Origin of the sequence: Bacillus sp. DC4300-2b2, assembly GCF_049895685.1 — a bacterium.
Lineage (GTDB): Bacteria > Bacillota > Bacilli > Bacillales > Bacillaceae > Bacillus > Bacillus safensis.
Genome location: NZ_JAFCSW010000006.1, coordinates 1 through 56,407, shown reverse-complemented (window position 1 = coordinate 56,407; position 56,407 = coordinate 1). Strand labels below are relative to the sequence as shown.

The following is a 56,407-nucleotide window of genomic DNA, read 5'->3' as shown; positions in this document are numbered from 1 at the left end:
TCAAGCTCTCGTAGCTGCTGCGTGAGCATTTTTTGTGTGATGTTTGGCATGAGCCGCTTCAATTCGCTCGTACGTTTTTTCCCATGTGTCAAATGACATAAAATCACACACTTCCACTTCCCGCCTATGACCTCAAGCGTTGCTTCCACAGAGATATTATATTTTTTCTTTTCCATCGAATATTCACTCCTCTTTGTACGAACAGGCACTTTTTAGTACCTATATTACAAAAAAGTACGTACTTTTTTTTTCGTCATCTATGTTAGATAATAACTCTTGCCGATCGGCTTCGTCTATCAAAATGTCATCACAGAAGGATGTGAACTTACTGATGAAGAAAAAGCAAAACCATTTTGCTCTGCTCGCACTAGCGATTAGTGCTTTTGCTATAGGAACAACTGAGTTCATTAGTGTCGGTCTTTTGCCAATGATCTCAGAGGACTTTGGAGTGAGCGTCAGTCAGGCAGGCTGGACTGTCTCTTTATATGCACTTGGTGTGACATTTGGAGCGCCTATATTGACTTCCCTTACTTCCACGATGAAAAGAAAGACATTACTTTTGCTCATTATGCTCGTCTTTTTGATTGGTAATACACTTGCCACCATTGCCCCGACCTTTTCAGTGCTGTTAATCGGCCGGGTGATTTCAGCCTTGTCCCATGGAATCTTCATGTCCATTGGCTCTACGATTGCTGCAAGCCTTGTCGTGAAAGAAAAACGGGCAAGCGCCATTGCCTTTATGTTCACTGGTTTAACAGTAGCGACTGTGACAGGTGTGCCATTCGGGACATTTCTTGGTCATGAGTTCGGCTGGCGGACATCATTTGGTGTGATTGTGATCATTGGTCTGATCGCACTGATATCCAACTATTTACTTGTTCCGTCTCAATTAAAGCAGGGTGTGAAAACATCTTTTAAAGATCAGGCTGTCCTATTAAAAACAAAAAGAATCTTGCTTTTATTTGTCATTACAGCCACAGGGTATGGAGGAACCTTTGTCGTCTTCACATATTTATCTCCTCTCTTGCAGCATGTGACAGGTCTTGCGCCTGGGGCTGTGGCGTTGATCCTGCTTTTATACGGCATCACGATCGCAGCTGGAAATGTCATTGGCGGAAAAGCTGCTAATGAACAGCCAATGAAAGCACTGATCTATATGTTTATTATCCAAAGCATCATCTTGTTTATTCTTAGCTTCACTGCAGGATTCACAGTGTTAGGCATTGGAACCGTCATGCTGATGGGGCTGTTTGCTTTCATGAATGTACCTGGACTGCAAGTAGCCGTCGTTGATTTTGCCGAAAGATACACCCCTGGAGCAGTTGACGTCGCATCTGCTATGAATATCGCTGCCTTTAATGCCGGTATTGCCATTGGCTCATTTTTAGGCGGCATCGTGACAGATTCACTTGGTCTTGTGCATACAGGCTGGGTCGGCGGCATCATGGTCCTCATCGCAGCCATTCTTACGATGATTAGTTATCAAATGGAACAAAAAGAACAAATACAAACTATCTAAAGGAGTTTTTATTATGGAACATTTACAAAGTACAAAAACATTAAACAATGGAGTCCGCATGCCAGGCTTTGGCCTTGGTGTATTCAAGGTGGAAGATGGAGCAGAATTAGTTGATGCTGTCAAAACAGCCATTCAATTAGGCTATCGCAGTATTGATACAGCGGCTATTTATGGAAATGAAGAAGGTGTTGGACGAGGCATACAGCTTGGTTTAGCAGAAACAGGACTGCGCCGCGAGGACATTTTTGTCACATCAAAAGTGTGGAATGCCGATTTAGGATATGAATCTACCCTTCATGCATACGAAGAAAGCTTGAAAAAACTTCAGCTTGACTACCTTGATCTGTATTTAATCCATTGGCCGGTTGAAGGAAAATACAAAGAAGCTTGGCGTGCACTGGAAACCTTGTATCGTGAAGGAAAGGTCAGAGCCATCGGAGTGAGTAACTTCCAGCCTCATCACCTAGACGAGCTATTAAAAGATGCAGATATCAAACCAGCTATCAATCAAGTAGAATTTCATCCAAAGCTAACGCAGGAAACACTCTATACGTATTTGAACTCTCATGGCATTCAAATGGAAGCTTGGTCACCGCTGATGCAGGGTGAACTGCTGCATCACCCGCTGATCACAGAGCTCGCAGACACGTACAGTAAAACACCTGCTCAAATTATTTTGCGCTGGGATGTACAAAAAGGTGTCATCACCATCCCAAAATCAACGAAAGCACATCGTTTAAAAGAAAACGCTGATATATTTGATTTTGTCTTATCTGATGAAGATATGAAACGTCTTACTGACTTAAATGAAAACAAACGTATCGGTCCAGATCCAGACAACTTCGACTTTTAATCAAAACACCCCCGCTTTTTTGCTTTGCGGGGGTGTTCCTATTAATCATTTTGATTTTTTAAAGGAAGCCTCATATTCTTCTATGATTTTATTCCCACCATTTGATTTCCACTTCTCTACATCTTTCTGAAATTGATCTTCACTGATGTCTCCAAGAATGAACTTATACGTCGCATCATCAATGATTTTCTTCAATTCGTTTCCACGCTCTGATGCTGTTTCTGAATACAGGCTTTCAGCAGGATTGGCAACGATGATGTTTTTATTGTCTTCTTCTAGCTCTTCATATTTAGAACGAACTGCATCCCCTTTATTTTTCAAGTAACGTTTATCAATTCCTACAAGACTGACAAGCGGCTGTACATCTGTCTGCCAGCCTTTCACTTGGCTTTCTTCCCTGACAAATGTATTCCCTTCTTCTTTCTTATAATGCTGGCCATCTATACCGTACGTCATGAGACCATATACATCTTCTTCGGCAATGCGGTCAAAGAAGGCCAAAATCCGCTTTAATTCTGCCTCTGATTTCACGCTTGTTTTAGGGAATGCGAAGATGCCATTATGACCACCTGATGCCCACACACGTTCTTTGCCATCTGGGCCTTTGATTCGGTTAATAATATCTACTTTCATGTTTTTATCTGTCGCATCATCTCGCAGGTTCACGGCATCTACCATATTTCCAACATAGATGCCTGCTTTTCCTTGTGAGAATAATTCCTGCTGCTGTGTTTTGCTTGTTACTGGGAAGTCTTTGTTGATATAGCCATTATCACGCAGCTTTTTCATGTATTTCATTGTATTCATATATTCATCTGTCATAAAGTCTGGCGTGAATTTCCCGTTTTCTTCTTTCCAGTCTGTTGGCATACCTTCATATGAACCAAGTGTTTTAAATGCTCCATAAATTAAATCGTTCCGATCCGTAAAGCCAATTGTATCTGCTTTTCCGTTTTGATTCGGGTCTTTTTCAGTAAAGGCTTTGGCTACTTCATATAGATCATCCAATGTTTTTGGTGTATCCAAATTTAAATTTTCAAGCCAATCCTTTCGAATGACAATCCCTTGTCTTGAAAGTGGTCTTTCTCTATAGATGCCATAAAGCTTGCCGTCTATAGAGGCGTTTTGATTAATCAGTTCGTTCATCTTACTTAAATTTGGATAATCCTTTAAATACGGACCGACTTCCCAAAACATGCCTGATCTGAACGCATTAATCGCAGACGAATTTTTAATGTCTTGAATCGTCACAATTTGCGGCAAATTCCCTGCTGCAAGTGCGGAATTTAACCGATCTTCCTTTACAGCATCAGGCACCCATGTAATATCAAGCTCTGTATTTGTGAGCTTCTCAATCTCTTTTAAAACGGAATCCTTCGGCGGCTGCTGATGATATAAAATCGCCATCCATGTCAGCTTTACCTTTTTGTCTAAATCAACCTTCTCATTTGATGAGTTTGCCCCTTTACTTGAACATGCTGACAAAATACCGCTTGCTGCAAATAACAGGACAAACGCAATCAGCCATAATTTCTTTCTCCCCATAAGATCCCTCCGTTGTTCCATCATTTTAACCCTTTACAGAACCTAGTAATGCCCCTTTGTTGAAATGCTTTTGAATAAATGGATAGACAAGCAGAACCGGAATAGTCGCCACAACAATGACAGCCATTTTAATCGTTTGGTCTGGCGGTGGTGTGGATGAGCCCATATCCGACATATCTCCCTGCATTCCGCTTGAGACAATGACAATCTGTCTCAGCAGCACCTGAATCGGCCATTTCACTGAATCATTTAAATACAGAATGGCGGTCATATACGTATTCCAATACGTCACGGCATAAAAAAGTGAAATGGTTGCAATGGCTGGCAAAGAAAGTGGCAGCACAATTTTAAAGAAAATCCCTAAATCGTTACAGCCGTCCATCTTCGCTGATTCCTCAAGACTTGCCGGTATGTTTTGAAAAAAGTTTTTCAAAATGATTAAATTGAACGCATTGATTGCAACCGGTAGAATAAGTGACCAATACGTATCAAGCAGACCAAGTGTTTTCACCACAATAAACGTCGGAATCATACCTCCGCTAAACAGCATCGTGAAGACAACGAGAAACATCAGTGTTCTCCGGCCTTTTAGCTCCTGGCGAGACAGCCCGTATGCCATAAGCGAGGACAAAAACATGCTGACAGCTGTTCCAACAAGCGTCACAAGAATGGACACAATGAGGCTGCGATACACAATATCTGTAGAAAAAATGTATCGATATGCCTCTAAAGAAAACGTCGTTGGGAACAAGATAAACTTCTTCGTGATGACCTCTTCTACTGTTGCAAAAGAGGCGGCAATGACATGGATGAACGGAAGCACACATATTAATGCGAACATGAGTAGAAAAGAGTAATTAAATAAATTGAACAATCGGCCTTTTATAGAACGATCTATGTTCATCACGCCCTTTCTTTTGAAAGCGTTATCATTTTATCTGAAAGTAAGCTGCAGCCTGTGACGATATCGTGATTAAAATGTAACAAACGGGGGAAGAAAGCGTCTATAATCATCTTGACAGACCAACTGAATAGATCATGTCAGCCGTGCTTTTATACTCATGAAACAAAAGAATAAGATCATTAGCTCATGACATGATTATGCCCTATGCCTGATCATTTTCTTCTAGAATTTCCGTCGTATTGACATCTGGTTTGTAGCCTAACTCCCGCTTCGTTTTCTCAGTAGACCATGGCTTTTCTTCATTCTCTGATACAGCATAATAGGTCCCAAAGGGAATATCAGATTCAATCGCTGCCTTTGTCATACCTGCAAGATCCTCATGTGACAGCAGTGTTCTTTTTGTTCTTTGCTTTTTGTGTAATGCCTTCATCTCATCTGTCACAACTGTTCCAATCCGTAAATTGATGACAGACATTCCCGTTTGATCGTGGAACAAACGGCCCAGCTGTTCGGAAGCAAATTTTAAAATGCCATAGACATTTTTAGTCGCAGGCACATCGTCAGTTGTAATCTGCCGTCCAATTAAGGAGCGTCCATCCTCTTCATAACGATCCGTCACATGGTTACTGCTTGCAAAAATGACTTTTCGTATGCCCAGCCGCGCGGCTGAACGAAACATATAATAGGTACTCCTCCAAAAAATATCAGTCATTTTTGCAAATTCTTCATGATCCATCACATCATGCGTCATGTCCATGTTTAGAAGATGCAAGATGACATCTGTATCCCGCGGAATTGCCTCATATACATTCTGTTCATTCGCTGCATCCGCTAAAATGACTCCTTCTACACAGCTCGTTAGATCAATAATCGTGACACTGTATTCAGTAGAGAGCGCTTTTGTTAAAAGATGTCCAATTACACCGCATCCGCCAATGATGGTGATTTTTTTCATCTGTCTCCTCCTTTCTTTTGACGTAGTATGTCCAAGCGTTTCTTGATTACAGCCACTTTTTCAAAAATCGTGTCGCCTCGTGACGCATAGCGGCTGTTTCAAAATGACCTGCATGAAGATGGGCAAGCTGATATCGTTCTTTCAATGAAGCAGCTTGATAGGTTTGACTCAATACCTTTTGAATCCTTCCAACGCCTTCAGCAGGGGTGAGCTGATCAAGTTTTCCCACTAAGCTTAAATGCGGTCTTGGAAAAATCATTTCTTGAATGTCCGCTGCTGTAAAGTGCTTTGCTAAGCTTGGTACATAGTAATAAAAGCCATGCCTATCCAAATTGTTCGTTTCAATTAATGTATGATGATCCACCTGTGCGCAAAGATCAATACACACACTGACCCTCTCATCAAGTGCAGCCGTCCACCAGGAAAGGAGACCGCCCATTGACATCCCAAAGACAGCTAACCGGTCCACCAGTACATCAGTTCGAGACAGCAAATAATCAATCGCACACATGCTTTCATACAGCATCATGCCCCACATCACTTTTCCTGTTAAAAGCATTTCCTTAAAAATTTCACTTTCTGTTCTTCCTCTTCTCTCACCAAACCCTGCATGATCAATGGCCAGTACACTATATCCTTTTGACGTAAACTCTTTTGCATATGAAGGCGTTCGCAAATAATGAGCACCCTCTAACAGCTCTTCCTTCCCGTTCACGTAATTACCGCCATGAGAGTGCTGAAACAGTACTACGGGTCTTTTTTTCACCGTATCCTTCGGTTTCACGAAATAAGCAGGGACTTCCTCTACACCATTCATAGAGAGAATGAGTGTTTCCACTACATATGATTCACGTTCCTCCATTTTTAACGTATAAGCCTCCACGCGATGACGTTCTGGCATTTCTCCTAACAGACTGAGCAGTTGTTCACGTTTGCTTTCCTTTTCCATTGACGTCACTCCTCATTTTCTTGATCACCTGTTAAAATACGAGACCGATGCAGGAATCACCTTGTTTTCGACAAAATTATGTCCCGGGAAATAAAGAACACCCACCGGTTCATACCGATGGATGTCATCATTAGTTCGCAACAATATTGACAAGCTTCCCAGGAACCGCAATTACTTTGCGGATGGTTTTCCCTTCAAGCTGTTCTTTTACACGTGCATCATTTTTCGCAAGCTCTTCTAACTGCTCCCTTGTTGCATCAGCAGGAACGGTTAATTTTGCTTTCACTTTACCGTTAAGCTGTACGACAATTTCTACTTCATCGTCGACAAGCTTTGACTCATCATATTGAGGCCATGCTTCATAAGAAATAGACCCTTCATGACCAAGTTTATTCCAAAGCTCTTCTGCTAAATGCGGTGCAATTGGAGAAAGAAGCTTTACAAAGCCTTCTGCATATTCTTTCGGCAGTGTATCAGCCTTATAGGCATCGTTGATAAACACCATTAATTGTGAAATTCCTGTATTGAAACGCAAGCCTTCATAATGGTCTGTTACCTTCATGACTGTTTCATGATAGCTGCGTTCTAATGCGCCACCAGATTGCTCTGTCACTTTATCACTGAGTGAGCCATCTTCATTTGTAAATAGACGCCATACACGATCAAGGAAACGACGAGCGCCATCAAGTCCTGTTTCAGACCAAGCAATTGACGCATCTAGAGGTCCCATGAACATTTCATAAAGTCGTAATGTATCTGCACCATGAGATTCTACGATATCATCCGGGTTGACCACATTTCCTTTTGATTTACTCATTTTTTCATTGTTTTCCCCAAGAATCATGCCTTGATTGAACAATTTCATGAAAGGTTCTTTTGTTGGAACAACACCGATATCATACAAGAATTTATGCCAGAAGCGTGCATATAGAAGATGCAGTACAGCGTGTTCTGCTCCGCCGATATATACATCAACTGGAAGCCATTTCTTCAGCTTCTCAGGAGATGCAAGCTCTTCTGAGTTATGAGGATCAATATAACGTAAGAAATACCAGCAGCTTCCTGCCCATTGCGGCATTGTATTTGTTTCACGGCGGCCTTTCTTACCTGTTATAGGATCTACAACCTCAACCCAGTCTTTAATATTGGCTAATGGTGATTCACCTGTACCACTTGGCTTAATCTCTGTCGTTTTAGGCAAAATCAGTGGAAGCTCTTCCTCTGAAACAGCTGAAGATGTTCCATCCTCCCAATGAATGATTGGAATCGGTTCACCCCAGTAGCGCTGACGGCTGAACAGCCAGTCTCTTAAACGATATGTGACTTTCTTTTCACCCTTTTGATGTTCTTCAAGCCATGCAATCGCTTTTTCAATCGCCTCTTCTTTTCCTAAGCCATTTAGGAAATCAGAGTTAATGTGCTTTCCATCACCTGTGTAGGCTTCTTTTTCAACGTCTCCACCTTCTACCACTTCTTTGATTGGAAGATCAAAGGTTTTGGCGAATTCATAATCACGTTCATCATGAGCAGGTACGGCCATAATCGCCCCTGTTCCATAAGTGGCTAACACGTAATCTGCAATCCAGATCGGCATTTTTTCACCATTTAACGGATTGATGGCATACGCCCCTGTGAAAATACCCGTTTTCGTTTTGGCAAGATCTGTCCGCTCTAAATCACTCTTCGATTGAATTTCTTTGATATATGCTTCGACAGCTTCTTTTTGAGCAGCTGATGTGATTTTTTCAACTAGTGCATGTTCTGGAGCAAGCACCGCATAAGTTGCACCAAATAGTGTATCAGGACGCGTTGTAAAAACCGTAAACTGTTCGTTATGCCCTTCTACTTCAAAATGAACGTGCGCACCTTCAGAGCGTCCGATCCAGTTACGCTGCATATCTTTGATGCTTTCAGGCCAATCAATGTCCTCTAAATCTTCTAACAGCCTGTCCGCATATGCTGTAATCTTTAGCATCCACTGCTTCATAGGACGTCTTTCAACAGGATGGCCTCCTCGTTCACTTTTTCCATCAATGACTTCTTCGTTTGCAAGCACTGTGCCAAGCGCTGGGCACCAGTTCACTGGTACTTCATCGACATAGGCCAAACCTTTTTCGTACAATTTCAAGAAAATCCATTGTGTCCATTTGTAGTAATTCGGATCTGTCGTGTTAATTTCTCGATCCCAATCATACGAGAACCCTAGTGATTGAATTTGGCGGCGGAAGTTATTGATGTTCTCTTCTGTAAAGGCCGCCGGGTCATTCCCTGTATCAAGTGCATACTGTTCTGCCGGGAGACCAAATGCGTCCCATCCCATTGGATGAAGAACATCATATCCCTGCATACGTTTCATGCGTGATAAAATATCGGTTGCTGTATAGCCCTCAGGGTGCCCGACATGAAGCCCTGCTCCTGATGGATATGGAAACATATCAAGCGCATAAAACTTCGGTTTATCTTCCGAGTCAGATGTGGCGAACGTTTTATGTGTCAGCCAATAATCCTGCCACTTCTTTTCAATTTCCCGATGCTGAAAACTCAATGTGAAAACCTCCTTTAATATGTACGGCTTTATCTGCTTAGATGACCACTGCAAGAATTCAGATTTTTCTAAAATCAACAAAAAACCCTCATCCCTGGAAAGGGACGAGAGATTTTTTGGTTCCCGCGGTACCACCCTTGTTAGCGTAACATGCTGTTCGTACGCTCACTTAATATCTTTAACGCAGACATGCGACAGAAGCTTTAACGCAACTGCAACTCTGAGGCGAGTTCAGAAGCAGATTTGATTGACTTTCACCAGCCGTCAATTCTCTAAAGACAAATACTGCTTTCCTACTACTCCTCTTCACTGTTCTTATCGTAACCGTCATCTAAGTAGTATTTTATAGAATTATGATCATAAGTGCAAGCAGGTTTGTATACAATGGGAATGTACCCTAGACTAGGGTAAAGTAGAGGATATTATTCGTGTGGAGATCGGTTATGACGGCTGGAGTCTGCATCCTGTGAACGCTGTTCTCTTACAAAATCAAAGCTTCGCAGAACTGCTTCTCCTCCGTAACCTGAAATAATTGATAAGATGATCAAGTGCAGACTAGAATCGGGATTTGAGGATAAGACAAGCAGTGTAGCGGCAATCATCCCAACGAGCCAATCTTCAATAAACCCTAAGTAAATAAACTTTTTTGTCATTCTGGGCTTCTCTAGCCTGCCTTTTTTCTTTACGTGACCGAGAATGCCCATGACCCCTCCAATGGCGCAAGCAATAATGACTTGTTGCAGCATTTTCATCACCTTCCTAAAGCCCTTAGAATAGTAAAGCGACTTCAGGCTGTCCAGCCCCCTGTAATGCCATTCTGCTGTTCCGTCATAATCCATGTAAAAGGTCTATTCTCTCTAACGAAGAAAAAAAGCTTGTTTCTTCCATTATATGTGAATGACCTAAAAACAATCTTGATGCATTGGAATCATTTTTACCTAATCCATATTAACTATTTTTGTCATTTTATGAATGTTGAGTAATTGATTCCTTCTTTTTCTAATGAAAAGTCTCCTTACTTACTCTATTCTAATGGAGGACAAACTATGATGACAAATTTAACAAAGCGTTTGCAATCGTTGAAACAGAACATATGTTATGTTACGTTTATAAGGATTCATTTGGTTGAAAAGACAACCATTTGATATGTCTTATAGCAGCAAAGGAGGGTAATATGGTCAGCTCGAACATTTTCGGCTTGCAAAAACAGCTTGAACTCATCAAAAAAGCGCTGGATCATGCGCGCATCGGTGTTGTCATTACAGACCCTTCCTTAGAGGATAACCCTATCGTTTATGTGAATCATGGCTTTACACAAATGACTGGATACAAACCAGATGAGATTCTTGGGCGTAATTGTCGATTCCTTCAAGGAAAAGACACGGATCAAAAGCAGCTTGCTTTAATTCGTCATGGAATTCAAAACAAAACACCTATTACCACACAGCTAAAAAATTATAAAAAAGACGGTACTTTTTTTTGGAATGAACTCAATATAGATCCTCTATACATTGAACAAGATGACAAAACATTTTTCATTGGTTTTCAAAAGGATATTACGAAACAGAAAGAATATGAACAGCTCCTAGAAGATTCCTTACAGGAAGTCACCTCTCTTTCGACGCCAATCGTCCCAATCAAAAATGGTGTATCTGCTCTTCCGCTTATCGGGAAATTATCTGAAGAACGCTTTGATGCCATTGTCGCTAAGTTAACCTGTATATTAGATAATTCAAAGGATGATTATTTAATTGTCGACCTTTCTGGTTTAATCGAGGTCGATGATTCCGTCGTAGCACGTATTTTCAAACTGCATCATCTTCTCAATCTAACGGGAACCGAACTGATCATCACTGGGATCAAACCGCAGCTTGCGCTGAAAATGAAAGACCTCGATACAGATTTCCAGAATACGATCACTTATTTGACAGTAAAAGAAGCCATAAAAGGATTACCATTAGCTGAAAACCCTGTGTAAACAGGGTTTTTTTAATTGAACCGCTCCCCAAAATGGAAAAATGAGGTATGATAGGTATAAATAGCATTAGGGGGGCTGTTAGATATGTTGTTTCTCATATTGGGTCTTTTATGTGTTTGTTTTGCCATCGGATATGCCGTCAATTTCTTCTTACTCAAACGCAAGAACGAGCTGATTTTTTCAAAGAAACTTTTTTATCCTTTTTTGATCATTGGTCTCTTCTTTTCCATTATGTCATTACCGCTTGTTGCTGCAAATTCACCAAAAGCACAAGCCGATCCATCTTCCGCACAGCTTTTAAAGGATCAAAAGGAGCTCTCAGCTGACATTTCGAGCTTAAAAGCTGATAAAGAGTCGCTTACCTCCTCTTTAGAAGACGCGGAGAAGGAAAAAGAAAAGCTGGAAAAAAAGCTAGAAACGATCACCTCAGAAAAAGAAACGGTCAAACAGCAAGAAAAGACCATTCAGTCGCTTGAAAAGAAAATAGACAAGCTTACCTCCAGCAATGAAACACTCAAACAAGAAAACAAGAATAGCAGCAGCGATACGAAGTCTTCCACCGTCCAGCGCTCTGCTCCTAAAGATGAAGGAAAAAACACAGGCGGTCATGAATCACAAAAGGAAACAAAAAAAGAATCAGCTGCCTGTAACATTAAAGGGAGTGTCAACGGTATTTATCACACACCAAGCAGCAGATACTACTCTAGAACAAAAAATGTAACCAAAATGTTCTGCTCCGTAGAAGAGGCTGAGCGTGCCGGATACAGGGCACCTAAGCAATAGCGATGTTTAATTAAGATTAAAAAGAACCTCCTGAGCGCCCAATCGGGTTTCCAGGAGGTTCTTTTTTAAATTTCTCTTCTTAAAGCTGATAATACATTCGTTTTTGTTGCCTTACGTGCCGGGTTCAGCCCTGAGATGATCGCTACCCCTGCGCTGATCACTGTTGCTGTAATCACAAGGCTGAGTGGAATATATGAAAAAGTAATCGAGAATTGATCACTTGATCCTCCCTCAGACATGGATGATAAAATGGCTGGGATGATTAAATTAACGGCGAAACTAATGATATATGAGATGATAATACCGATGATTGATCCGATGACTCCAATATAAGCACTTTCCATTAGGAACATTCGCTTGATAATGGATGGATTCGCGCCAATGGCTTTCATAATCCCAATCTCTTGTGTTCGCTCTGTTACCGCCATGGTCATCGTATTGAAAATACCGATGGCAGAAATAATGACTGCAATACATCCGACAAAAATAAGTCCAATTTTGAAGACTGTAAAGAACATAGCCATTCCTTCTAGCTGATTCGTCACAGAGATGACTTGGTAGCCCTCATCTGTTAGTTTATCCGTGAGTGCACCGACATTGTCGAATTTATCTGCATAAACAGAGGTCATTTTCTCGACATTTCCTGCTTCAGGAGACAGGTCGAGTATTTGGCCAAATTCTTTTTCATAAGCATTCGGAATCAGAATTTTATGATCCTCCTGCCACTCCAAATTCGGCTTTTTCAAAACACCTACTACACGGAAATCAAATGTTTTTTCTTTAACGACTTCACCTTCTTCATTTAGTTTTGGCACTTTGATTTGAATCACTTTATTTAAAATATCTTTCTTGTAGCCTTTAGGCTCCTTCGGTGTTTCTTCCCCATTTGACGTCTGATTTAATTCTTTTTCATAGGCTTCTCGTTCTTTTTTTGTCCACAGCTGTTCCGCCATATGATATCCGACCACAATTTCGTTCGCTGATGTTGGCACTTTTCCACGGTCTAGTTCAAGCCCTGCTTCTTTTTCTTCTTTCATATCGGTTAAAGCAGCATGTGTTTCACTTGAACGGTCATCGAGCTCGACGTTAACCAATGGAATGATCGATGTTCTTGAGACGACAGATTTCACATGATCATATTTCTTTAAATCATCAATCTTGACGTCTCCTTTTTCTTTTCCTAACACTTTAATTTCTGTGATGATTTGCTGCTTCATAATTTCATCTTGAGCTGATTTTTGCAAACCAAAACCGACAGAAGCTAAAACGATTAAGAAAGAGCATGCCATTGTCGTTGCAAGAATGGTCATAAACACACGCAATCTATTTTTCTTCATATTTCTTCTGATGAATTTGACCTGATCTCTAAATTTCAATGGACTGTTCCCCTTTCTTTAATACACCATCGTGAAGCTGGAACGTTGTGTCTGCGATTGAAGCGACTTCATCGTCATGTGTAATGATGACAAATGTAATTCCTTTTTCACGATTGAGCTGCTGGATAAAGGCTAGAATTTCTCCTTCAGTTTCTGAATCCAGACTCCCTGTTGGTTCATCCGCTAAAATAATAGATGGATTTAAAATCAAGGCTCTTGCAATACTCACACGCTGCTGCTGTCCGCCTGACAGCTCATTTGGGTAATGTCCTGCGTGATGTTCAAGACCTACTCGTTTCAGCATTTCTTTTACTTTCGCTTTTCGTTCAGACGGCTTCACACCTTTTAAAGTGAGCGGAAGTTCAACGTTCTCATACGTTGTTAAGCTCCCGATCAACTGAAAGCTTTGAAAGATAAAGCCAAAGTGATCTAAGCGAAAGTCTGCCCATTCTTTTTCATTAAAGCCAGTCACATTGGTGCCATCAATGGTAATTTGTCCACTCGTTGGCGTAATATAGCCTGATATTAAGTTCAACAAAGTCGATTTCCCTGAACCACTTCGTCCAACAATACAAGCAATATCACCTCTTTTGATGGACAGGTCAATCCCTTTTAGTACAGGAATTTCATTTTCCCTACCTTTTTTACCAATTTTAAATACATGATCTAATGCTTGAATCTGAATCATCTCTACTCCCCTGCTCTCTGTTTATCTTTTTCTATAGATTAAGAAATAACTCGTTAATGCGCCCACAGCTCCACCGATGAGCATGCCAGCAATATAACCAAATATGGAATTGTCTGAAGAAAATCCAACCCAGCCAAATCCTAGAACTCCGAAGACAATGACCATAATTTGAATTGGTCGATCGATCTTTTGATAAAGAAAGAAGCGGCCATTTCGTTCAATTGGATGTTTTATAAAGCTAATTAAGCCAATTAGATAGAACAGAACCATCATGACAATAGGTATAATGATTTTTTCGCCTGAGAACCAAAGAGGATAATCAGATCGGAAAGGTTCATCTATAATATAGTTGATTGGAGACATAGGCGATATCAAATAAGCGAAGCTCTTATCTAACCAACTTCCACTTGTCTTTATAATAAAATCTAAATGAACAAGCGGTAATCCGATCACTAAAAAGGGTAAAATAGCTGTGCTGAACCCAACGATTGCTTGCGCAATGGAACTTCCGGTTAAAGTACCCGCTGCAAAAAATAAACTATAAAACATCAAGGAGGACACAAGCGAAATGACATAACCGCTATGAAATCCAGGTGTCTCTAGTGGGTTAAGTCCTAAAATAAGTAAATAAGTAAGAACATAAGAAACGGCATGAACGACTGCAATGATTCCAGCACCTAAGAAAAACTTTGTGTGATAAATTGCACTTCTGCTAAACGGTAAAGATAAGGTAAAGTCCATATGCCCTTTATTTCTCTCAAATCCCAGCTGAATGACAGCAAAGAAGAGCCCCATTAACCAAGAAAGGGAGAGAAAAGCATCTGTATTAAAGTAATAAGAAAAACGCGGTGAATCGACAATACACTCTGTATCATTTAGACATGTTTGAAAAGACGAATATTCCATTAAGAATAAAAAGGGCGTCGCAAGCGCAGCAACAAGCATCACTAAAATGAATGTCAGCTCAGACTGCTTCCACTCCTTATATAATAATTGCCGCTTTACCATCTGCGTTTCCCTCCAAACTTTGCAATGAATACTTCTTCTAAATTCACAGGCAGTTCATGCCATACTTTTGGCTTTAGTGACTTCAAGTACTCTTTAGCCTCCACGTCGGTTTTAAGAACAAGCGCTGTATAGAAAACGCCCGCTTGATCCAAAATCGCAACGCCATTTTTACGAATACTTAAATTCATATCTTCTTCAAAGGCCATTTGGATTTTGACATAGTCATCCTTTAATTCATCTAAATCCATGACACTTGTGAGTTCATTTCCTTCTAAAAATCCGATTCGATTACACATACGCTCAATGTCTTCTAAACGGTGAGATGTAATGAGAATCGATGTTTCACGTTCTGCCACTTCGTCAATCATGAGCTGAAGCACATCATTTCTTGTAACAGCGTCGATTCCATCAGTCGGCTCATCCAATAAAATGACCGCTGGTTTGATCGCAAAGCTTAAAATGAGCGACAGCTGTTTCTTTAATCCTGTTGACAATTCACGATATTTTACTTTTTCCGGGATCTCATACCGGTTCACAAGCTCATTGGCATAAGTTACATCAAATCTCGGATAAATATGCTTTAACAGCTGGACAAGCTGTCCGTAATTGTATCTGTCAAAGAATGGATTCACGACTGGCATAAACACAATATTTTGCTTCACTAGAGGGTGGTCTTTCACCAGCACGTCTTTAAAATAAATCTCTCCTTCATCCGGAAGAAGAATTTGCTGTATCAATCGGAGAAGCGTTGTTTTTCCAGAGCCATTCCGCCCTAACAGACCGAAGATCTCACCTTTTCCTATTTTGAAGGAAACGTCACTGAGGACTTGGCGTCCATTTAAAGTTTTTGATACATTTCTGACCTCAATCAACTTGTTTTCCTCCTTTAAGACTTGAGCCGATCTCTTCTAGCCATTCCTTCAGTTGATGAATATCAATACCGGCATAATGAGCTTCTATGATGAGTTGTCTTAACTGTTCTTTCATCTCGAGCACCTTCCCTTCATTCAGCTTTAACTGAGCACCTTCTGTTACATACGTACCACGGCCTCTTAGCGTTTCAATAATCCCTTCCCGTTCAAGTTCTTTATACGCTTTGCTCACGGTGTTTGGGTTGGCAATAATAATGGTGGCGAGCTCTCTGACAGAGGGCAGTTTGTCACCTGGCTTCATCACGCCTTTTAAACATAAAATTTTGAGCTGCTCAATGATTTGTTCATATATTGGCGCAGCGCTTCTTGGATCTATTTGGATCATGATGGCTCCCTCTTTCCTCATTCATGCTTTTGCAGTCCTATCGCTTGTTCATGTCCTTGCATTAAAGGAACCGAATTGGGTATCAAATCTTTTTGAACTTCAAAACCAATGAAAACGAGAACGAAAAAAAATGTACATGCTAACGCAACAGCCAGCACCATCCACTTCAAATTGATTGGCTTTTTTTCTTTTTTCATGGTTGAACACCTTTCTTCACTTTTTAAGTGTCTATAGTGTATTAGTTGATGTAGTACACTTAATACAATATAGACACTCAAGCTAAAAGTCAATAGCCTTTCAAAAATAAAAAACAGACCCTTTAAGAAGGATCTGTTCATTAAACGTTATCGTAAGAAATTCCTAATATCATTTGGTTTTGCAAGCTCTGAATTTGAACACGCGCCCTGTCTAACCGTTCTCTTTGCTGGTCATTGGCGACATCTTTTAATTTTTCTAATTCGTTGACCGTATTCTCAAGCATAAGCTGTGCTTTAGAAAACTCTTCCTCATTATAATGTTCCTGTCGTGAGCTCAAATCAAATTGCTCACTTGCAAACTCAAGGGTTTCAGTACTTTTTTGAATAAATTCATCGATCGACTGCCTTGTTGCCATCTTACATTCCCTCCATTTCATCATCGCTCCCGCCTATTTTGCCCATATAAAGCTTTTTCACTAAAGAAAATGTTGGACAGATTCAATTGTCCTCCTTCGTGATTTTTGTTAAACTTTAAGGATGCCTATTATTATGCAAGGAGGTTACTGACTTGGATCAGCATAACCCTTTTTTATATTCAAACAGCGAAAAACGTTATCACACATGGAACTACCATTTGCGTGAACACTTTGGTCATAAAGTATTTAAAGTAGCCTTAGACGGCGGTTTTGACTGCCCAAACCGTGATGGTACCGTAGCCCACGGCGGCTGTACATTTTGCAGTGCCGCTGGTTCTGGTGATTTTGCAGGAAACCGGGCTGATGATCTCATCACTCAATTTAATGAAATCAAAGACCGGATGCATACAAAATGGAAAGACGGAAAATACATGGCGTATTTTCAGGCGTATACAAACACACACGCGCCGCTTCCTGTCCTAAAAGAAAAATATGAAACCGTCATGAACCTAGATGGTGTCGTAGGTCTATCCATTGCAACAAGACCTGACTGTCTACCGGATGACGTAGTAGAATATTTAGCCGAATTAAACGAACGCACTTACCTATGGGTAGAGCTCGGTCTTCAAACGGTACATGAACGAACAGCTATGCTCATTAACCGTGCTCATGATTATGAATGCTACGTTGAAGGTGTAGAAAAGCTGAGAAAACACGGAATTCGTGTCTGCTCGCATATTATCAACGGATTGCCTCTTGAGAACCGGGACATGATGATGGAAACAGCAAAAGCTGTTGCGGATTTAGATGTGCAAGGAATAAAAATTCATTTACTTCACCTTTTAAAAGGGACCCCAATGGTCAAGCAATATGAAAAAGGAAAGCTTGAGTTTTTAAGCCAGGAGGAATATGTTCAGCTTGTTTGTGATCAGCTGGAGATTCTTCCGCCAGAAATGATTATTCATCGTATTACAGGAGACGGCCCAATTGAATTAATGGTTGGTCCAATGTGGAGTGTAAACAAGTGGGAAGTACTAAATGCCATTAATGCAGAGCTCGAAAGACGTAACAGCTACCAAGGGAAACGTTTCGTCAGATTGGAAGAAGCATCCAAATGATTTTGAAACGCATGCTTCCTTTTAGTAAAGAGCTGTTAGAACGCGCGTGTCAAAAAGGCGACATCGTCATAGATGCAACAATGGGAAACGGCCACGATACACTCTATTTAGCTGACCTTGTAGGAACTGATGGACAAGTGTTTGCATTCGACGTGCAAGAGGAAGCCTTGCAGCAGACAAGCAAAAGGCTTGGCGATCAATATCCTTACGTTCACCTGATCCATGATGGACATGAAAAACTGGCGGATCATCTGCCGAAGGATGTTTATGGACATATATCTGGTGCAGTGTTTAACCTTGGGTATCTGCCTGGAGGCGATAAAGCCGTTACCACTCAGGCGCATACAACCATTGAAGCGATTAAACAGCTCCTCGAATGGCTCAAACCCGGAGGACTGATCGTCCTTGTGATCTACCACGGACATCCCGAAGGTAAAAGAGAAAAAGAAGTGCTTCTCGACTATTGCAGATCACTGTCTCATGAAGAAGTACAAGTTTTATCATATCAATACATGAATATTCAAAACGACCCGCCTTTTGTGGTCGCCATTGAAAAAAAGCTAAAATGATGTGCATTTTAGCTTTTTTCTTCTTTTCAGCGTGATAGAAAATCTTTGCAGACCTGACACCGAACGCGATGGTTTGTCTACATGCTAAAGCTCAAATCCTAATGGATTTGAGCTTTAGCATGAGGATTTCATCCAAGGCATTTTCTGATAGGTCCGATAGGCTCTTCCGTTAATATAGAAAAAGAATGATGTTTTCCCGCTTGATTTGATCAGCCTTTTTGCCAGCTTGTTCATCTCTTTTTGGGCTGTCACTTTTTCATCGGACAAATAGACCGCGAGTAACCCTCTGTTAATCAATTTGTGAAAGTTCTCATGCGGAATGCCTTTCAGCTGCTCATCCGCTTTTTCGATAAAATGCTGAAGTCTATCCATCATCTCATGATGAGAATCATAGTATGAGCAAAAGTTCAAATCTCCCCCAAGCCGGTCCTCTTCTTGGTCAATTAAATAATCGAGTAAAATGTGCAGACCTTGAATATAAGGGAAATAGCTTTCGTAAATTTGCTTCGCCTGCTTTTCTGTAAAATCAGGCTGCAGCGCATACGCCACAAGACAGAATATCCCTAACGTCGATCCCGCACAAGCTGAAAACTCATACCATTCCATCTTCGGCAAATCCTTTTCATATTGGCGGAACCACGACTCTAGCCTTGGCACACGCTCATGAGGAACAACGTGCTTATGTACTTGCAGATCACTGTAGTAATCACACAGCGTATGTAAATATGGCTGAATGATTGGATAATGCTCAACGCGCGTAAGCACGTCTTGACATGTGCGGACAAGCGCATGTAAGTATCCATGATCCTCTTGATCCTCACGGAATTGATAGTATGGCTTGAGCTCAGCATGAATATCAAGCGCATCTCTCATCGCTTGATGCAGCATATGAAAATCCTTTGGATCAAGCGACGTGCTGCGGTCACATAAATTATCTAAGTAATCACTGATGGTTTGATATGCCACGATGAATTCAATACACGTTTCTTTCTCTTCACCTGCTAGAAGAGATAAAATACCTCCGCCTTCACAGTGAAAGGTTTTACTAGATATGCTTGCTAGGGCCTGCGTTCTCAGTTCTTCATTTTCAATCATTTCTGCATGAGCCCGCCACTTTTTCAGCTCCTGATGAACAAGCGGAAAAATATCTTTATACACCTTTGTCATCAGTGCAAAAGGACGCTCTGGTACTGACAAATCACTCCACCCCCAACTTAAAGCTCACAATCAAATATATTGATCGGTAAAGGCTCTTGCCGCCTTAAACACATCTTCTCTTTCCGGTTCATTAAAAATTTCGTGATACAGCTCTTCCCATTCACGGTATGATTTATTGATTGATTCTATGCCATTGAACCATTTGATTACCCTCGTTTTATCGACGATCTTATCATCACCAGCCTGCATTAAAAGGAGCGGTATTGATTTAAAGACATTTGTCGGCTGCATCGCCGCATCAATATTTTTGATCAGCTCTCGATACCAGCGAACCGATACCTTTGTCACGTAAAGAGAATCATTTGAGTCTGCCTCAATCACTGCCTGATTTCGTGTGGCTAATTCAATCGTCAGACCTGACTCCACTTTAAAAGACGGTGCCAGCACATTTAGACCTTTTGACGCAAAATCCATCAGCTTCTTCGGTTTAAATTGCAGACCTAAACAAGGTGATGATAAAATAAGGCCATTCAACTTCGTATGGGTATACTGCTTCATCCACTCAATTGAAATGAGTCCACCCATACTGTGTCCAAGTAAAAATGTAGGAAGTCTGAATGATTTCGCATGTTCGATCCATTCATCGACTGTATCAATGTATTCTTGAAACGAACGAATGTGGCCACGCGCACGTGTCGAAGTGCCTTGCCCAGGTAAGTCACCCATGACGACGTGATAACCTGCATTTCGCCACATTTCAATCAGCCATTTATATCGGCCGTGATATTCACTCGCACCATGTACAATCACAATTGTACCAACTGGTCTTTCAGCATGCCAAGTCCACAAAGTAAACACCTCACAAATGTTGTATTAAGAAAGGAAGTCGAAAAAGTGATTTATCCATATCATCAGTTTACACCTGAGATTCATGAATCGGTCTTTGTCGCAGATAACGCCACCATTACCGGTGATGTCACAATTGGAGAATATTCGAGCGTGTGGTTCCAAACTGTCATCAGAGGCGATGTGGCACCTGTGAGAATTGGAAAGAACGTCAACATTCAAGATTTATCGTGCCTGCATCAAAGTCCTGGAAAAACACTTCTTATTGAAGATGGTGCTACCATTGGACACCAAGTCACATTACATAGCTCAATCATTCGAAAAAATGCCCTCATTGGCATGGGGTCCATCATTCTCGATGGTGCGGAGATCGGCGAAGGCGCCTTTATCGGTGCAGGAAGTCTTGTCCCTCAAGGAAAGGTCATCCCAAAAGGATCACTCGCTTTTGGCCGTCCAGCCAAAGTCGTTCGGCTGTTAACAGATGAAGATATTCTAGACATGGACCGAATCCGCAGAGAATATGTAGAAAAAGGACAATACTATCGTTCCCTTTTATCTCGTTAACATCATACGTGTATCTTCACTTTATCATGTTTTTTTCAGGATATTAAGCAATAACTATGAACCGCTTGTTATTTTACCCTTTTCCGCCACTTTCTATCATGACAAAAAAGGTTTTCAGCACAAAGCTGAAAACCTTTTTTCATTAACTGAAGATGACTTCTTTTGGTTGATGATTCAATTGCTCTGGATCAATACTGCGCTCCACATAAATGCTGTGCCAAATCATAAAGATCAGAACCGTCCAAATCTTACGGCTATGATCTGCTTTACTAGCACAATGTTCATTTAATAAATCAAGCACATACGCTTTGTTAATATATTCGTCCGTTTGACTGTTTTTAATGATGTCTTTCGCCCAAGCGTTCATCTCATTTTTCAGCCAATGACGAATTGGAACAGGGAAGCCCAGCTTCTTGCGGTTTAACACGTGGTCAGGCACAATGCCTTCTGCTGCTTTACGCAATAAATATTTCGTTGTGCCATCTTTTGTTTTCAGCTCTTCTGGAATTTTAGAAGCCGCTTCAAATACGACCTTATCAAGGAATGGAACACGAAGCTCAAGAGAATTCGCCATTGTCATCTTATCTGCTTTCAATAAGATGTCACCGCGCATCCACGTATGAATATCAACATATTGCATTTTGTTAATATCACTGTAGCCTGCACTTTCCTCAAAGTATGTCTTCGTCACATCACGATACGTAATGTTCGGATCATACTGCTTTAAGAGGTTTTTCTTTACTGGCTCTTCAAAGATTTTCGCATTACCGATATAACGCTCCTCTAATGGTGTACAGCCGCGGACGATAAAGCTTTTTCCTTTCATTCCTTCTGGCATTAAGCGCGCCAGACGAAGAAGAAGCTTTTTCAGCATAGATGGAACAGATTCAAATGGTTTAAGAGAAAGCGGCTCACGGTAAATATTATATCCACCGAACAGCTCGTCTGCTCCCTCACCAGAAAGAACAACCGTCACTTGTTTCTTCGCTTCCTTTGCCACGAAGTACAATGGAATCGCCGCCGGATCAGCTAAAGGATCATCTAAATGCCAAACAATTTTCGGAAGCTCATTCATATATTCCTCAGGAGAAATCACAGCACTGAAATTTTGTAAGCCCAGCTTATCAGCCGTTTCCTTCGCCACATCAACTTCACTAAAGCCATCCTGCTGGAAGCCAACAGAAAACGTCTTCAGCTCAGGATGAAATTCCTTTGCGACAGATACGATGAAAGAAGAATCGATACCACCTGATAGGAATGAACCAACAGGTACATCACTTCTCATATGAATTTTCACAGAATCATAGATTGCATCGCGGACTTCTTCAATCAGCTTTTGTTCTTGTGTTTGCTCAGGCTTGAATTGAACTTTCCAGTAAGTCTTAAATTCAATCTCCTGCCCTGGGCGTAAAGTAAACTGATGACCTGGCTCTACTTTGTGCACCTTTTGATCAAGTGTATTTGGCTCAGGTACGAACTGGAATGACATGTATTGCTGTAAGGATGTCTCATCAAATAAAATGTTCTCGTTCACTGCCATCAAGCTTTTGCGTTCAGACGCGAAGTACACTTGCTCATCCATTTGTGTAAAATAAAGCGGTTTGATGCCAAAAGGATCTCTTGCGCCATATAATAATTGCGCTTCTTTATCCCAAATTAAAAATGCAAACATGCCGCGAAGCTTTGAAGCCGCTTCTTCTTTATAATGACGGTATGTGGCAAGAAGTACTTCCGTATCTGAATCTGTGCTGAATGTATAGCCTTTTTTCAAAAGCTCTTCCTTCAGCTCCACATAGTTATAAATTTCTCCGTTGAAAATAATCCAGTACTTTTCATCTTCATAAGAAAGCGGCTGCTTTCCATGCTCAACATCTATAATACTTAAACGTCTAAATCCAAATCCTACATGCTCATCATGAAAGTAACCCTCATCATCCGGACCGCGATGAACGATGAGACGATTCATTTGTTTAATTAGCTCTTCCTGTTCAGTAGTTTCGGACAATGGACGGTGATTAAATACACCAACAAACCCACACATATTATTGCCTCCACGTTATGTTATTTCTTAAAAGTAGACCTATAATTAGACAGTATTTTGTCCGATTTTGTTTCACATTTTTTCGCTTTTTGTAGATTTTTTTTTAATCAAAAGGAAAACCGCTTAAAATAAGCGGTTTTCTATGTTGTTATTGTCCCAATGCTTCTTTGCGAAGTGTTTCGGCTTTATCCGTTTTTTCCCACGGAAGATCTAAGTCGTGACGGCCGAAATGTCCGTATGCAGCTGTTTGTTTGTAGATCGGACGGCGCAGGTCAAGCATTTTAATAATGCCAGCTGGACGAAGATCAAAGTTTGCACGAACCACTTCAATTAATTTTTCTTCAGAAGCTTTTCCTGTTCCGAATGTATCAATTGAAATCGATACAGGCTGTGCAACACCAATTGCATAAGCAAGCTGTACTTCACAAGAATCTGCAAGGCCGGCAGCTACGATGTTTTTCGCTACGTAACGAGCAGCGTATGCCGCAGAGCGGTCAACCTTCGTTGCATCCTTACCTGAGAAAGCACCACCGCCATGACGAGCGTATCCGCCATACGTATCAACGATGATTTTACGTCCAGTTAAACCAGCATCCCCTTGAGGTCCACCGATCACGAAACGGCCAGTTGGGTTAATAAAGTATTTTGTCTGTTCATCAATCAGTTCACTTGGAACGACAGGGCTGATGACATGCTCTTTTAAGTCACTTTGAATTTGTTCAAGCGTCACTTCTGGTGCATGCTGCGTAGAAATAACCACTGTGTCAATACGAACTGGTTTGTTTTGCTCATCATATTCAACTGTCACTTGTGTTTTTCCGTCTGGACGAAGGTAGGCAAGTGTTTCATTCTTACGTACTTCTGTTAAACGGCGAGATAATTTATGCGCTAGTGAAATCGGCAGCGGCATGAGCTCTTCGGTTTCGTTGTTGGCAAAACCAAACATCAATCCTTGGTCACCTGCACCAATCGCATCAATTTCTTCTTCAGTCATTGTTCCTTCACGTGCTTCAAGCGCTTTGTCTACACCTTGCGCAATATCAGCAGACTGTTCATCAATTGATGTAAGGACCGCACATGTTTCCGCATCAAAACCATATTTCGCACGTGTGTAGCCAATTTCCTTAATTGTGTCACGCACCGTCTTTGGAATATCGACATAAGTAGACGTTGTAATTTCACCGCTTACTAATACGAGACCGGTTGTAACAGAAGTTTCACAGGCAACACGTGCATTTGGATCTTTCTTTAAAATTTCATCCAAAATGCTGTCTGAAATTTGATCACAGATTTTATCCGGATGTCCTTCTGTCACTGATTCTGAAGTAAATAAACGACGATTTTGACTCATAATGGCTATTTCCTCCTGTACAAGACCACATCATCCCAAGATGAGGCCTCCAATATGATACGGAACTCGTTCCCTCTTATATTTAAAAACGTTTATATTAGAGATGTTATTGGCAATTTGTTCATATGATATCCCAAAAATAAAAAAACCATTTCCTTCATTGCGAGGAAAGGGTCTGAGATCGCATGCCTTTCACTCTTATCGCTCAAGGTGTTCTTGTACCTTGCATCAGGTTAGCACCTTGGTTTCTCAGCATGTTCATGCCTTTTTCATAAGAAACCGGTTGCTGGGCTTCATCGGGCCTGTCCCTCCACCAACTCGGGATAAGAGTATCCGTTCAATAAGATATCTTATCTTAAACCCTTGCGTCATGTCAATGCTTCATAAGAATTATCTCCCTCTTTTTTCTCCTCACCATTAGCATCACCAAAAAGCATATTTTCATAGCAGAAATGAAAAAACACACACAAAAATCTTTAAATAGTATAGACTATTATTATTAATGTGTTATACTAATCGAAACAAACAAATTCAACGGTAAAGGAAGGGTTTTTTTATGAACTCAGTGGATTTAAAAGAAGATTTGCAGTCATTGCTCTCATTAGAAAATACGCACCAAAATTTATCTGTTCCGAAACTTGTTGAAAAGATTTTGGCACGTAATGAAGGCGTTTTAACATCAACAGGGGCTGTCCGTGCGACAACTGGAGCCTACACAGGACGTTCGCCTAAAGATAAATTTATCGTCAAAGAAGAAAGCTCTGAACATAAAATCGATTGGGGTCAAGTAAACCAGCCGATCTCCAAAGAAGCATTTGACCGTTTATATACAAAGGTTGTGTCATACTTAAAAGAGCGTGATGAACTATTCGTCTTTGAAGGGTTTGCAGGCGCTGATGAAAGATATCGTATGCCGATTACAGTTATAAACGAATTCGCATGGCACAATCTTTTTGCCAAGCAGCTATTCATCAGACCTGACGGGTCAACACCTTCTTCAAACGAAAAACCTTTCACCATCTTATCTGCACCGCACTTCAAAGCAGATCCTGCAACAGATGGCACAAACTCTGAAACGTTTATCATCGTTTCTTTTGAAAAACGCACGATTCTTATCGGTGGAACAGAATATGCAGGAGAAATGAAAAAGTCCATTTTCTCTGTGATGAACTATCTGCTTCCTGAGCAAGATATTTTATCCATGCACTGCTCAGCAAACGTAGGTCAAGAAGGCGATGTAGCCTTATTCTTCGGACTTTCAGGTACTGGGAAAACGACGCTTTCTGCAAGCGCAAGCCGCAAGCTGATCGGAGACGATGAACACGGCTGGTCTGGCACAGGGGTCTTCAATATCGAGGGCGGATGCTATGCGAAATGTGTGAACTTAAGTGAAGAAAAAGAACCACAGATCTACAAAGCGATCAGCTTCGGATCAGTTCTTGAGAACGTTGTGCTTGATGAAGAAACACGTGAAGCGGATTATGATGATACATTCTTTACTGAAAATACACGCGCTGCTTACCCAATCGAAATGATTGATAACATCGTGAAACCAAGTATCGCAGGACATCCATCTGCCATTGTTTTCTTAACAGCTGATGCGTTTGGCGTCTTACCTCCAATCAGCCGTTTAACAAAAGAACAGGCAATGTACCATTTCTTGAGCGGGTACACAAGTAAACTAGCTGGAACTGAGCGAGGTGTCACTTCACCAGAAACGACATTCTCTACGTGCTTCGGTTCACCATTCCTCCCGCTTCCAGCTCACGTCTATGCTGAAATGCTTGGCAAAAAGATTGATGAGCACGGTGCTAAAGTATTCCTTGTGAATACAGGCTGGACTGGCGGAGGCTATGGTACAGGTAAACGAATGAATCTCGCTCATACAAGAGCAATGGTTCAGGCAGCAATCGAGGGTGACCTTGACAATGCTGAAATGATTACTGATGACATCTTTGGCTTACACATCCCGCTTCATATTCCTGGTGTACCAGATGAAGTGCTTCAACCTGCTAAAACATGGGATGACCAAAAGGCTTATCAAGAAAAAGCACACTTCCTTGCCAATGAATTTAAAAAGAACTTCCAAAAATTCAGCCACGCGGCAAGTGACATTGAAGCCAAAGGCGGACCACTCGTATAACCAAATGAAAAAAGCTGAGGAGATTCAATCCCTCAGCTTTTTTAGTTTGTTGAATGCAATGACACAAGACGGTACGTCACCTTCGTGACATTGTCTGTCAGCTCCAGCTTTTCAACATGTGCTGTCCCTGTTTTTTCTCCGTCTTTCGTTTTGCGCACCTCAAGTGGAATATTTAACGGATAAATGCGGTATCCATCCTTCATGAGTTCAAATACATTTTCTTCAATTCTTGTCTCTTTTCCCTTTGTGACAATCATTGTATTAAATTCAACAGGCATTCCCATAATGAAAATCCCCCTACTTTCTATATTTCGTTATACTGCTTATTTTAACACATTTCCGCTTTTTCGGCTGTGCATCCATGTGGTCAGCCTTCTCACAATTTCTCGATTATGCTGCGGCGGGAAATAGTGGTTGTATCCATGGAAATACCATGTCTCCACGGACTTCCCGTGCTGACGCAGCGCATCTTCTAACAAATATGCATGCTCAATCGATACATTTTGGTCCTCTTCTCCGTGGATGATCAGGACAGGCGCTTCAATTTTGTCCACATCATTTAAAGGGGTTCTGTTCTCATATGCCTCTGGCACCTTATGCGGCGGACCGCCAATCACACGCTTCATCATCCGTCTCATATCCACACGCTCTTCATAAGTCAGTTTCATGTCACTGACGCCTCCCCATGTGACAAAGGAAGCCGCCTCCTGTTTCATTTCTACAGCGGTCCAGATGCCCATAATACCGCCTCGCGAAAAACCAAAGATATGAATGCGATCCTTCTTCACTTTTTTGTGCTGCTTTAACAGCTGAAAGGCAGCGAACGCATCTTTTCGATCTTCTCCGGCAAAATCTTCGTTCCCTTCGCCTCCCTGATTTCCTCGGTAAAAGGGAGCAAAGACGACAAAACCCTGCGCGGCAAATTGCACAATCCGGCCAGGTCTGACCATCCCCACATTTTTAATGCCGCCTCGTAAATACAAAAAGCCGTCGTAGAGACCTTCTTCGGCCGGCTCAGCGAGCAGTCCTTTCATCCGAAGTCCATCTGCCTCATAGGTCACTGTATATAAGTGAATATGCGGATGGGGCGACGGAAACCTTCTTTTTTCCACAATCACTCGATTTCTCTCCTTTTCATCTTTGATTACGTCCATTGCTTCAGCATCGCTTCTGCGACAAGCTGGCCTGATTTTGTCACCATTGGCGTGCCGCCGCCTGGATGACTTGTTCCCCCAACAAACCAAAGTCCTTCAATGTCCTTTGATTGATTATTGATGCGAAAGAACGCCTGTTTGAACGAGTTTGAAGACATGCCATAAATGGCTCCACGATATGCCCCCGTTTTCTGCTGCAGATCGAGCGGGGTTTGAACCGCTTCATATTCGATTAGCTTCTCCAAATCAAAAAGACCTTTTTCCATTAATTTGTTTTTTACATGCTGACGATATGTCTCCTTTAGCATGTCCCAATCTTGCTCTTTTGTCACATAAGGTGCATTGGCCAGTACAAACAGGTTGCTTCTTCCCGCTCCTCCGCTTAAAGCTGGTTCTGAATGACCTGAATAACATATGTAAAGCGTCGGATCTTGAGGCAGTTGTTTTTTCTGAAAAATATCTTTGAATTCTTGCTCATAATCCTCAGGGAAAAACACATTGTGATGAGCCAGCTGCTCATAGACTTTAGGTACACCTAATAAGAGAACAAAGCCCGACAACGACGGTTCAATACTAGCCAGTTTTTGATTTAAAAAACGAGGACGGTCTTTTTCATCTATAAGATGACGGTATACAGTCAGCGCATCTGCTCCTGCAATGACTTGATCTGCTTCATACATCTGCTGATCCGTCTCCACTCCTTTGATCCGCCGCCCCTTCACATGAATCTTGTTCACTTGTTCATTGAGGTGAATCTGAACGCCTAATTCTTTTGCCAGTGTCTCAAATGCCTCAACTAAACGATACGTACCGCCTTGTATTCCATAAATCCCTTTCTCCCCTTCTAAATACGCCATCATATTAAAAATAGCCGGCGCTTCGTAGGGAGAAGAGCCGATATAAGTGGCATACCGTCCAAACATGGCCAATGTATGGGGATGACGGAAATATTGACGTAGCAGGCGCTGAACGGATGTGAATGGTTTGACAGCAAGAAGTGCTTTCATCAGCTTTAAATCCGCCTTATCCTTCCAGCTCAATAACAAACGATTTAAAAACTGCTCCTCTGCCTTTTGAAAAAGCGTCTTTGATTCCTGTAAAAATGCACGGTATTGCTTCGCATCTTCAGGACTGAATGCAGCAATTTGTGACTCCATATGCTCAATATTCGGCGTAAACTCGACCGTCTGGCCATCTGAAAAAATATTTTTGGTCAGTGGAGAAATCGGATAAAAGGTCACATAATCCTCCATCCGTCTATGACAGGCTGTAAACACTTCTTCAAAATATGCCTTCATTGTAATGGTACTCGGTCCTAAATCAAAAGAGTAGCCCGCTCCATGATGGCGCTGCAATTTCCCGCCTAAAGCCGCTTCTTTTTCTAAAATGGTGACCTGAACCCCGCGTGACTGTAGACGGATCGCGGCTGATAATCCGCCAAGTCCGCCGCCGATGATGATCACTTTTTTCATTCGTACCTTCTCCCTTTCCATTCATACCCTTCTTTTTTCAGACCGATTTTCATAGAAGCAAAACCGATGGCGATCAAGCTTAAAATACTGACCGGCAATAAAAAAGCCATCGCAGATGTCCGACCATTTTCAGTATCAATTGCCGCTTTAATCGACACACCCAGCCCATAGCAAAGAATCGCTAAGCATATGCTCAAAACATCCAGCTGAAACAATGCGATCATGAAACAAATGACAGGAACCAAATAAAGGAGGGAGTATAAACAAAAGACACTGCTTAACAAAGCAATGCTTCGATTCACACCTGGGAATAAATTTTTTCGGTAACCTTCCCAAACCTCTAGTCCACTCTCATACATTCTCATATACACAAATGGATGAATGCTTGCAAGTGTGAACGGAAAGCCTTTTTCCTTCACCCGTCTAGCCAAGGCCATATCATCAACTAGTGAATCCTTGATCGCTGCATGCCCGCCAATGTCGTGATAACAATTCTTTTCAATGGCAATAAAACCGCCATGTGCTGCGGCAAAAGCGCGGTTCTTAGATTTTCTTACCCATTTCACTGGCAGATGACAGCCAATGGTAAACATCATCATAGGAACCACAAGATGCTCAAAAAATGTACCTGTTATCTGTTCTGGAAAACCTGACAGCATCCCCGTTTTTTGCATGCATAACTGCTTGTACACTGATTCAACTGCCCCTTTTTTTAACCGGACATCCGCATCTAAAAATAGCAGCCAGTCAGAAGCAGCAGCTTCAGCGAGCTGAGAACAGGCATATGATTTACCAAGCCAGCCGCGCTTTAAGGGTTGACCTGACTGGACACGGATCCACGGGTATCTTTCTGCAAAGCGTTCCACCATCGCTCTTGTCTGATCTGTCGAGTGATCATCAAGGACGATGAGCTCTTTCGGGTAAAGACGTTGATCAACGATCGACTGAAGACAGGCTTCGATCCGTTTTTCCTCATTTCTTGCTGGAATCAGAATTGATAATGAAATCGGTTCACCCGGCGGAAAGGATGCTGGCTTTAAAATAGGAAGCTGCCTCATATTCCATATGGTGAAAATAAACTGACAGAGCAAGAGTACACTGATCACAGTTAGGAAGACCGCCATGTTTTCACCCACTTTTTAAAGGAATCAAACGCATCACTTGTTGACTGACTTGTCCTTGTCATCTGTCTAAATTCTTGATTAGTTGAAAAATCAGGATCTGCGATGACCTGTGCTTGATGTGCGTTTAACTGCGTTTCAAGCAGATCTCTGAGCAGATGCGTCACGTCCTTGCTTCGAAGTGCCCCGCCAGATACTAAGGTATCTTCACCAAACAAAGCAGATACTGTCGGCTTTTGAAATTGATTAAATGTATAATGCAAGGTCACAGGCTTCACCACGACTTGCTCAAATTGTCTCACTAAAAATGAAGCCCCGCCCTCTAATTCAAGCGGCCGCATGTCCTGATGCATGATTTTCCCCTGTGGAAAAAGCCATACAGCCCCGCCAGCCTGCATGTTTTCTTTAGCCGTTATTAATGCTTGCTTCACACTTTTCAGATTCTCTTTCTGAACCGGAAAGGCACCTAGCTTACGAAAAAATTCATATTGCTTCAGCTGCTTCTCTTCCATCATCATATAGTGATCGAGTTCGGACGCTTTTTCTGTTAAAAGAAAGAGGATGAGTCCATCCCACCATGAGCTATGATTGGCGAGATAAAGAACAGGCAGCTTCTCGTTTGGGTCCACAGCGCCTTTCATCATCACGCAGCGAAAATGTTTATGAAGTAAATACCGCTCAAGATAAAGAGAAAATATACGTCTAAACGATCGGCTTTTGTCGCTTTCTTTCAAATTGAACCCTTCCTTCACACAAAATAACAATGATCAGTGCTAAATAAAAAATGACCTCGAGCCCGCCCTTTAATGCCAGCACACCAAAAAAGAACACCATTGCCTGATAAATACGGCTCGTCCAGTTCAGAGCCTTCTGATCAATCCGAACAAGCGGGAAGAGAAAGGAAAGTCCTGCTCCAATCATACCCCAGCTCACAAAATTCTCAAAAGGAATACCATAAAAACCACCGCCGTCATACCACACCCAAAATTTCCGTTCAGCTGCTACTGGGTCTAATATGAGGTCAAGCAAGACAATCCATATCCCCGTTTCGACCGCTCGTTTCCACTTCGACTGCTGACTGGATAAAAAAAGACTGTTTAAAAATACTCCAACCCATGCAAAAGCAATGGTTAAAGGCACCCCTGCCACTAGAAAACCTAACGTTGGATAATAGTCATAAGCTCCGAAAGGAAACCCGGTTGTGATCCCAATCCATTCAACCGTAAATGTCAGCACGCCGACAATGGCTGCCCGTTTGATCACCATTCCCCATGATCCATAAATATTTCGCCCAATCTCTATCACACAGCAGGCATACAGCACAAGGAAAATGCCATTTGCAAACTGAAGCCATGCTGGCACCTCAAAAAAGACCATTAATATGAGCCCTATTAAATACCACCCAAGAAATACCCAACTCACTCTATACACGAAACCGCCCCTTTATTTCTTCCAAATTCAAGAAAGTATTCATGCTTCTAGTATAGAAAAAAAGACACGTTCTATAAATAAACAATGCGCTTCTTATTTTCATCTAGGCACTCACCAAAAATCCCTTTTGACATACTTTAATTAGTGATCTAGAACAAAGGAGGCGAATTACTCTTGAATCGTTCCATCAAAGTCAGACTGGCATTCATCGTCGTTGTCCTGCTCTTTATTCCATTTGTCGCCTGTAAAAAAGAACAAGAGCAGACCGTACAAGTAGCCGAGGTGACCCATTCGGTTTTTTATGCTCCGCTATATGTTGCCTTATCTGAGAACTTCTTCAAAGAAGAAGGGCTAGAGGTTGAATTAAAAACGACTTGGGGCGGCGATAAAACGATGACAGCTCTCTTATCCGGTGGTGCAGATATTGCCCTGACCGGTTCTGAATCCTCTATCTATGTAGAGGCTCAAGACACAAAAGACTCTGTCGTCAACTTTGCACAGCTGACACAAACAGACGGTACATTTCTTGTTTCAAGGGAGAAGGTGAGCGAATTCTCTTGGGATCAATTAAAAGGAAAAGACTTTCTTGGACAGCGGAAAGGCGGCATGCCGCAAATGGTCGGTGAATATGTCCTGAAAAAGGAAGGCATTGATGTAAAAAAGGATCTCCGTATGATTCAAAATATTGATTTTGCCAACATTTCAGGTGCTTTCTCCTCTGGAACTGGCGATTTTGTGCAGTTATTCGAACCGACAGCATCCTTAATTGAAAAAGAAGGCAAAGGGTACATCACCGCCTCCTTTGGAGAGGCTTCCGGAAAGGTGCCTTATACCACCTTCATGGCAAAGAAAAGTTACTTAGAGGAAAACAAAGAGACAGCAGAAGCCTTCACTCGTGCCATTTACAAAGCGCAGAAATGGGTGGAAGCCAAGCAGCCAGAGGAGATTGCCAAAACCATTCAATCTCATTTTCCTGACACAGAACTTGATGTCTTATCAACAGCCATTAAACGATACAAACAGCAGGACTCCTATGCAACAGATCCACTTCTGAATGAAGAGGAATGGAACAAATTGCAGGAAATCATGAAGGAGAGCGATGAATTGCCGAAATTTATCCCGTACAAACAACTTGTCGATTCATCCATTGCAAAGAAGGTCACAGAACATAAATAGAATAGGAGGTAGCACATGTCTTTCCTTCAAATTGACCATGTGACCCACACGTACTTCTCTTTAAAAGAAAAAACAACGGCCATACAGCACATTAATATGGAGATAGACCAAGGTGAATTTATCTCATTTATTGGTCCCAGCGGCTGCGGGAAAACCACCCTGCTGTCTATCATTGCAGGAATAACGCCGCCCTCTGAAGGCCGAATTTTAATCGAAGGAAAAGAACCGAATCAAAAGGAGCATCAAATCGGCTACATGCTCCAGCAAGATTATTTGTTCCCTTGGAAAACCATCAAGGAAAATATCATTCTCGGGTTGAAAATTACCAAACAAGATTCACATGAAGCCACCTCCGCCGCTCTTGGCTTACTGCCTAAGCTTGGCCTTCATGATGTAGAGGAAAAATACCCGAAAGAGCTGTCAGGCGGTATGAGGCAGCGTGCGGCTCTCGCCCGAACGCTTGCAGTGAATCCCGGTCTGCTTTTACTAGACGAACCCTTTTCAGCTCTAGACTACCAAACCAAACTAACATTAGAGGATCTCGTCTTTCATACACTCAAAAACTATCAAAAAACAGCGGTCCTTGTGACACATGACATTGGCGAAGCCATTGCGATGAGTGACCGCATTTTCTTATTCTCAAAGCATCCTGGCTCGATCAAACGAATTTTTACCGTTCCAGATGATCTGAGGACTCTTTCTCCTTTCGAAGCAAGACAGACCCAGAGTTTCCAAGAGCTCTTTCAAACGATTTGGAAGGAGCTGAAAACAGTTGAAACACAGTGATCTTTTACATGAAGCCTATCGCAAAAAATACCGAATGGAAAAGCGCATGACCCGAATCTATCAGTTCATTATTTTCGCCAGCTTCTTTTCGCTTTGGGAGCTTGCCAGTCATTTTCGTCTCATCGATCCACTGATATTTAGTTCACCATCTGCGGTCTGCCAATTGTTTGTACAAAAAATATCCGATGGGTCTTTAGTGAATCATATGAGTATTACATTATTTGAAACGGTGCTCGGATTTCTACTTGGTACCTTTTGCGGCATTTTGCTTGCTGCCGCCTTATGGTGGTCCACCCGCCTGGCAAACGTTCTTGATCCTTATTTAGTCATTTTAAATGCCATGCCAAAAGTTGCCCTCGCCCCAATTTTAATTGTTGCCCTTGGGCCTGGCATGATCAGCATCGTTGCCATGGGCGCAATCATTAGTGTGATCATTACGACGATCGTCATTTATACAGCCTTTCAAGAGATCGATGAGAATTATTTAAAGGTGATGAAAACCTTTGGTGCGAAAAAAAGCGTCGTCTTTCGCGAGGTCATTTTGCCAGCTAGTATTCCAACGATGATTTCTGCGATCAAAGTCAATGTCGGCCTTTCTTGGGTTGGGGTTATTGTAGGGGAATTTCTTGTTTCCTCAAAAGGGCTCGGCTACATGATCATTTACGGCTTTCAAGTCTTCAACTTTACACTCGTGTTCTTAAGTCTTTTCATTATTGCCGTGTTTGCGACTATCATGTACCAGCTTGTGGAATGGCTCGAACGCCGTTTTCTTCAAAAATAAAAAAGCACAGGGAATGTCTCCCTGCGCTTTTTTTAACGAATCAAACCGTTTTTTTCTAAATAAGCAAGACTTTGTCTTAACACATCATCTTTCATAATAAAACTGAAGTTCTTATTTTTTGCGATGGATCTCGGCAAGTCTGCGAAAAGAACCGGTCCTTTCGTTTCAAAATATGTTTCTTGCTTCACTAGCTTTTCAATTTCAGCGAAATAAATATTCTTGACGATGACCTTTTCTCTGCCCAGCACCTGATATTGGCCAATATACGTTAATTCACGAACAACAGCACCCGTCTCTTCTTGAATCTCCCGTATAGCGGCTTGGTCTGCTTCTTCATCCGGCTCAACTTTCCCTCCTGGAAACTCATAGCCCCGATCCTCATGTTCAGTGAGCAGCCATTTCCCTTGGTAACGGCAGATGGCCCAAACATGCTTAGGATGACTTGAAAAAGGCTTCTCCTCAAAAGAGAGTTTGACCGTATTATGATAATAGTCTTTAAATACATGCATGTGAAATCCCTCATATCCTGTCCTTGCTTCTTGTAAAACATCATACCACAGATCACATTTATCTGAAGAATTTTTATCAAAAGTGAAACAAACGAGTGGTTCCAACTCGTCTGTATCTAAAATGAGGTATTGTTGCTAAAACCTTTTTATCATCTCCAACTTCACCCAATTTTAATCATGAAACCTTTTATCCCTATATGACGTAAATGAATCAGTGTTTGTCCTATGACAACAAGGAGGAAATCAGCATGAGTATAAAAAATGGGTCAAAACAAGACGCACCCCATGAGGTGATCAAGAAACACCTCGTGAAAGGGCAAAAGTTAGATTTAACAAAAGAAAATCCAGCGGTCGACCAAATTCATATCGGGCTTGGCTGGGACCTGGCCGGTCAGCCAATTGATTTAGATACGCAAGTGTTTCTTTTAAATGAAGAAGACAAACTGTTGTCTCCTAAGCATCTGATCTATTATCACCAGCAGCAAAGCTTAGACGGAGCTGTTCGTCATCTTGGTGATCATCAATTTGGCGGAGGGTATCGAGACAATGAAATGATTATTATGCAATTAAGCAGAGTCTCACCTGATATTCATAAAATTGTCGTCACAGCCACAATACATGATGCACACGAACGCCAGCATCATTTTGGACAAGTCACTAATGCCTATGTGCGCCTTACTGATCAAATCTCTCAGCAAGAGATTTGTACCTTTCAGTTAACAGAAGATTATTCGTATTGTACGTCCATTATATGCGCAGAACTCACGAGAGATCATGAGGAATGGAAGATCACTGCAACCGGGCAAGGGACTACTCTAGATTTACATGATTTATGCCGCATCTATGGATTCACATCTTGACGCAGGAAAGGAGCCGGCACCCATGGGATTTCATTTCGTCACAATAGAAGAACTTACCTTACAAGCAGAAGGCAGCGGAATCTTTTTTGCCAAAAAGGGCGCAATGATTGCCGATCAAGGAAGTTTCCAATACCGCAAGCGATTACTTGGAACGAATAAAGGAAATATGGTCAGCCAAGTATTTAACCATATCAGCAGGAAATTCACAGGTGAAAACCTTGAGATGATGGAAGTGAGTGGACAAGGTACTTGCTATCTGGCTGATTCAAGCGAGCATGTAACAGTAATTAATCTTGAGCCAAGCGGTCCTTGGCAGCATGTAAGTGTAGAAAGTGAAGATTTACTTGCCTTTACTGAGGAATGCCATTACGGTGTCACACCAGTAGGCGTTGGTATTTTATCGCAGAAAGGACTGTTTACATCAAAACTCTCTTATCAAGGGCACGGAGCGCAGGTCGCCATCAAAACGAATGGAAATCCGCTCATTTTAAAAGCCCCCTGCCGCGTAGACCCTGACGCAATTGTCGCTTGGACGGGCAGAGCACCGAAGGTCAAATTAGATGTGAACTGGAAAACTTTCATTGGACAAACATCTGGTGAATCCTATTTATTTGAGTTCCAAGAACAAGACCAAATTGTTATTATTCAGCCATCTGAGCGCACATCTGGGTTACGGGTTGGCTTAGATGATAATCGCTACAAGCCTCAGAGCCAGAGCTCCTCTCATGAATTCACCAATTCACAGCAAGAAAATAGAGGCGGTGGGATCACTGATCTGATCGGAGGCATTTTACAACCGCGAAAATAAAGCATGTAGAGAATCTCTACATGCTTTTTCAATTCATCAAACCATTTGTCTCAATAAAGCTCCTTGTCTCTTCATTGCCGAGCTCATAAATCATTGTGTAAATCTCTTTTCTTTTTCTATCCATTTCATCATTTGGACTATCATAATGATATTCAAGAAACGGAACATGTGCCCGAAAGAAGCCTTTCCAATCTGTCATATACTGTTCATCGAAATAGTCTCTCAGCTGCAAAATTTGATCATCATCTGCTTCTATTTGAAATTGCCAAGCCGCTGCATCTCTATGCTGCGATATCGATCCATCTTGTACGGATACATAGTATGTGTGTCTCGCCATCTGAATCATCCTTTTTTCTTTAGTATGACCAGATATGAGGAAATTACGGCTTTTTGCGCAATTTATTTTTCAACATGTCCAATACATCAATAAACAACTGTGGAATGGGAACTCCAAGGGCTCTGGCTGTCGAGACGATTTGGTAAGATTCATAAATAATATAAAAGATGATCGCTAAATCCTTAATCGCCCCATTTGTCTTCAGCATGACATCAAAGAAATGTGCCATCGATATTAAGGAGACTGTCACAATCTTTCGAACAAGCCGCGTAAAAAACCGCTTCATTGTGAGCTGTCCAGTCAAAGATTCTCTTAGGCTTGCACAAATTAATTCAATAGCCATCAACGTCACTAAAATCATCAGTAAATATCCTGCTCCACCAAACAGAAAGCCCATCGCCGACAAACTCACTGTAACCAACGAAAAGATGCCTAAATCCTTGCTCACTTGGCATCAACATCCTTTCAAAGTGGAACTCCTTACCTCAATAGTATATGCCGGATTTTCACAATAGCTTGGACGACAAAAAATAAAGGCGCTGTCTTTTGACAAGAAAAAGCCGCCTTGCGCGGCGGCTACTTCCTAGACCCTAACATCAATAAAGCTTGCATCTGAATCCTTTGGCTGAACAGCTTGAGGCTGTTGCTGCACTTGATCCAGCATCACCATGGCCTGTGCTGTATTCGTAGCAAGCTGTGAATTCAACAAACTAATATTGAGTGTCTTTTGAATGCTCGCTACTTGCTGACTCATCATTCCTGCAATAGAAGACATCTTCTTCCCTCCCTTCTCTTTTCTCTTCGGCTGAAAGCCCTATGATTTCAATGGGCTGTCTGTCCTGATTCCAATAAAAAAGAATGTCGGTCTATTTATGACCGACATTCTTTTCCCATACGTGTATTATCCTAAATATGCTTTAAGCATCCAGTTGTGTTTTTCAATGGATTGATGAATCGCAAGCAGCATATCACCTGTTGTTTCATCGCCAACCTCTGCAGCCAGGTCCATTCCTTGCTTTAATTCCTCTGCAATATTGGAGAAATCATCATATAAATTTTTCACCATTTGCTCTGCTGATTCATTGCCTTCTGCTTCTTGAATGCTGGAAATTTCTAAGCACTCTTTCATTGTCGCAACAGGCTGTCCATTTAAAGCAAGCATACGCTCAGCCAAATCATCAATATATGTAGCTGTTTCTGTATATAGTTCCTCAAATTTCTCATGAAGTGTAAAGAAATCTTTCCCCTTTACATACCAATGATAGTTATGTAATTTCACGTAAAGCACAGTCCAATCAGCTACTTGTTTATTGACGACGTTTAATAATTTTTCAGACATGTTTATTCCTCCTTATGTAATTGCGTTTAGTATGAGAATACCCTTTTCTTATTATACTGAAACCTGCCGTCAATTTCTTCTATTTTGACTGCATGAAATATATGTTAATATGGAAATAAGGAGGGAGTTAGATGCTGTTACTTGGGATTATCAGCTTTATCATTATCTCAATCGTTGTCTTTTTATCATTGTGGACGACAGCGAAGGCTTATGAATATAAGCATAAAGTCGATTCACCACAGGATGCAGAACCAAATCAACGTCCTAATCCAAAATAAATCCGCTTTTAATGATGTGAGGTTTCTTCTTCAGTAGACGAACTCTCTTTTTTCACCTCACCTACGTGGATGTTCGTTTTCGGCATATTATGCTGCTGTTTAGCTGTCACATGGACTTGTATGATATAAAGGCCATCTTTTTTGAAGGCTGTGTGCAATTCGTATACACCTTTGTTTTCTTTCTTTGGCTGAATCATTTTGCTGTTATCCTTGTCGCCATCTTTCCACACTTCAAATTGAACATCATCTGCATCATCAACAGGCGTATCACCGTATGTGACAGCTGCTTTTACTATAACGCTTTCATTTTTCTCCACCTGCTCAGGTCCTGTAAGCTTTACTTCTAATAGCTCAGGCACTTCCCCTTTTCCGCTATTTGCTACAGAGTTTCCGCATGCACTTAATAACGTGAGCATCAGAATCATTCCCAACATTTTTCGCATCTTGCGTTTCCCCCTTCTTTTACTGACATGTCCATTTTAACAAATATCCCCTATTTTGACATCACTGATCGAATTCAATAAAAAAACCGGACATCTAAATGTCCGGTTCATCGTTCGATTAACCAAATACTTTTAAAAGCTCTTCTTGATCCTGAGAAAGCCAGAAACGCATTAAACGTTTTGCCCCTTCAAGATCATGAAGCTTCGCTTGGCCGCATTGCTCTTCGTTTGCAGCAGGAATTTCTGTTACTTCAACTGCATCCTTGAATGTTGCATCAAGAAGTTCAACGATTTCTTTTGGAGTTGGTGCACCACTGACAACTAAATAGTAGCCTGTCTGGCAGCCCATTGGAGAAATATCGATGATATCAAAATGATCATATTTCTCTGAGTGTGTTCTAATATTAAACGCAAGCAAATGCTCTAATGTATGAATCGTATCAGGTTTCATCGCCTGCTTGTTCGGCTGACAAAAACGAATATCGAATTTATTTACTTCCCCATCTGATCCCACTTTATGAACGCCACAATGACGAACGTATGGCGCTTTTACAGCATTATGATCAAGTTCAAAGCTTTCAACTGAAGGCATAATCACCACTCCTATAATTGCAATTTCCTATATTATAACATATTTCTCCGACCAGTTTAGTTTATAAAACTTTCCTTCCTTGTCCTTTTTTCTTATACTGTGGAAGACAGACAAGGAGGAACCTCTATGAAACAAATTTTTATCGGGATTATACGATTTTATCAAAAATGTATTTCCCCTCTGACACCGCCAAGCTGCCGGTTTTATCCAACATGCTCAAACTATGGACTTGAGGCGATCAAAACGCATGGCGCGATCAAGGGCGGCTGGCTGACCATAAAGCGGATTTTGAAATGTCATCCGTTTCACCCCGGCGGCATCGATCCTGTTCCGCCTAAAAAGGAAAAGTAACTTACTTTTCTTCATATCCGTTGACAACTAAGTCAAGCTTCCCTGTTCCAGGATCGATGACAAGCCCATGTACAGGTACATCTGATGGAAGAAGCGGGTGATTTTTTACTACAGACACACTGTCCTTCACGCTCTCTTCAACTGAACTAAAGCTTTTGAGCCACTGTTTAAAATCAATTCCTGAGTATTCCAGTACTTCAATACGCTTTTCTGGAATACCACGCTCAACGGCTTTATTTAAAAGTGTCTGGCTATCAATTTTGCTCATCCCGCAATCATGATGCCCAATGACATATACCTCGTCAGCATTTAATTCGTAAACAGCAACTAAAATGCTTCGCATAATACTTCCAAATGGATGAGAAACAAGCGCCCCAGCACTTTTGACAATCTTAATATCGCCATTTTTCATGTTCATGGCACGCGGAAGCAGTTCAACAAGTCTTGTATCCATACACGATAGAATGACAGCTTTTTTCTGTGGAAACTTTGTTGTTGTAAATTCTTCGTATTTCTTTTCTTCAATAAATTGTTGATTATATTCGATGATTTCATCTAAAAGTTTCATACGTTTGTCCATTCCTTTATCTTTTTTTAAAAATAAATATAGCACAATGTAAGAAATTTCGTCACGTTTTGCAGCTTATTTTTTTAAAGGAAACATCTGCTGACGAAAATTTTTTATTTTCCTCTTTTCAAATCGTAATTATTACGATACAATAACTCAGGACATTAAATCGTAATCATTTCTATCTATTAGATTGAGAGGAGACATTTTCTACATGAAAAAAATCTTTTTTATTTTAACAGCTGCTCTATTCGCGATCGGCCTTGCCGCTTGCTCAAGCAGTGCGGGCACTAATGCTTCAAAAGGAAAGACAGACGGGAAACTAATCATTTACACCACGATCTTTCCAATCCAAGATTTCACTGAAAAAATTGGCGGCTCTCACGTTCATGCTCAAAGCGTGTATCCTGCCAACGCAGATGCACACAGCTTTGAACCAAGTTCGAAAACGATGGTTGAAATGGCTGAAGGTGATGCCTTTATCTATAGCGGCACAGGGGCTGAAGCATTCGCAGACAAAACTGCTGCCACATTAAAAGACCAAGGTGTGAAAACAGTCAAAGCAGCCGAAGGCATCAAATTGTTATCGACAAATGAAGAACATGCACATGAAGAAGGTGAAGATCATGACCATGAAGGTGAAGACCACGACCATGATCATGACGGGCACGATCACGGAGATAAAGATCCTCATGCATGGTTAGACCCAGTTTATGCGCAGCAAATGGCGAAAAACATTAAAGACACACTCGTCTCATTAGATCCAGATCATAAAGAAGAATACACAAAAAACTATGAAAATCTGAAAAAAGATTTACAATCCCTAGATCAAGAATTCAAAACAACGTTATCTAAAGCTAAACATAAAGAAATTCTTGTTTCTCACGCAGCTTATGGTTATTGGGAAAAGCGCTATGGAATTGAGCAAATCAGTGTTTTAGGATTATCTGCTTCCGAAGAGCCATCACAAAAGCAGCTCGAAAACATTGTACAAAAAGCAGAAAAGCATCACATTCAATACGTTATTTTTGAAAACAACGTCAGCAGCAAAGTATCAGATACGATCCGCAGTGAAATTGGGGCAAAAAGCTTAACCCTTAAAAATCTAGAATCCATTACTGAAGATGATGCCAAAAATGGCGAAAGCTACATCAGCTTAATGAAACAAAACTTAAAGACATTAAACACCGCTTTAAATGATTAATGTTTTGAACCCCGGGCTTTATCAGCCGGGGTTTTTTGCTGTAAAAAAGCACACCGTTATCAGGCGTGCTTTTTTGATTACATTTGATATTTTTTCTTAAACAGCTCGGCTCTTCCGCCTTTTTCTCCGAATTTTTGGCGTCCTGTATAAAAAGGATGCGTATCAGAGCTTGTTTCTACTTTAATGACAGGATACGTTTTCCCATCTTCCCACTCTACTGTCTCATTTGATGTCTTTGTTGATCTACTCAAGAAGCGGTAACCGCTGTTTACGTCCATAAATACAACTTCATGTGAGGTTGGATGAATATCTCTTTTCAATGTCAAAACTCCTTTCGTTATCAAAACGTAATGATTACGCTTTATAATTATATTCTACTCCCTCTTATACAACTTGTCAAAAAACAAGCTTTCTTAGTCAGGAAGAATAATCTAAAAATGGTGGAGAATAATAAGCATCATGAAAAAGAGAAGCGATAAGAAAGGCGGAGAAAAAATTGACTGATCTCGTTTTAGCTAGAAGCCTGTTCGGCACAACCATGGGCTTTCATATTATTTATGCCTCGCTTGGCGTTGGCATCCCGCTAATGATTTTGTTAGCTGAACTCATCTTTCAAAAAACGAAGGACCCGCATTATGCCATCATGGCCAAGCGATGGACAAAAGCACAGGCTGTTCTGTTAGGAGTCGCCATTCCAACAGGTACTATTGCTGGTACGCAGCTTGCCCTTTTATGGCCAGGTTTTATGGAGGTTATCGGAAAAGTCATGTCACTGCCATTCCAGATTGAAATCTATGCGTTCTTTATAGAAGCATTATTTATGTCTATTTATGTGTACGCAGCGGATCGCCTATCAAATGCAATGCGCATCATTACGGTTATTTTTATCGTCATTGGTGCAGCTGCATCAGCGATTCTGATTACAAACGTACATGCTTTTGAAGGGACACCTGCTGGCTTTCAGATGGTGAATGGAGAAATCACAAATATCGAGCCTTGGAAGGCCTTTTTCAATCCAAGCTTTGCTGTGACTGCTACACATGTTGTGCTGTCTGCTTTTACAACAGGTGCTTTTGTCATTGCTTCAGTTGCAGCTTTTAAAATGCTCAAAACTAAAAAAAACGAGAAGCTCTATTCATTTCATCGAAAAGCCCTTTTTCTTGGACTCATTGTAGGAGGACTTTTCTCTTTTCTAACAGCCTTAAATGGCCACGAATCCGCTCAGCTTCTGTATGAATATCAGCCTGAAAAGCTGGCTGGAGCTGAAGGTTTATTTGAAACGCAATCACATGCGCCTCTTGCAATAGGTGGTTTTACGGATGCTGATTCGCAGGAAATTAAAGGTGCGATCGAAATTCCTTGGGCGCTTAGTTTTCTCGCAGGAAATAGCTTTGATACGGTGGTCAAAGGCTTAAATGATTTCCCCCGTGACGAGTGGCCGCCTTTATTTATACACACATTATTTAACGGCATGGTCATTATTGGATCGGTGCTCATTCTATTTGCGGTATTAGCACTGCTTTATCGTAAAATTTTAAAACGTGAAAAATTTCCGAAGTGGCTTCTTTTTCTTTACTTATTCGGCGGGCCTCTTAGTCTTTTGGCTATTGAATTTGGCTGGATCTTTGCTTGTACAGGCCGTCAGCCATGGGTCATCTATCGAATGCTCAAAACCTCCGAGGTTGTCACATCATCTGGCTCGATCGGGACACTTTTTATCCTTTTTGCCATTGTCTATCTCATCTTAGGCATAGCAACTGTTATTGTGCTGACGTACTACTTTAGAAAACATACGATTGAAGAAGACCTACGGTTAACAGAATCTTAAAAAGGGAGCGATCTTGATGCAAATGGATGTTACAACTGATGCGCTCATTGCAATCACCATCTTATGGGGGTTCGTTTTTATCTATGCAGTGATGGCATCAATGGATTTCGGCGCAGGATTTTGGTCGATGATTTATATGAATAGAGAACAAACAAAGGCAGCTAATATCGCAAATAAATATCTTTCTCCAACATGGGAAGTGACAAACGTCTTTATTGTGGCCATCGTTGTCGCATTGTTTAGCCTGTTTCCAGGTGCGACCTTTGTACTTGGTACCGTTTTATTAATACCCGGCAGCATCATCTTATTGCTTCTTGCACTGCGAAGCGGTTTTCTCGTGTTTTCTCATTCACTGCCTAAGAAATACCGAAAAGCGGTGACTTATATTTCAGGGATCAGCGGCTTTATCATTCCGTCCATCCTGATCATGGTTCTTCCAATTACCCATGGTGGATTTATCTTTCAGGAGAACAACGTCTACTCTTTAGATCTTGGACTGGTCTTTACAAGTGCAAATGTTTATTCTTTTGTCGGCTTTGCCATTTTCAGCACCCTTTTTCTTTCGTCCTTGCTTTTAGCTGATTTCTCTAATGTAGCTAATGAAGATGAAGCTTACAGCATTTATAGAAGAGGGGCGCTCATTACGGGTCCACTTTCACTCATGATGGCCTTTTTTATCATGCTGACATTACGAAGCGAGGCGAATTGGCTGTTCACAAAAATGATGCAGAACATCCCTATTCTTCTTGTATCTCTCCTAATGTTCCTGCTAGCAGGACTAGCTCTATTTTTACCAAACAGCCGTTTTAAGCATCGGAAAGGGAGACCACGCCTTGCCGTCATTGCGATTACCATTCAATATTTCTTAGCAAGCTACGTGTACGGGCGTGCTCACTTGCCTTACATGGCCTATCCAGATATTACAATCATGTCTGGATTTACAGACCCTGTCACATTTAGGGCATTATTCATCACCTATATTGTAGGTTTTATCATCTTATTTCCTGGGTTCTATTTCTTCTGGAAATTATTTATGAAGGATAAGCGCTATATTCGTCAGGAAGATTAACATGAATGGACGTGCTTCATTTCGGTTACATTATAGATGAAAGACATACTCAAAAGGAGGTCATCTGTATGAGTCAAAAAATCCTTTGTGAAGTCAATAACTGTTCCTATTGGAATGCTGGAAACCGCTGTGGTGCAGATGCAATCTATGTCGTCAGCCACACAGGAAATACGGCTGAGAAAAGCGAAGAAACGGATTGTAAAACGTTTAAACCACAAGATCTTTAAGTCTCATTAAAGGAGGCGCTTCAATTTGAAACATGATCGGCTGCTTCAAACGTTTTTTGACGAAATTCATGACGCGGATGAAGCCGCATTCCATCAAGCCGCTCACTCCTTTTTAAACCTTTGGGATTATGAATATGGACATGCAGCAAACATGCCCAATGAAATGCATCAGTATATCGGACAGCTTGCTTATGACAGCGAGCTGGTTGAAGAGTAAGAAAGAGCGGATCACCGCTCTTTCTTTTTTGTTCAGACAGGAAGGAAAAACTTTCTCTCACTTTACATAGATTCTATTTGATATGCAAAAGGTGATTCCTTCGTTTTTATCTCACAAAATCATGTTTTGTAAACACGTCGATTTTATCTGAAAACGAACGGAGCGCTTGGTAATCAACTTCCACGCCCATTCCTGGCGAACGAGGCACCTCAATAAACCCATTTTCAACCTTAATTTCAGGAAAAATGATATCCTGCTCCCAAAATTTTGACGAAGCTGAAATATCACCGGGAATTGTAAATTGAGGAAGCGAAGCAAGTGCCACGTTCTGCGCTCGGGAAATACCTGTTTCAATCATCCCTCCGCACCATAGCGGAATTTGGTGCTCCTTACTGAACGTATGAATTTTAAGAGCCTCTGTCAGTCCGCCAACTCGTGAAGGCTTCACATTAATAATTTGACAGCTGCCAAGCTCTACAGCTTTTCTGGCATCAGCTAAAGAACAAATACTTTCATCTAAACAAATTGGCGTTTTTAAATGCTTTTGCAAATGGCGGTGGTCCACAATATCATCTGCAGCTAGAGGCTGTTCAATCATTAATAAACGAATATCGTCGAGCTGCTTAAGCTTGCTAATATCTTTTAATTCATAAGCAGAGTTTGCATCTGCCATTAATGGCAAATCAGGAAAAGACTCTCTTATCTTTTGAAGAAGTCCAATATCTTGTCCCGGTTTAATTTTTACCTTCACCCGCTGATAGCCTTGATCAACAAATTGCTGGATTTGCTCAAGCATATCGTCAATAGGGCCTAACCCCGCCACAACACCAGATGGTATTCTATCTTTTGTGCCGCCTAATACATCGCGTAAAGACTTATTCTCACGCTTCGCATAAATATCCCAAACAGCCGCTTCAATGCCTGCTTTCGCCATCCTATTGCCTTTAAAATGATACAGACTGTCAGGTATTTCTGAAGGATGTGTAAAGGTGCGCGTCAGCACGTTCGGGATAAAGAAAGCCCTCAGCATATGATAGCAAGTCTCAATTGTTTCTTCTGTATACCACGGAGAAGAAAAGGCAGATACCTCTCCCCATCCAGTCAATCCTGTTTGATCTTTTACTTCAACAATAATAAACTCACGCTCTGAAATGGTTCCAAGACTTGTTGTAAATGGTTGTTTAAGCTTCATCGTGACATGATATAAAATTACTCGTTCAATTTGAATCATTTGAAAACCCCTTTGATCTGAGTCTGTGCCTTTGCAATTTATTTGATGCATTTCTTGGCAGCTCGTTCACAAAGTGAAAAGCGGCGGGCCATTTATATTTGGCTAAATGCGACTCACATAAAGCATAGAGCTCATTCTCCGGTATCTTATCATCTGTTACAAGGAAAGCTGCAGGTACCTCTCCCCATCTATCATCATACATACCCGTTACTCCGGCTTCCTTTACATGCGGATGTGTTAACAGAACCGCTTCAATTTCCGCAGGATAAATATTTTCTCCGCCAGAAATAATTAAATCTGAACGGCGGTCAAGCACAAATAAGAACCCTTCCTCATCCACATAGCCAATATCACCCGTTTTCAGCCAGCCCTCATCAAAGGCAGCCGCGGTCGCTTCTTCACGGTAAAGGTATCCTTTCATCACATTTGCACCTTTCACCATAATTTCGCCATGCTCAAAAGGACGGCAAATGCGATCATCATCTAGAATTTTCAGCTCACAACCAAAAAGAGGTTTTCCTGCTGACCCAAGCTTCTCTACACTAAATTCAGGTGCAAGCGTCACAATTTGTGAACAGGTTTCCGTCATACCGTACGATTGAAAGACAGGAAAGCCCTTCTCTTTGCTTTCTTGGAGCATCGCATAAGGCGCAGGTCCTCCGCCTAATAAAAGACAACGCAAAGAAGATGGACATTCTTCTAGTCTGCTTAATAAACGAGCTAACATCGTCTGCACAACAGAAATCATCGTCACACGATGCCGTTCAATAGAATCCTTCACTTCATCGACGTCAAACTTCTGATGAAGCACGACTGTCATTCCATATATTACAGACTTAAATAAGGCAGATAAGCCGCTAATATGAAAAAGAGGCAGGGCAATGAGCCAGCGGTCATCCTCTCTGAGACCCAAATTCAATGCAGAGGAAACGGCACTATGAAAATGATTGCCAAACGTTTGCTCTACCCCTTTTGGACGTCCTGTTGTCCCAGATGTGTACATGATGGTCGCTGTTTCATTCAAATCAATTCCGCTCTCGATTGTCTTTTCATGGCCTTTCTCTGGTTGAGGTAAAGTTTCGATTGTATAAACGGGTAAATCACCCTCATGATCGCTTGCATAACTAGATTCTGTTAATAACGCCACTGCTTTTGCATCTTCTAGCTGATAGAGCCTTTCAGCTTTTGTCAGCTTATTATTCAATAGCACGATTTTTACCCCTAATAAAAAACAGGCATGTACAAGCAGCACCATATGAGGATGATTGTTCATCAAAAGCGCAACCGTTTCCCCTTTTTTCAATGATGCCTGTGCAAGTCTATTTGAAAGCTCGTCCGCTTCTTGAGCTAATTCGTGAAATGTCCACTCTGTCTCTTGATAAATAAGTGCAACTCGATCTGGCGTTAAATAGGCACGGTGCAGCAGCCAATTAGGTTGCTTCATCATGACACCTCCTTTTCGTAAAAGAAAACAGCTTAGTCTGATGCACTAAGCTGTTGTTCATTGATATCATTGAATCAAGGGAAACGCGGGAACTGGCCGAAGTCCGGCTTGCGTTTTTCCTTAAAGGAATCGCGTCCTTCTTTTGCTTCATCTGTTGTGTAATAAAGAAGTGTCGCATCTCCTGCAAATTGCTGAATTCCAGCTAATCCATCCGTATCTGCGTTAAATGCAGCCTTCAAGAATCGTAAAGCAGTCGGGCTCTTTTCTAGCATCTCCTCACACCACTTCACTGTTTCCTCTTCAAGCTGATCTAATGGGACAACTGTGTTAACAAGTCCCATATCAAGCGCTTCTTGTGCATTGTATTGACGGCATAAGTACCAGATTTCTCTCGCTTTCTTATGACCAACAATACGTGCAAGATAGCCTGAACCGTAACCGGCATCAAAGCTGCCTACTTTTGGACCTGTTTGTCCAAAAATCGCATTATCTGCTGCAATTGTCAGATCACATACTATGTGGAGAACGTGTCCGCCTCCGATTGCATAACCTGCAACCATTGCAACAACTGGCTTTGGAATGACACGAATCAAACGCTGTAAGTCTAAAACATTTAGACGTGGAATTTGATCGTCTCCTACATAACCGCCATGGCCGCGGACTTTTTGGTCTCCACCAGAACAGAATGCTTTTCCGCCAGCACCTGCAAGTACGATCACACCAACTTCTGAATTATCACGAGCTCGTGAAAATGCATCGATTAATTCACTAACAGTCTTTGGGGTAAACGCGTTATGTACGTGTGGACGATTAATCGTAATCTTTGCGATCCCATTATACGTTTCATATAAAATTTCGTCATACTGACGCTCAGTTTGCCATTCAATAGCCATCAATATTTCCTCCTCTAATCTTGCGCTAAAATAAACTCACTTACTATTTTACCAAAAAAATGTGGTTGTTCCACATGAACTGTATGCCCAGCATGCTCTGCCAATATGAATTGACTTTCCTTCAGCTCCTGCTGCATACGTTTGCCGATATGGCAGAACTTTTCATCAAGCGTTCCGCAAATAAGCAAAACAGGCAAATGAATATGCTTTAATGCCTTCCAAACAGACGGCTGTGAACCTGTTCCAATGCCTTCTAAGCTGCGAGCCAGCCCAAGAGGATTGGCTTTCAGTCTTCCCTCTCTCAGTTCAGTCTGCCTTTCCGCTGATAAAGTTTTCTGCGAAGCAAACAAAGGAATACTTTCCCAAAAATCCACAAACTTCACTAAGCCTTCATGCCTGATTTTTTGAGCAAGCTGATGATCCTGCTTCAGTCTTGCCATCCGCTCTTTAAAAGAGTGAAGCCCTGGAGACGTACTCTCAAGGATCAGTTTGTTGACACGATCTGGATAACGAGCGGCAAATGATAAAGCAATACGCCCTCCCATAGAATATCCGAGAATATTCACTTTGTGAAGCTTTAATTGGTTTAAAATCTCTGCAAGATCTGCCAGCTGCTGAGACATGGCATATCTTCTCACACTTTCTGGCGAGTCCGTACGCCCATGTCCGAGCAAGCTGACCTGAATCAGTCTTGTATTCTCCAAATAACCATTCAAGAACGTCCAAGACACTGCACTTCCAGTGAAGCCGTGTAAGCATAATGTGGCATTTGCTGCCGAAGGGTTCTGATCCACCACTTCGTACGCTACCCCATCACGCATTCTTATGATGAGAGAAGGCATTCTTTTTTCACTTCTTTCAATATGTCATCCATCATATGACGATGCTTGTCTACACGGGAATGACGATCTGTTTCAATTTCAATTAAATGAAGCCCAGGTTCATCGATATGCGCCATATACACATCATGTAACTCTTGTTTCGTTGCGGGTTTCGAATAGGTTCCCCCATATAACTTCGATGCATACTCAAAATTCAGTCCTGTCGGCGTTCCAAAGAGCTTTTCATAATAAGGTTCATCAGACGCCTGCGGAAGGAAAGAAAAGATACCTCCCCCATCATTGTTTATCAAAACCACTGTCAGCGGAATGTCCATCAGCTTAGCTGCAAGCAGACCGTTCATATCATGGTAAAATGATAAATCTCCAATGACTAAAGTGACAGGCTGCTTCAAAGCTGCATACGTGCCAAGTGCTGTGGACACAACGCCGTCAATGCCATTTGCACCGCGATTCGCCATCATTCGAAAAGGCTTGGACTGAGTTTCAAAAAATGTATCTACATCACGAATCGGCATACTATTTCCGATAAAAAGGACACTCTCTTTTGGCAAGAGGTGCTGAAGCTGACGATATACATTCCCTTCAAAGGACAAATCCTCATCTGAATAGCGGGCTGCATTCGTTCTGAATGAAGAATTAGCATTCTGCCACCGGTTTAAGAAACTTGTCTCTTTACGTTGGACTGCTTGCTTTAATGCTGCTTCTACAAAAGCAGCCACATGACTTTCTATAACGTATGAAGCACTTAACCCAGGATCACGGAAACCTCCGGCAGCATCTACAACAATCTGCTTCACTTCCGCATGTTTTTCCAGCCACTTGAATAAAGGCTTAGATACAGGCATCGGTCCAAAACGAATGACCATATCCGGCAATAGATGCTGCTGTAATGCTTCATCTTTTAATAAAGAATCATACGCATCGATAATGAGATCTTGATTTTCATGCCCGTTGCGCAAAAGAGAAAGTGGGTCAGCTAAAATAGGTAAATGCAGGGCTTTCGAAAGGCGTAAAACTGCCTCTTTTTCTTCCTGTGTATGAAGTTCACCAGCCACAATCAATCCCTTTTTGGATTGGTTCATGACGGTTACGATTTCAGACATCACCCGATCATTAGGGAAAGCCTGACCTGCTGCTAATACCTTTTTCGTATCCTCTTTTTCTCGCGAGAAAGGATCAATAGACAGATCAGGAAGCAATGGCTCTCTCAGAGGTACATTGACCTGAACAGGCCCCTTTGGCTCCTGCATCGACATGTGATTTGCTCTCGCAGCTGCCGCCTGAACATAACGCAGCATCGTTTGACTGTCCTCCGGCAATGCTAAGTCTGTGAACCATTTAACAAACTTACCGAATAAGAATTGCTGATCAATCGCTTGAGGTGCCCCAACTTCCCTCAATTCGTGCGGCCGATCAGCAGTTAAAACAATAAGAGGTACACGAGAATAATGCGCCTCTACAACGGCTGGATAAAAGTTAGCAGCTGCCGTACCTGATGTACAAATAAGCAGCACTGGTGATTGACTTGCTTTTGCAAGACCAAGCGCATAAAAAGCAGCAGACCGTTCGTCCACTAAAACATGAACATGGATGTCTTGATGAGCAAGAGCCAGCATCGCAAGCGGAGTTGAACGAGAACCAGGACAGACAACTGCCTCTTTCACACCACCTTGGACGAATTCATCCATCAATCTGCCTATATATGTTGTCATGATGTGATTATTCAATAGGATGACCTCCAAGAGCAGACAGCATTGGTCTTAACTTCACTTGTGTTTCTTCATACTCCTGCTTTGCAAGGGAATCCTCTACAATTCCGCAGCCAGCGAACAAACGAACTCGGTCTTCCTCAATAAGACCTGACCGAATGGCTACAGCAAATTCTCCATTATCCTGAGAATCAATCCAGCCTACCGGCGCTGCATACCAGCCGCGCTTGAGCGGTTCGATTTCACGAATCACTTCAACCGCCTTTTCCTTTGGATATCCGCCTAGTGCCGGCGTCGGGTGGAGCTGCTCAATTAATGAAAAGAGGGAACAGCTGCTTTTAATTTCTCCCACAATCGGTGTAAACAAATGCTGAATGTTTTTTGTTTTATAAAGACTTGGTTGATTTGGTTTATGCACATGAAGGCAATTGGCTTCAAATGCTTGCTCAATCATATTGACGACAATTTGATGTTCAATCAAATTCTTCTCATCATGCAGCAGTTCCTCACCTAATGCGTGATCCTGCGCTTCATCTTTTCCGCGAACAATGGAACCTGCTAAACAGGAGGAAAAGACCTCTCCCCCGCTTTTTTTCACTAAGCGTTCCGGCGTCGCTCCGACAAATGCTTGTCTTCCCTGTTCAACCGCAAATACATAACTCGTTGTTTGATGCTTTAATAATTCCGCTAATAGTGGAGCGAGTTCAATTTGATTTTTATAGTGAAGCAAGACTTCTCTTGCTAAAACAACCTTTTCATATTCGTTTGCACGAATGTGGTCTGTCGCTTCTTGGATCGCCTTCATCCATTCCTTCACATCCAGCTCTTCCACATGAACAAGTTCAGCTTGTCCACCAGTCCGAACTGGTAATGTCTCGAAACGTGAGGCTTTTTGTTCTAATTCCTGAATAAGCTGATGAACATTCCCGTCCACCTGCTTCCACTCATTGATCGTAAGAAAACTGCCTTCTTTTGAAACAGTCAGCATGATCGATGGCACAAAAAAATGAGCCTCGCCAAATGCTTCCCAATGACACGCCTTCTCTTCATACGGATCAAACGAGAATCCTCCAAATAAAAGCGGACCAACAGCCGCTTGCTTTAACTCCTTCTCATCATGAAAATGGAACATGTGCTGCTTGAGCTGTTCCCATTCTTGATGGACTATATCGAATCGTTCCTTGCCTTGCTCAGATGATTTAATGACGGCCGCTCTGCCAAGTCCAGAAAATATCATTTGGCTTTCTGGATCAGACCAAAAAAACCGCTCGCCTAAAAAATCCGCTTCGCCGCTTTGGAAAAAGGCAAGAGGATCCAGATCGTCAACTCTTCTGGAGTAGCTTATCAAAACAGCATGGTTGACGTTATTCGCTTCTTCTAATGTCGCAAGCGCTTCCTGCCGGAAAGTACTTTGCACTGTTGTCACCATGATACATTCCTCCAAAATCCATGAATTACATAAAAAATAAAAACATAATGAAAAAATACATGAACATTCGAATATGTCGAATGACCTGCTTTTCTATTATAAACCTTAACAGATGAACTTAGTAAAGAAAACAGCTTCTAAAACCTCGAATCCTTATTATATCACGCTTTCAAGATTTTTTCGCTCCTCCTTATTGAAACGAGAGCATCTAAAGCAAAATGGCAGGACCGTTCTAAAATCAAGCTTTCCTTCGATATGGCAACGATTAGCAAACATCTTTTTCCCGATTCATCGCATCAATATATTGACACCTTTTTGAACTTTGCTAAACTGGAATTTGGACGTGTACGTATTTTTTTATTTAAAGGAGTATATTTTATGCAGCATCAATCGATATCAGATCAGCTTTCACCAATAAAGCCTGATAAAAACTGGCGTATTTGGTGGAATTTACTACGACCGCATACACTAACAGCGGCATTTATTCCCGTTACTTTAGGAACTGTTTTAGCACTTCCAAGTGGTCAAATACATGTTGGGCTATTTTTAGCCATGCTGTTTGCATCTATGTTTATCCAAATCGCAACAAACATGTTTAATGAGTACTTTGATTATGTTCGCGGGCTGGACAACGAGAAATCTGTCGGCATCGGCGGAGCCATTGTAAGAAACGGTGTGAAGCCAAAGACAGTCCTCAGCCTCGCTTATGCATTATTTGCGCTTTCTTTATTACTTGGGGTCTATATTTGCATGATGTCTAGCTGGTGGATTGCACTAATAGGACTTATTTGTATGGCAGCAGGCTATTTCTATACTGGCGGCCCTGTACCAATTGCATATACACCGTTTGGAGAACTTGTTTCAGGTGCTTTTATGGGATTAGGAATCATCCTGATTAGTTTCTATATCCAAACAGGCACACTGACGTCTAAAGCAGTTCTCATCTCACTACCAATTTCTATTTTAGTTGGTGCCATCTTACTGTCGAACAATATCCGTGATTTAGACGGAGATAAGGAAAATGGACGAAGAACACTTGCTATTCTTGCTGGACGCAAAGCTGCAGTGAACATTTTACTTTCCATGTTTTTGGTATCATATGTACTCATTTTTGTTTATATCTTCACAGATATCGTCGGTCTTTGGAGTCTTCTTGTTTTACTCAGTGTGCCAAAAGCCTATACAGCCATTAAAGAGTTTAAGCAAAAAGAAAAACCGATTGAATTAATGAATGCCATGAAATCTACAGCTCAAACCAATACATTTTTTGGTTTTCTGCTGACGATCGCTTTGATCTTACAATACTATATCGCGTAACAAAGAACGCCTGCAGCCGCAGGCGTTTTTTAATAAGGAATTGCTTCAAATTGGAACTAGTCTTACATACAAAATTGCTCATACTAACAATATGTTTGATATGAAAGGATGATCGCTTTGTTGTCAAAAGACGAATTACATCATTTTAAGCAGCGCCTTCTCGATGAAAAGAAAGAACTTGAAGCCAAAAGCCATGACGATGAACAGAAAGTATCCTTTCCTTACGATTCAGTCGGAGAACTATCTGCCTATGATAACCACCCGGGTGATCAAGGGACAGAGCTGTTCGAGCGTGGGAAAGATATTGCTTTAAACAGTATGGAACATGAACATTTGCTAGACATCAATGAAGCACTTCAAGCCATTGCAGACGGCTCTTATGGACTATGCAAGGTCTGTAAAGCCCCTATTCCAAAGGAACGCTTAGAAGCCTTGCCTACTGCCGTCACATGCACAGAGCATTCAAAAGAACAGACCGTTTCACAAAACCGTCCGATTGAAGAGGATTTATTAAGTCCGCCAGCGGGACAATTTGAAAATGAAGAAAGTGCTGCGTACGATGGAGAGGATGCCTACCAAGACGTAGAACGCTACGGAAACTCTGAGACCCCGTCTGATATGGAATTCCCTCCTCTGACATACGATGATGTGTATACACAATCAGAAGATGAAGATTATGTGGAGGACTACGAAGGATTTGCAGCTGCTGATATTGAAGGAAAAGCAAGCAAGGTGTATCCGAACAAAGCACACGAGGCCTATGAAGAAGCATTAGACGAAGAAGGTGTCATGACGGTATTTGGTGACTTGAAACCGTACGAGGAAGAACCTTATACAGAAGAAAATCATTAGTCCCCTCATATTGGGGGCTTTATGTTTATATCATGTAATGTTTGGGAAATCACTTTAAGAGTGAATTTGATTGGAGGAGATTCTTGATGGCTAGAAAAAGTATCATTTGGGCGATTGTCGTCTTCTTTATTACATACGCACTATTCTCTATTGCCGGATTCTTGTTCCCCATCGACAGAGAATGGTATGACGCATTAAATAAGCCAGAATGGACACCTGGTGGCGGTGTGATTGGTGCTGTGTGGGCTGTCTTATTTGCACTCATCTCATTGTCCGCAGCGATCATTTATGGAAAATATGGTTTCCAAAAAATCACTTTACCATTTTGGATTCTTTTCCTTTTAAATTACGTATTCAATCAAGCCTTTAGCTTTTTTCAATTTACACAAAAGGATTTGTTTGTGGCTACGATCGACTGCCTGCTCGTTGCACTGACAGCACTTGCACTTGTCATCGTCTCACGTAAACTAAGCAAAGTTGTTCCAATTTTACTGATCCCTTATGTCTTATGGGGCTTCTTTGCGACATACTTGTCTTATACGATCTATTCCATGAATATGTAAAAAAAGACCGCCATGATAGCGGTCTTTCGTTTTGAAGAAAACAAAAAAGAGATCTTTGACAAGATCTCTTTTAAAAATGACCCGTACGGGATTCGAACCCGTGTTACCGCCGTGAAAGGGCGGTGTCTTAACCGCTTGACCAACGGGCCATACAATAATGGCGGAGAAGGAGGGATTTGAACCCTCGCGCCGCTTACGCGACCTACACCCTTAGCAGGGGCGCCTCTTCAGCCACTTGAGTACTTCTCCATTTGGCTCCGCAGGTAGGATTCGAACCTACGACCGATCGGTTAACAGCCGATAGCTCTACCACTGAGCTACTGCGGAAGATCATGGTGGGCCTGAGTGGACTCGAACCACCGACCTCACGCTTATCAGGCGTGCGCTCTAACCAGCTGAGCTACAGGCCCATGAACAGATATACAAATGGAGCGGGTGATGGGAATCGAACCCACGACATCAGCTTGGAAGGCTGAGGTTTTACCACTAAACTACACCCGCAAAAATATGTATGGGGCGATTGATGGGAATCGAACCCACGAGTGCCAGAGCCACAATCTGGTGCGTTAACCACTTCGCCACAACCGCCATACTATGAATATTTTTATAAAAGTGGCTCGGGACGGAATCGAACCGCCGACACACGGATTTTCAGTCCGTTGCTCTACCAACTGAGCTACCGAGCCAAGTATTATTTTGAAAAATGGCGGTCCGGACGGGACTCGAACCCGCGACCTCCTGCGTGACAGGCAGGCATTCTAACCAACTGAACTACCGGACCATTTTGGTTGCGGGGGCAGGATTTGAACCTGC

Annotated in this window: 62 protein-coding genes, 8 tRNA genes, 1 riboswitch and 1 other annotated feature (1 of these 72 cut by a window edge); of the genes, 23 read left to right on the top strand and 47 right to left on the bottom strand. The window is 41.7% G+C overall.

From position 1 onward, the window contains the following. Nucleotides 1–176, bottom strand: the 5' end (the start) of a protein-coding gene (locus ACP69X_RS17175; RefSeq protein WP_003217763.1) for a winged helix-turn-helix transcriptional regulator. Its footprint begins 196 nt before the window's first position; the window shows 176 of its 372 coding nt (coding positions 1–176); it begins with the start codon at nt 174–176; its stop codon lies off the left edge, out of view. 155 nt (nt 177–331) lie between these two features. Between ACP69X_RS17175 and ACP69X_RS17170 the strand changes: the two genes are divergently transcribed. Both ACP69X_RS17170 and ACP69X_RS17165 read left to right on the top strand, forming a co-directional pair. Beyond that, nucleotides 332–1,519 (top strand): MFS transporter, encoded by a 1,188-nt coding sequence (locus ACP69X_RS17170; RefSeq protein WP_041086727.1) that lies wholly within the window; start codon nt 332–334, stop codon nt 1,517–1,519. A gap of 10 nt (nt 1,520–1,529) precedes the next feature. Next, nucleotides 1,530–2,372, top strand: a complete 843-nt coding sequence (locus ACP69X_RS17165; protein ID WP_196770536.1) for an aldo/keto reductase — start codon at nt 1,530–1,532, stop codon at nt 2,370–2,372. A 45-nt stretch (nt 2,373–2,417) separates the two neighbouring features. Here the strand turns inward: ACP69X_RS17165 and ACP69X_RS17160 are convergent, their stop codons facing one another. From ACP69X_RS17160 to ACP69X_RS17135, 6 genes are all read right to left on the bottom strand, one after another. Further along, nucleotides 2,418–3,917 (bottom strand): extracellular solute-binding protein, encoded by a 1,500-nt coding sequence (locus ACP69X_RS17160; protein ID WP_426052904.1) that lies wholly within the window; start codon nt 3,915–3,917, stop codon nt 2,418–2,420. 25 nt (nt 3,918–3,942) lie between these two features. Further along, entirely contained in the window at nt 3,943–4,803 is an 861-nt protein-coding gene (locus ACP69X_RS17155; protein ID WP_087976618.1) for a carbohydrate ABC transporter permease, read from the bottom strand. 220 nt (nt 4,804–5,023) lie between these two features. After that, on the bottom strand, nt 5,024–5,776 hold the full coding sequence (locus ACP69X_RS17150) for an NAD-dependent epimerase/dehydratase family protein (RefSeq protein WP_041086737.1): 753 nt from the start codon (nt 5,774–5,776) through the stop codon (nt 5,024–5,026). 46 nt (nt 5,777–5,822) lie between these two features. After that, nucleotides 5,823–6,725, bottom strand: coding sequence for a dienelactone hydrolase family protein (locus tag ACP69X_RS17145; protein WP_041086740.1), 903 nt, complete (start codon nt 6,723–6,725; stop codon nt 5,823–5,825). Nucleotides 6,726–6,855: 130 nt separating this feature from the next. After that, nucleotides 6,856–9,270: a leucine--tRNA ligase gene (gene leuS, locus ACP69X_RS17140; protein WP_073978711.1), complete on the bottom strand. Its 2,415-nt coding sequence runs from the start codon at nt 9,268–9,270 to the stop codon at nt 6,856–6,858. A 97-nt stretch (nt 9,271–9,367) separates the two neighbouring features. After that, nucleotides 9,368–9,589, bottom strand: a binding site (T-box leader). 103 nt (nt 9,590–9,692) lie between these two features. Next, a complete protein-coding gene (locus tag ACP69X_RS17135) occupies nt 9,693–10,022 on the bottom strand; it encodes a DUF4257 domain-containing protein (RefSeq protein ID WP_224929310.1) in 330 nt (109 codons plus the stop codon). A 422-nt stretch (nt 10,023–10,444) separates the two neighbouring features. Between ACP69X_RS17135 and ACP69X_RS17130 the strand changes: the two genes are divergently transcribed. Both ACP69X_RS17130 and ACP69X_RS17125 read left to right on the top strand, forming a co-directional pair. Continuing rightward, nucleotides 10,445–11,248, top strand: a complete 804-nt coding sequence (locus ACP69X_RS17130) for a PAS domain-containing protein (RefSeq protein WP_073978710.1) — start codon at nt 10,445–10,447, stop codon at nt 11,246–11,248. An 84-nt stretch (nt 11,249–11,332) separates the two neighbouring features. Continuing rightward, nucleotides 11,333–12,031, top strand: a complete 699-nt coding sequence (locus tag ACP69X_RS17125; RefSeq protein ID WP_073978709.1) for a hypothetical protein — start codon at nt 11,333–11,335, stop codon at nt 12,029–12,031. 65 nt (nt 12,032–12,096) lie between these two features. Here ACP69X_RS17125 and ACP69X_RS17120 read toward each other — a convergent pair whose 3' ends face one another. From ACP69X_RS17120 to ACP69X_RS17090, 7 genes are all read right to left on the bottom strand, one after another. Beyond that, complete coding sequence (locus ACP69X_RS17120) at nt 12,097–13,407, bottom strand: ABC transporter permease (RefSeq protein ID WP_041086748.1); 1,311 nt, start codon at nt 13,405–13,407, stop codon at nt 12,097–12,099. Further along, complete coding sequence (locus ACP69X_RS17115; protein ID WP_041086750.1) at nt 13,397–14,095, bottom strand: ABC transporter ATP-binding protein; 699 nt, start codon at nt 14,093–14,095, stop codon at nt 13,397–13,399. Before ACP69X_RS17115 ends, ACP69X_RS17120 begins: the two co-directional genes overlap by 11 nt. Before the next feature lie 21 nt (nt 14,096–14,116). Then, nucleotides 14,117–15,103, bottom strand: coding sequence for an ABC transporter permease subunit (locus ACP69X_RS17110; protein ID WP_426052903.1), 987 nt, complete (start codon nt 15,101–15,103; stop codon nt 14,117–14,119). Then, nucleotides 15,097–15,975 (bottom strand): ATP-binding cassette domain-containing protein, encoded by an 879-nt coding sequence (locus ACP69X_RS17105; RefSeq protein WP_041086754.1) that lies wholly within the window; start codon nt 15,973–15,975, stop codon nt 15,097–15,099. The genes ACP69X_RS17110 and ACP69X_RS17105 overlap by 7 nt, the downstream gene beginning before the upstream one ends. After that, nucleotides 15,968–16,360, bottom strand: coding sequence for a GntR family transcriptional regulator (locus tag ACP69X_RS17100; RefSeq protein ID WP_019743690.1), 393 nt, complete (start codon nt 16,358–16,360; stop codon nt 15,968–15,970). Before ACP69X_RS17100 ends, ACP69X_RS17105 begins: the two co-directional genes overlap by 8 nt. 17 nt (nt 16,361–16,377) lie before the next feature. After that, nucleotides 16,378–16,557, bottom strand: a complete 180-nt coding sequence (locus tag ACP69X_RS17095; protein ID WP_039180825.1) for a hypothetical protein — start codon at nt 16,555–16,557, stop codon at nt 16,378–16,380. Nucleotides 16,558–16,697: 140 nt separating this feature from the next. Next, on the bottom strand, nt 16,698–16,973 hold the full coding sequence (locus ACP69X_RS17090) for a YtzC family protein (RefSeq protein ID WP_039180834.1): 276 nt from the start codon (nt 16,971–16,973) through the stop codon (nt 16,698–16,700). A 152-nt stretch (nt 16,974–17,125) separates the two neighbouring features. On the opposite strand from ACP69X_RS17090, the gene ACP69X_RS17085 reads away from it, so the two are divergent. Both ACP69X_RS17085 and ACP69X_RS17080 read left to right on the top strand, forming a co-directional pair. Continuing rightward, complete coding sequence (locus ACP69X_RS17085; protein ID WP_041086759.1) at nt 17,126–18,091, top strand: TIGR01212 family radical SAM protein; 966 nt, start codon at nt 17,126–17,128, stop codon at nt 18,089–18,091. Beyond that, on the top strand, nt 18,088–18,660 hold the full coding sequence (locus ACP69X_RS17080) for a tRNA (mnm(5)s(2)U34)-methyltransferase (RefSeq protein WP_041086761.1): 573 nt from the start codon (nt 18,088–18,090) through the stop codon (nt 18,658–18,660). The genes ACP69X_RS17085 and ACP69X_RS17080 overlap by 4 nt, the downstream gene beginning before the upstream one ends. Before the next feature lie 114 nt (nt 18,661–18,774). Here the strand turns inward: ACP69X_RS17080 and ACP69X_RS17075 are convergent, their stop codons facing one another. Together ACP69X_RS17075 and ACP69X_RS17070 are read right to left on the bottom strand one after the other, a co-directional pair. Continuing rightward, entirely contained in the window at nt 18,775–19,857 is a 1,083-nt protein-coding gene (locus ACP69X_RS17075) for a tetraprenyl-beta-curcumene synthase family protein (RefSeq protein ID WP_423358087.1), read from the bottom strand. Nucleotides 19,858–19,887: 30 nt separating this feature from the next. Next, the gene (locus ACP69X_RS17070; protein ID WP_041086763.1) at nt 19,888–20,667 is read right to left on the bottom strand and encodes an alpha/beta hydrolase; all 780 of its coding nucleotides are present in this window, start codon (nt 20,665–20,667) and stop codon (nt 19,888–19,890) included. A gap of 45 nt (nt 20,668–20,712) precedes the next feature. On the opposite strand from ACP69X_RS17070, the gene ACP69X_RS17065 reads away from it, so the two are divergent. After that, nucleotides 20,713–21,228, top strand: coding sequence for a gamma carbonic anhydrase family protein (locus ACP69X_RS17065; protein WP_041086765.1), 516 nt, complete (start codon nt 20,713–20,715; stop codon nt 21,226–21,228). Between the two features lie 142 nt (nt 21,229–21,370). Here ACP69X_RS17065 and asnB read toward each other — a convergent pair whose 3' ends face one another. Next, nucleotides 21,371–23,269 (bottom strand): asparagine synthase (glutamine-hydrolyzing), encoded by a 1,899-nt coding sequence (gene asnB, locus ACP69X_RS17060; RefSeq protein ID WP_305960984.1) that lies wholly within the window; start codon nt 23,267–23,269, stop codon nt 21,371–21,373. Nucleotides 23,270–23,417: 148 nt separating this feature from the next. Further along, a complete protein-coding gene (metK, locus tag ACP69X_RS17055; RefSeq protein ID WP_039180847.1) occupies nt 23,418–24,620 on the bottom strand; it encodes a methionine adenosyltransferase in 1,203 nt (400 codons plus the stop codon). A gap of 195 nt (nt 24,621–24,815) precedes the next feature. Continuing rightward, a riboswitch (SAM riboswitch) is annotated at nt 24,816–24,950 on the bottom strand. Nucleotides 24,951–25,176: 226 nt separating this feature from the next. Between metK and pckA the strand changes: the two genes are divergently transcribed. Beyond that, entirely contained in the window at nt 25,177–26,763 is a 1,587-nt protein-coding gene (gene pckA, locus ACP69X_RS17050) for a phosphoenolpyruvate carboxykinase (ATP) (RefSeq protein ID WP_260774641.1), read from the top strand. Nucleotides 26,764–26,804: 41 nt separating this feature from the next. On the opposite strand, the gene ACP69X_RS17045 is transcribed toward pckA, so the two are convergent. The 6 genes from ACP69X_RS17045 to ACP69X_RS17020 are packed head-to-tail and all read right to left on the bottom strand — an operon-like array spanning nt 26,805 to nt 31,941. Further along, nucleotides 26,805–27,047 carry a DUF2584 domain-containing protein gene (locus ACP69X_RS17045; protein WP_025092385.1) on the bottom strand — a complete coding sequence of 81 codons (243 nt, stop codon included), beginning with the start codon at nt 27,045–27,047 and terminating at the stop codon, nt 26,805–26,807. A gap of 39 nt (nt 27,048–27,086) precedes the next feature. Continuing rightward, nucleotides 27,087–27,881, bottom strand: a complete 795-nt coding sequence (locus ACP69X_RS17040) for an alpha/beta hydrolase family protein (RefSeq protein WP_041086772.1) — start codon at nt 27,879–27,881, stop codon at nt 27,087–27,089. Between the two features lie 26 nt (nt 27,882–27,907). Further along, the gene (locus ACP69X_RS17035; RefSeq protein WP_041086774.1) at nt 27,908–29,389 is read right to left on the bottom strand and encodes a phytoene desaturase family protein; all 1,482 of its coding nucleotides are present in this window, start codon (nt 29,387–29,389) and stop codon (nt 27,908–27,910) included. Then, entirely contained in the window at nt 29,386–30,513 is a 1,128-nt protein-coding gene (locus ACP69X_RS17030) for a glycosyltransferase (protein WP_426052902.1), read from the bottom strand. The genes ACP69X_RS17035 and ACP69X_RS17030 overlap by 4 nt, the downstream gene beginning before the upstream one ends. Further along, nucleotides 30,498–31,244 (bottom strand): lysophospholipid acyltransferase family protein, encoded by a 747-nt coding sequence (locus ACP69X_RS17025; protein WP_426052901.1) that lies wholly within the window; start codon nt 31,242–31,244, stop codon nt 30,498–30,500. Before ACP69X_RS17025 ends, ACP69X_RS17030 begins: the two co-directional genes overlap by 16 nt. Continuing rightward, nucleotides 31,213–31,941 (bottom strand): carotenoid biosynthesis protein, encoded by a 729-nt coding sequence (locus tag ACP69X_RS17020; RefSeq protein ID WP_426052900.1) that lies wholly within the window; start codon nt 31,939–31,941, stop codon nt 31,213–31,215. Before ACP69X_RS17020 ends, ACP69X_RS17025 begins: the two co-directional genes overlap by 32 nt. Nucleotides 31,942–32,115: 174 nt before the next feature. Between ACP69X_RS17020 and ACP69X_RS17015 the strand changes: the two genes are divergently transcribed. From ACP69X_RS17015 to ACP69X_RS17005, 3 genes are read left to right on the top strand one after another with little or no spacing between them, the layout of a single operon-like run. Continuing rightward, nucleotides 32,116–33,117: an ABC transporter substrate-binding protein gene (locus tag ACP69X_RS17015; protein WP_073978703.1), complete on the top strand. Its 1,002-nt coding sequence runs from the start codon at nt 32,116–32,118 to the stop codon at nt 33,115–33,117. A 15-nt stretch (nt 33,118–33,132) separates the two neighbouring features. Beyond that, nucleotides 33,133–33,903, top strand: a complete 771-nt coding sequence (locus ACP69X_RS17010; RefSeq protein WP_073978702.1) for an ABC transporter ATP-binding protein — start codon at nt 33,133–33,135, stop codon at nt 33,901–33,903. A 34-nt stretch (nt 33,904–33,937) separates the two neighbouring features. Beyond that, entirely contained in the window at nt 33,938–34,684 is a 747-nt protein-coding gene (locus ACP69X_RS17005) for an ABC transporter permease (RefSeq protein ID WP_370333911.1), read from the top strand. A 32-nt stretch (nt 34,685–34,716) separates the two neighbouring features. On the opposite strand, the gene ytkD is transcribed toward ACP69X_RS17005, so the two are convergent. Further along, nucleotides 34,717–35,193 (bottom strand): RNA deprotection pyrophosphohydrolase, encoded by a 477-nt coding sequence (gene ytkD / locus ACP69X_RS17000; protein ID WP_269103142.1) that lies wholly within the window; start codon nt 35,191–35,193, stop codon nt 34,717–34,719. A 248-nt stretch (nt 35,194–35,441) separates the two neighbouring features. Here ytkD and ACP69X_RS16995 point away from each other — a divergent pair, with 248 nt between their 5' ends. Together ACP69X_RS16995 and ACP69X_RS16990 are read left to right on the top strand one after the other, a co-directional pair. Next, entirely contained in the window at nt 35,442–36,053 is a 612-nt protein-coding gene (locus ACP69X_RS16995; RefSeq protein WP_426052899.1) for a TerD family protein, read from the top strand. A gap of 22 nt (nt 36,054–36,075) precedes the next feature. Beyond that, nucleotides 36,076–36,861, top strand: a complete 786-nt coding sequence (locus ACP69X_RS16990; protein WP_041086788.1) for an AIM24 family protein — start codon at nt 36,076–36,078, stop codon at nt 36,859–36,861. A 28-nt stretch (nt 36,862–36,889) separates the two neighbouring features. On the opposite strand, the gene ACP69X_RS16985 is transcribed toward ACP69X_RS16990, so the two are convergent. From ACP69X_RS16985 to ACP69X_RS16970, 4 genes are all read right to left on the bottom strand, one after another. Next, nucleotides 36,890–37,198, bottom strand: a complete 309-nt coding sequence (locus ACP69X_RS16985; protein ID WP_024425787.1) for a hypothetical protein — start codon at nt 37,196–37,198, stop codon at nt 36,890–36,892. A 43-nt stretch (nt 37,199–37,241) separates the two neighbouring features. Further along, a complete protein-coding gene (locus ACP69X_RS16980; protein ID WP_041086792.1) occupies nt 37,242–37,646 on the bottom strand; it encodes a phage holin family protein in 405 nt (134 codons plus the stop codon). Between the two features lie 135 nt (nt 37,647–37,781). After that, on the bottom strand, nt 37,782–37,973 hold the full coding sequence (locus ACP69X_RS16975; RefSeq protein WP_024424925.1) for a hypothetical protein: 192 nt from the start codon (nt 37,971–37,973) through the stop codon (nt 37,782–37,784). A 126-nt stretch (nt 37,974–38,099) separates the two neighbouring features. Further along, nucleotides 38,100–38,537, bottom strand: a complete 438-nt coding sequence (locus ACP69X_RS16970) for a Dps family protein (RefSeq protein ID WP_041086794.1) — start codon at nt 38,535–38,537, stop codon at nt 38,100–38,102. 131 nt (nt 38,538–38,668) lie between these two features. Between ACP69X_RS16970 and ytzI the strand changes: the two genes are divergently transcribed. After that, nucleotides 38,669–38,815 carry a YtzI protein gene (ytzI, locus tag ACP69X_RS16965; protein WP_041086796.1) on the top strand — a complete coding sequence of 49 codons (147 nt, stop codon included), beginning with the start codon at nt 38,669–38,671 and terminating at the stop codon, nt 38,813–38,815. Between the two features lie 8 nt (nt 38,816–38,823). On the opposite strand, the gene ACP69X_RS16960 is transcribed toward ytzI, so the two are convergent. Together ACP69X_RS16960 and ACP69X_RS16955 are read right to left on the bottom strand one after the other, a co-directional pair. Further along, entirely contained in the window at nt 38,824–39,258 is a 435-nt protein-coding gene (locus ACP69X_RS16960) for a FixH family protein (RefSeq protein WP_041086798.1), read from the bottom strand. Nucleotides 39,259–39,376: 118 nt separating this feature from the next. Then, entirely contained in the window at nt 39,377–39,850 is a 474-nt protein-coding gene (locus ACP69X_RS16955) for an S-ribosylhomocysteine lyase (protein ID WP_003217624.1), read from the bottom strand. Nucleotides 39,851–39,976: 126 nt separating this feature from the next. Here ACP69X_RS16955 and yidD point away from each other — a divergent pair, with 126 nt between their 5' ends. Beyond that, entirely contained in the window at nt 39,977–40,201 is a 225-nt protein-coding gene (gene yidD / locus ACP69X_RS16950) for a membrane protein insertion efficiency factor YidD (RefSeq protein WP_041086801.1), read from the top strand. 1 nt (nt 40,202) lies between these two features. On the opposite strand, the gene ACP69X_RS16945 is transcribed toward yidD, so the two are convergent. Next, nucleotides 40,203–40,769, bottom strand: a complete 567-nt coding sequence (locus ACP69X_RS16945) for a beta-class carbonic anhydrase (RefSeq protein ID WP_024424929.1) — start codon at nt 40,767–40,769, stop codon at nt 40,203–40,205. A 214-nt stretch (nt 40,770–40,983) separates the two neighbouring features. Here ACP69X_RS16945 and ACP69X_RS16940 point away from each other — a divergent pair, with 214 nt between their 5' ends. Continuing rightward, nucleotides 40,984–41,973 carry a metal ABC transporter solute-binding protein, Zn/Mn family gene (locus ACP69X_RS16940; RefSeq protein ID WP_041086804.1) on the top strand — a complete coding sequence of 330 codons (990 nt, stop codon included), beginning with the start codon at nt 40,984–40,986 and terminating at the stop codon, nt 41,971–41,973. Between the two features lie 77 nt (nt 41,974–42,050). On the opposite strand, the gene ACP69X_RS16935 is transcribed toward ACP69X_RS16940, so the two are convergent. After that, nucleotides 42,051–42,293, bottom strand: a complete 243-nt coding sequence (locus ACP69X_RS16935) for a type B 50S ribosomal protein L31 (protein WP_041086807.1) — start codon at nt 42,291–42,293, stop codon at nt 42,051–42,053. 176 nt (nt 42,294–42,469) lie between these two features. Between ACP69X_RS16935 and ACP69X_RS16930 the strand changes: the two genes are divergently transcribed. The 4 genes from ACP69X_RS16930 (at nt 42,470) to ACP69X_RS16915 (ending at nt 45,314) form a co-directional block, all read left to right on the top strand. After that, nucleotides 42,470–43,801, top strand: coding sequence for a cytochrome ubiquinol oxidase subunit I (locus ACP69X_RS16930; protein WP_041086809.1), 1,332 nt, complete (start codon nt 42,470–42,472; stop codon nt 43,799–43,801). Nucleotides 43,802–43,823: 22 nt separating this feature from the next. Beyond that, nucleotides 43,824–44,870, top strand: coding sequence for a cytochrome d ubiquinol oxidase subunit II (locus tag ACP69X_RS16925; RefSeq protein ID WP_169510868.1), 1,047 nt, complete (start codon nt 43,824–43,826; stop codon nt 44,868–44,870). A 68-nt stretch (nt 44,871–44,938) separates the two neighbouring features. Further along, entirely contained in the window at nt 44,939–45,097 is a 159-nt protein-coding gene (locus tag ACP69X_RS16920) for a DUF1540 domain-containing protein (RefSeq protein WP_008360682.1), read from the top strand. 25 nt (nt 45,098–45,122) lie between these two features. Continuing rightward, nucleotides 45,123–45,314, top strand: a complete 192-nt coding sequence (locus ACP69X_RS16915) for a hypothetical protein (RefSeq protein ID WP_041086813.1) — start codon at nt 45,123–45,125, stop codon at nt 45,312–45,314. 106 nt (nt 45,315–45,420) lie between these two features. Here ACP69X_RS16915 and menC read toward each other — a convergent pair whose 3' ends face one another. The 6 genes from menC to ACP69X_RS16885 all read right to left on the bottom strand — a co-directional run bounded on the left by menC (nt 45,421) and on the right by ACP69X_RS16885 (nt 52,862). Further along, a complete protein-coding gene (gene menC / locus ACP69X_RS16910; RefSeq protein ID WP_041086815.1) occupies nt 45,421–46,545 on the bottom strand; it encodes an o-succinylbenzoate synthase in 1,125 nt (374 codons plus the stop codon). Next, nucleotides 46,532–47,992, bottom strand: a complete 1,461-nt coding sequence (locus ACP69X_RS16905) for an o-succinylbenzoate--CoA ligase (protein WP_426052898.1) — start codon at nt 47,990–47,992, stop codon at nt 46,532–46,534. Before ACP69X_RS16905 ends, menC begins: the two co-directional genes overlap by 14 nt. A 71-nt stretch (nt 47,993–48,063) precedes the next feature. Next, nucleotides 48,064–48,882: a 1,4-dihydroxy-2-naphthoyl-CoA synthase gene (menB, locus tag ACP69X_RS16900; protein ID WP_039180914.1), complete on the bottom strand. Its 819-nt coding sequence runs from the start codon at nt 48,880–48,882 to the stop codon at nt 48,064–48,066. A 14-nt stretch (nt 48,883–48,896) separates the two neighbouring features. Then, entirely contained in the window at nt 48,897–49,724 is an 828-nt protein-coding gene (menH, locus tag ACP69X_RS16895; protein WP_073978699.1) for a 2-succinyl-6-hydroxy-2,4-cyclohexadiene-1-carboxylate synthase, read from the bottom strand. Then, nucleotides 49,706–51,451: a 2-succinyl-5-enolpyruvyl-6-hydroxy-3-cyclohexene-1-carboxylic-acid synthase gene (gene menD, locus ACP69X_RS16890; protein ID WP_423358065.1), complete on the bottom strand. Its 1,746-nt coding sequence runs from the start codon at nt 51,449–51,451 to the stop codon at nt 49,706–49,708. The genes menH and menD overlap by 19 nt, the downstream gene beginning before the upstream one ends. Beyond that, the gene (locus ACP69X_RS16885; protein WP_411243021.1) at nt 51,444–52,862 is read right to left on the bottom strand and encodes an isochorismate synthase; all 1,419 of its coding nucleotides are present in this window, start codon (nt 52,860–52,862) and stop codon (nt 51,444–51,446) included. Before ACP69X_RS16885 ends, menD begins: the two co-directional genes overlap by 8 nt. Nucleotides 52,863–53,240: 378 nt before the next feature. On the opposite strand from ACP69X_RS16885, the gene ACP69X_RS16880 reads away from it, so the two are divergent. The 3 genes from ACP69X_RS16880 (at nt 53,241) to ACP69X_RS16870 (ending at nt 55,594) form a co-directional block, all read left to right on the top strand. Beyond that, nucleotides 53,241–54,179, top strand: a complete 939-nt coding sequence (locus tag ACP69X_RS16880) for a 1,4-dihydroxy-2-naphthoate polyprenyltransferase (protein WP_024424940.1) — start codon at nt 53,241–53,243, stop codon at nt 54,177–54,179. 117 nt (nt 54,180–54,296) lie between these two features. Further along, nucleotides 54,297–55,031 (top strand): TraR/DksA C4-type zinc finger protein, encoded by a 735-nt coding sequence (locus ACP69X_RS16875; protein WP_411243023.1) that lies wholly within the window; start codon nt 54,297–54,299, stop codon nt 55,029–55,031. 86 nt (nt 55,032–55,117) lie between these two features. Then, nucleotides 55,118–55,594, top strand: a complete 477-nt coding sequence (locus ACP69X_RS16870) for a TspO/MBR family protein (protein WP_024424942.1) — start codon at nt 55,118–55,120, stop codon at nt 55,592–55,594. A gap of 77 nt (nt 55,595–55,671) precedes the next feature. Here ACP69X_RS16870 and ACP69X_RS16865 read toward each other — a convergent pair. From ACP69X_RS16865 to ACP69X_RS16830, 8 genes are all read right to left on the bottom strand, one after another. Continuing rightward, a tRNA-Glu gene (locus ACP69X_RS16865) sits at nt 55,672–55,743 on the bottom strand. Between the two features lie 9 nt (nt 55,744–55,752). Then, nucleotides 55,753–55,843, bottom strand: a tRNA-Ser gene (locus ACP69X_RS16860). A gap of 3 nt (nt 55,844–55,846) precedes the next feature. Beyond that, a tRNA-Asn gene (locus ACP69X_RS16855) sits at nt 55,847–55,921 on the bottom strand. Between the two features lie 6 nt (nt 55,922–55,927). Continuing rightward, nucleotides 55,928–56,004 (bottom strand) — tRNA-Ile (locus tag ACP69X_RS16850). Between the two features lie 17 nt (nt 56,005–56,021). Beyond that, a tRNA-Gly gene (locus tag ACP69X_RS16845) sits at nt 56,022–56,095 on the bottom strand. Between the two features lie 11 nt (nt 56,096–56,106). Then, a tRNA-His gene (locus tag ACP69X_RS16840) sits at nt 56,107–56,182 on the bottom strand. A gap of 25 nt (nt 56,183–56,207) precedes the next feature. After that, nucleotides 56,208–56,280: transfer RNA gene (locus ACP69X_RS16835), tRNA-Phe, on the bottom strand. A gap of 18 nt (nt 56,281–56,298) precedes the next feature. Further along, nucleotides 56,299–56,375: transfer RNA gene (locus tag ACP69X_RS16830), tRNA-Asp, on the bottom strand. Nucleotides 56,376–56,407 lie beyond the last annotated feature (32 nt).

What these genes read in the sequence shown, in the direction of transcription:
- asnB (WP_305960984.1), bottom strand. Translation starts at nt 23,269, where the DNA reads ATGTGTGGGTTTGTTGGTGTATTTAATCACCGTCCATTGTCCGAAACT.
- ACP69X_RS16985 (WP_024425787.1), bottom strand. Translation starts at nt 37,198, where the DNA reads ATGGCGAGACACACATACTATGTATCCGTACAAGATGGATCGATATCG.
- metK (WP_039180847.1), bottom strand. Translation starts at nt 24,620, where the DNA reads ATGAGTCAAAATCGTCGTTTATTTACTTCAGAATCAGTGACAGAAGGA.
- ACP69X_RS16920 (WP_008360682.1), top strand. Translation starts at nt 44,939, where the DNA reads ATGAGTCAAAAAATCCTTTGTGAAGTCAATAACTGTTCCTATTGGAAT.
- menH (WP_073978699.1), bottom strand. Translation starts at nt 49,724, where the DNA reads ATGCCTTCTCTCATCATAAGAATGCGTGATGGGGTAGCGTACGAAGTG.
- ytkD (WP_269103142.1), bottom strand. Translation starts at nt 35,193, where the DNA reads ATGCATGTATTTAAAGACTATTATCATAATACGGTCAAACTCTCTTTT.
- ACP69X_RS17030 (WP_426052902.1), bottom strand. Translation starts at nt 30,513, where the DNA reads ATGGCGGTCTTCCTAACTGTGATCAGTGTACTCTTGCTCTGTCAGTTT.
- ACP69X_RS17010 (WP_073978702.1), top strand. Translation starts at nt 33,133, where the DNA reads ATGTCTTTCCTTCAAATTGACCATGTGACCCACACGTACTTCTCTTTA.
- ACP69X_RS17150 (WP_041086737.1), bottom strand. Translation starts at nt 5,776, where the DNA reads ATGAAAAAAATCACCATCATTGGCGGATGCGGTGTAATTGGACATCTT.
- ACP69X_RS16905 (WP_426052898.1), bottom strand. Translation starts at nt 47,992, where the DNA reads ATGATGAAGCAACCTAATTGGCTGCTGCACCGTGCCTATTTAACGCCA.
- ACP69X_RS16885 (WP_411243021.1), bottom strand. Translation starts at nt 52,862, where the DNA reads ATGGTGACAACAGTGCAAAGTACTTTCCGGCAGGAAGCGCTTGCGACA.
- ACP69X_RS17145 (WP_041086740.1), bottom strand. Translation starts at nt 6,725, where the DNA reads ATGGAAAAGGAAAGCAAACGTGAACAACTGCTCAGTCTGTTAGGAGAA.
- ACP69X_RS16880 (WP_024424940.1), top strand. Translation starts at nt 53,241, where the DNA reads ATGCAGCATCAATCGATATCAGATCAGCTTTCACCAATAAAGCCTGAT.
- ACP69X_RS17045 (WP_025092385.1), bottom strand. Translation starts at nt 27,047, where the DNA reads ATGGGAATGCCTGTTGAATTTAATACAATGATTGTCACAAAGGGAAAA.
- ACP69X_RS16995 (WP_426052899.1), top strand. Translation starts at nt 35,442, where the DNA reads ATGAGTATAAAAAATGGGTCAAAACAAGACGCACCCCATGAGGTGATC.
- menC (WP_041086815.1), bottom strand. Translation starts at nt 46,545, where the DNA reads ATGATTCAAATTGAACGAGTAATTTTATATCATGTCACGATGAAGCTT.
- yidD (WP_041086801.1), top strand. Translation starts at nt 39,977, where the DNA reads ATGAAACAAATTTTTATCGGGATTATACGATTTTATCAAAAATGTATT.
- ACP69X_RS17100 (WP_019743690.1), bottom strand. Translation starts at nt 16,360, where the DNA reads ATGATCCAAATAGATCCAAGAAGCGCTGCGCCAATATATGAACAAATC.
- ACP69X_RS16925 (WP_169510868.1), top strand. Translation starts at nt 43,824, where the DNA reads ATGGATGTTACAACTGATGCGCTCATTGCAATCACCATCTTATGGGGG.
- ACP69X_RS16955 (WP_003217624.1), bottom strand. Translation starts at nt 39,850, where the DNA reads ATGCCTTCAGTTGAAAGCTTTGAACTTGATCATAATGCTGTAAAAGCG.
- ACP69X_RS17080 (WP_041086761.1), top strand. Translation starts at nt 18,088, where the DNA reads ATGATTTTGAAACGCATGCTTCCTTTTAGTAAAGAGCTGTTAGAACGC.
- menB (WP_039180914.1), bottom strand. Translation starts at nt 48,882, where the DNA reads ATGGCTATTGAATGGCAAACTGAGCGTCAGTATGACGAAATTTTATAT.
- ACP69X_RS16940 (WP_041086804.1), top strand. Translation starts at nt 40,984, where the DNA reads ATGAAAAAAATCTTTTTTATTTTAACAGCTGCTCTATTCGCGATCGGC.
- ACP69X_RS16975 (WP_024424925.1), bottom strand. Translation starts at nt 37,973, where the DNA reads ATGTCTTCTATTGCAGGAATGATGAGTCAGCAAGTAGCGAGCATTCAA.
- ACP69X_RS17160 (WP_426052904.1), bottom strand. Translation starts at nt 3,917, where the DNA reads ATGGGGAGAAAGAAATTATGGCTGATTGCGTTTGTCCTGTTATTTGCA.
- ACP69X_RS17095 (WP_039180825.1), bottom strand. Translation starts at nt 16,557, where the DNA reads ATGAAAAAAGAAAAAAAGCCAATCAATTTGAAGTGGATGGTGCTGGCT.
- ACP69X_RS17035 (WP_041086774.1), bottom strand. Translation starts at nt 29,389, where the DNA reads ATGAAAAAAGTGATCATCATCGGCGGCGGACTTGGCGGATTATCAGCC.
- ACP69X_RS17170 (WP_041086727.1), top strand. Translation starts at nt 332, where the DNA reads ATGAAGAAAAAGCAAAACCATTTTGCTCTGCTCGCACTAGCGATTAGT.
- ACP69X_RS17115 (WP_041086750.1), bottom strand. Translation starts at nt 14,095, where the DNA reads ATGATTCAGATTCAAGCATTAGATCATGTATTTAAAATTGGTAAAAAA.
- pckA (WP_260774641.1), top strand. Translation starts at nt 25,177, where the DNA reads ATGAACTCAGTGGATTTAAAAGAAGATTTGCAGTCATTGCTCTCATTA.
- ytzI (WP_041086796.1), top strand. Translation starts at nt 38,669, where the DNA reads ATGCTGTTACTTGGGATTATCAGCTTTATCATTATCTCAATCGTTGTC.
- ACP69X_RS16990 (WP_041086788.1), top strand. Translation starts at nt 36,076, where the DNA reads ATGGGATTTCATTTCGTCACAATAGAAGAACTTACCTTACAAGCAGAA.
- ACP69X_RS16870 (WP_024424942.1), top strand. Translation starts at nt 55,118, where the DNA reads ATGGCTAGAAAAAGTATCATTTGGGCGATTGTCGTCTTCTTTATTACA.
- ACP69X_RS17110 (WP_426052903.1), bottom strand. Translation starts at nt 15,103, where the DNA reads ATGGTAAAGCGGCAATTATTATATAAGGAGTGGAAGCAGTCTGAGCTG.
- ACP69X_RS17130 (WP_073978710.1), top strand. Translation starts at nt 10,445, where the DNA reads ATGGTCAGCTCGAACATTTTCGGCTTGCAAAAACAGCTTGAACTCATC.
- ACP69X_RS16945 (WP_024424929.1), bottom strand. Translation starts at nt 40,769, where the DNA reads ATGAAACTTTTAGATGAAATCATCGAATATAATCAACAATTTATTGAA.
- ACP69X_RS16960 (WP_041086798.1), bottom strand. Translation starts at nt 39,258, where the DNA reads ATGCGAAAAATGTTGGGAATGATTCTGATGCTCACGTTATTAAGTGCA.
- ACP69X_RS17005 (WP_370333911.1), top strand. Translation starts at nt 33,938, where the DNA reads ATGGAAAAGCGCATGACCCGAATCTATCAGTTCATTATTTTCGCCAGC.
- ACP69X_RS17090 (WP_039180834.1), bottom strand. Translation starts at nt 16,973, where the DNA reads ATGGCAACAAGGCAGTCGATCGATGAATTTATTCAAAAAAGTACTGAA.
- ACP69X_RS17125 (WP_073978709.1), top strand. Translation starts at nt 11,333, where the DNA reads ATGTTGTTTCTCATATTGGGTCTTTTATGTGTTTGTTTTGCCATCGGA.
- ACP69X_RS16970 (WP_041086794.1), bottom strand. Translation starts at nt 38,537, where the DNA reads ATGTCTGAAAAATTATTAAACGTCGTCAATAAACAAGTAGCTGATTGG.
- ACP69X_RS17135 (WP_224929310.1), bottom strand. Translation starts at nt 10,022, where the DNA reads ATGAAAATGCTGCAACAAGTCATTATTGCTTGCGCCATTGGAGGGGTC.